This window comes from Mesorhizobium montanum, assembly GCF_033977145.1.
Classification (GTDB): Bacteria; Pseudomonadota; Alphaproteobacteria; order Rhizobiales; family Rhizobiaceae; genus Mesorhizobium; species Mesorhizobium montanum.
The window spans coordinates 56,384-113,063 of the sequence record NZ_JAVIJF010000006.1 but is presented as its reverse complement, the minus strand read 5'-3'; the positions used below and the strand labels follow the sequence as shown (position 1 = coordinate 113,063).

Here is a 56,680-nt window from a genome sequence, read left to right as displayed (position 1 = left end):
GGCTGGGCGAGGATGGTGGTGAGCTCGCGCGGCAGGCTGGGGGCGAGCGGCTTCTTGGTGGCGACACCGTCGGCGATCGCGACCACGCTATGGTAGAATTCCTCGCCGGAAAGCGAGCGCGGCGGCACCGCTTCGTGCATGACGCTGATTACGGTGACGTTCGGGCAATTGTCCTTGATCGCCTGGTGGAAGGCAATCTTGCCTTCAGGATCTAGCGCGCCGGTCGCCTCGTCGAGGAACAGAAGTCCGGGCTGCTGCAGGATGATGCGGGCGACCACCAGCTTCTGCTTCTGGCCTCCCGACAGAACCTGATCCCAGATCTTGCCCTCACGGCTCTCATCGGCCAGATGTTCGATGAAGTCGCCGAGGCCGGCCTTGTGCAGCGCCGCGGCCACTTGCGTGTCGCTATGATCGCTCTCGGACCCCGGCAGGCAAACGAGTTGCTTCAGCGAAACCTGCTGCAGCTTCACCTCCTGCGCGGCATAGAAGTCCGTCACGCCTTCCGGAAATACGATGGTGCCACGGCCGTAGGGCCACAGGCCATTGATTGCCTTGATCAGCGAAGTCTTGCCGCAACCGGATTCGCCCTTGAGGAAGGTCCACTCGCCACGGCGGAAACGCAGATTGGCGGCGCCGAGGAAGGGCGTTGCGTCCTCGCCCTGATGCGCCAGTTCCAGCTTCTGGATGGTCAGGCCGAACACCGGATTTTGGGTGGCGTAGCTGAAATCGGAGCGGCCGGTCTGCTGATAGAATTCCCGCGGGCGCTGGACGTTCTCGACGGCGTTGGCGAGTTCGGTTACGCGCTGGCTGTTGGCTCTGAGCGTCGCAATCGCCGGCATCACATGGATGAACCACGAGCACTGGCTGATCAGCTGGGCGACCATTTCAGAGCCGGTGATGTAGCCTTTGTAATCGAGACGGTTGTGGATGAACGACATTAGGCCCGGTGCGTAGGCAACAATACGGGCGCCGACGAAATTGTAGATCAGCTCGAACGACGTATAGCTGGTGTTGACAACATTGAGCCGCCCCCATGTCTTGTCGATGTCGACATAAAGCCTGTCATGCATCGACTTTTGCACGCCCTCGCCATGCGAGGCGGCGACGTGAAAGCTGCGGCGCAGGAATGTCGTCAATTCGCTGCGGTAGCTGCCCTCGGCCTGCTGCATGCGCACATTGAGCCGCTCGAGCAGGCGCCCGAGCTTGACCGCGATCCAGGTGTTCAGCGGTACGTAAATAGCGACGGCAAGGAAAGCCAGCGCCGCGGTGCCGTAACTGCCCAGGAACTCCAGACCTTTAACCTCGACCGAGGACCCAATCAGGTTTTCGCCGATGAAATAGAGCGACGTCGCCACACCCAGCACGCCCATGGCCAGACCGATGGCGCCGCCGGTCATGTCCTTGATCGATTCCTGAATGCGCTGGTCGATGTTATCAGGAGCGACGACACCACCGGTCGCCGAACCATGCTGGGCATGGAAATGGGTGTGGTTGCCGTCGAGAAGGGCCTGGTTGAACTGGTTGTTCAGCCAGCCGCGCCATTTACGATGCAAGGTCGTCGAAACGAGGTTGCGCACGCCGGTGAAGCAGGCGTCCTTCAGCACCACCAACAGCACCAATATGCCGGCATTGGTCAGGATGGTCTGCAGCGGATGGGTGTTGGCGGCATCGTGGAGGAAGGCGATCGAATTGCCCAACTCGCCTAGCGCTACGGCAAACCAAACGCCAGCCTTGCTGGAAAGCGCCGTCAGCAGCGCGATGACGAGGGTAAGCGTCCAGGCTTCCTTCCAGCGGTCGGACAACCAGTAGGCTCGCATCAGCCCCCAGAATGTACGCATCGACGATACCGGCGTCAGGGACGAGGTCTTTGCCTCGCTGGATTTTTGTTCCGGTACTGTACGTCGCGGTCTACCGACCCCAATCACGATCCCGCCCAAACCTTTTCTAGTTTTGTTACACAGGGTAACACCAATTGATCATTTTCCATTAATTTTCTACCCGTGAATGTGAACAGGGTTACCCACCGTGGCATGAGGGCAACAGACAGGCTGTGCCGAGACGCCGCCCATCGCGCTGATTTCGGCTTTTATTCCAGCGCATTAAAGGCGATTGCGCCAAGCGGCGGCGACCTTCCCCTGGGGAAGCAAAAAACACGGGTTTGTGAACGAAAAAGAGGTGTCCGCGGGCCGGGATGGCTACTGCGCGGTAACCGGAATGCCCGAAAATTTACCGTCCGTGAGCTCCTCGGGCTCGCCCGATTCGTCTTTTCCGGAAGCGCTGAAATGACCGGAAATGGTCCTGCTGGCGGCGTCGTATTTGTCGATGACGATCTCACCGCTGCCGAAACGGACATGGCCGACCATGGCGCCGGAATCGAGAATGTTGAAGTTGACGCTGTTCGCGGCGGACCCGGTCTTGAGCGCATAGCTGCCGGCAAGATCGTTCGGATCCTTCAGCGCCAGCATCGAATTGAAGGTCATGGTCGGCAAGCCCTGCTCTGTTCCCGACAGGTTCAAGATCGGCTTGCCGGCCATTTGCATCGTCTGGGCCAGGGTGAAGGACGCCGTCCAGGGTTTGCCTTCGAAGGTCGCCGACATAACGGCCTCCTCGGCCGATACGCGCTGCAACGACAATGGGAGCCCCAGGGCAAAAAGCAAAGAGAGCAGCAGCAATGCGCCATGCCTGACTGCCATTTATGTCGCCCTCAAATCAGCCAAACCCTTGCCGATCCTAACTCAGCGTCGTGTCCGATACGATTCACCAGATCGTGTTTGGCGGCAGGGCAGGGAGCTGCGCGGCAGCAATAGCCACGGCTTCTTCCTGAGCCAGGCCAAGGTGACCGCGAAGTAGGAGCGCAATTCCAGGAAAAGTGAGCGGCGGTTTTCCGTCGGCAGTTGCGCAGAAGGAAGACTCAGCCCGCGGCGGTTTCCAGTTCGCCGCGCGCCTTGGCCTTGGCGACCTGGCGGATGGCGTCGGCAAGCGTGTCGGCATCCTGCGCGCCCATCACGGCATATTTGCCCTCAAGCAGGAAGCATGGCACGCCGGTGATGCCCATGCGCGAGGCGGTGGCGATCTCGTTGCGGACCGCCTCGACGTCGGCATCGGTCGGCAGCAGCGTCTCGACCACCGCTGCATCCATGCCGGCTTCGTCTGCGGCTTTGGCCAGCACGGCATGGTCGCCGAGATTGGCGCCTTCCTCGAAATTCAGCTGGAACAGGCGGCGCACCAGCCGGTTCTGCACGTCCTCGCCGGCTGCACCCGCCCAGCGGATGACGCGATGGGCATCCAGCGTGTTGGCAGCGACCTTAATGGCGCCAAACGCAAAATGGATTCCCTCAGCTTCGCCGAGCGGTTCGATGCGCGCGTGGATCTGGTGGATGCGCTCCTCGCTGCCGAACTTCCCGAGCATGTATTGGCGGCGATCCATGCCGCCCGGCGGGATGGTCGGATCGAGCTGGAATGGCCGCCAGCGGATATGCACGTCGACGTCGCTTGCAGCGGCAATGGCCTTGTCCAGCCGCTTCTGGCCGATGAAGCACCAGGGGCAGACGACATCGGACACCACATCGACGGTGATGGAGTTCTCGGCGCTCATTGCTCGTCTCCTGTTTGGTCGCGATTGATTAGGCCTGCGTCAGTTGGGCTTTCGCCACCAGGTCGGCAGCTGGTAGCCGAATATGGGGGTCCTTTGCGGATGTTCCAGATAGCTCCAGTAAGCCAGCCACTGCTGCGTGTTGTATTGCATCGGCACGATGTAGTTGCCGGAGATCAGCAGCCGGTCGAGAACGCGGACCGCGGCGACGTAGTCTTCCTTGGCGCGGGCGTTCAGCATGGCGTCGATCGCGGCGTCGATCGCCGGATCGGCGACACCGGCGAGGTTGAACGATCCTACCGCTTTCGCGGCCGCCGATCCCCAGCGGCCGACCTGCTCGCTGCCGGGCGACAACGAGTTGCTGAAGCCGCTGGTGCCGATCAGGACTTCGAAGTCGAAACGCTGCTTGCGGGACTGGATCTGGTCGCCGTCGAGGGTGCGGATGCCGACATTTATGCCGATCTTTTCCAGCGTGCGCTGATAGACGGCTGCCAGCCGCTCTTCATCCTGCGACGACGTCAGGATATCGAAACCGAAAGGGCTCCCCTGCGGGTCGAGCATCTTGCCGTCCTGCACGTGGAAGCCCGCACTCTTCAGCAATTCGAAGGCGGTTTTGAGCACCTTGCGATCCTGGCCCGAACCATCCGTCACGAGTGGGCGCCAGGTGCCGTCCATCACGTCCGGCGGCACGCGGCCGGGGTAGGGGGCAAGCAGCGCCTTTTCGCGATCGTCGGCTGGATGGCCGATCGCGGACAGCTCCGAATTCTGCCAATAGCTCATGGTGCGGTTGAACTTGCCGCCGAACAGGTTCTTGTTTGTCCATTCGAAGTCGTAAAGCATGCCGAGCGCGCGGCGGACCACGGGATCGGCGAACTTCGGCAGCCGGGTGTTGAACAGGAAGCCGGTCACTACCGGGGGAATGCCGGTGTTGAAATATTCTTCCTTCACATCGCCCTTTCGGAAGGCCGGAAAATCGATGTCGCGCTCGCGCTTGACCGGATCGGTCTCGTCGTCGAGAGCGCAGATTCCTTTCTTGAACGCTTCCGTTTTGGCATTGGCGTTGAGAAAATACTCGATGGTGATCCGGTCGAAATTGTCGAACCCGCGCTTCGACGGCACGTCCTTGCCCCAGTAATCCGGATTGCGCTTGAAAACGATGCGTTGCCCGGGCTGCACCTTGTCCACAGTGTAGGGTCCGCTGCCTATCAACGGCTTCAGCGTGGTCTTGTCGAATGTGTCCTTGTCGAAGGCATGTTTCGGGATGATCGGCGTCAGCGCGACGATCAGCGGGAATTCGCGATTGGCCTTGTCGTTGAAGGTGAATTTCACGCTGTGATCGCCGGTCTTCTCCAGCTTGGCGATCATGCTCATGCGCTCGCTGTAGGGCGGACGGCCCTTGTCGGCGAAAACGTCATAAGTGAAGAGCACGTCCTCCGGTGTCACCGGCTGCCCGTCGGACCATTTTGCGTTGGGGTTGAGATGAAATTCGATGCTCTTGCGCTCCGGATCCATATCGGCGCTGTCGGCAAGCAGGCCGTAGAGGCTGAACGGCTCATTGTAGTTGCGCTGCATCAGCGGCTCGAAGACGAGATTGCCGTAAACAGTATCGATCATGCCTCGTGCCGTGGTGCGCAGGCTTTTCAGGATGAACGGGTTGAGGTTGTCGAAGGAGCCGACGACGCAATAGGTGACGTTTCCGCCTTTCGGCGCGTCCGGATTGACATAGTCGAAGTGCTGGTAATCGGGCGGCAGCGCCGGCTCGCCTTGCATGGCTATGCCGTGCTTCGGCTCCGACTGTGCCGGAAGGAGCGTAAAAGCCAGAAACGAGGTCGCGGCGATCAGCCGAACGAGAACGCGGTCCATGACCGTCTCCTTGCCGGGCGGCTTTGTGATTCGCCATGCACCCTAGAGCATTTCCTTACCCGATTGAATCGGCGCGCCAATGGGAATCGGGTTCAGCCGGCGCGTTGCCAATCGACGCTCGCCCCGGGGACACGAAACCACGAAGAAATCGCGGAAATCGGGCTGGATTCGGCGCCGCTGGCAGTGTAACACGCGCTCCAAAGTCATCCTGTTGCCTCATTTGGGCAACAGGTAGCTGGACCACACGGCATGACGAAGCCGGTCCCCGGGATCATTTGAGAGGAAAGTGCACCATATGACGATCAACGCGTACCGCCTTTCGGTGCTGGCCGCAGGCGTGGTCGGCGTTCTGGGCGCCGGGCTTGTCACCGCCTCGGCTCAGCAGCAGCCGCAGATCCCTCAGGGTTGGTTCAAGGCCTGCACCAAGCAGGAAGACGTCGACATCTGCAATGTCCAGAACATCGTGACCGCCGGCAACGGCCAGCTCGTCACCGGCGTCAGCATGATCGAGCTCAAGGGCAAGGTGAACCGCAAGGTCTTCCAGGTCACGGTTCCGACCGGCCGTCTTATTCCTCCGGGCATCGGCCTGCAAATCGACGGCGGCAAAGCGCAGAAACTTGACTATGTGATCTGCTTCCCGGATCGTTGCGTCGCCGAAGTGCCGCTGACGGACCAACTCGTGGCGTCTTTCAAGAAGGGCCAGGCAATTTCGCTGACCTCGATCAATTTCCAGAACCAGCCGAACCCGATCAAGATCGCGCTGACCGGCTTCAGCGGCGCCTATGACGGCCCGCCGCTGCAGCAGTCGGACATCGAGGACCGGCAGAAGAAGCTGCAGGACTTCGTCGCCAAGAACAACCAGGACTTCGCCAAGAAGCTCAAGGACGAGCAGGACAAGGCCAAGACCGCGAATTGATCGCTGAAGCGCCTTTCAGAAACAAAAGGCGGGGCAATTTGCCCCGCTTTTTTGTTGTAACAGTGCTTCAGTGCTTCGACTGGCGCTTGGGCTCGTAGCGGCCATCCGACCGCTTGTCGAACATCTCGCCGATCTGTGGATGTCGCACCGGCTCGCCCGAGCGATCCTCGAGCAGGTTCTGCTCGGACACATAGGCGATGTATTCGGTGTCCGAATTCTCCGCCAGAAGATGATAAAAGGGCTGGTCCTTGCGCGGACGCACGTCGGCGGGAATAGCCTCGTACCATTCCTCGGTGTTGGCGAATTCGGGATCGACGTCGAAGATCACGCCACGGAACGGAAACAGCCGATGGCGAACCACTTGTCCGATTGCGAATTTGGCCGTTTTCATAGCACTCACCACCGGCGTCCTTGCTCGACGCAAAACGCCCTTAACACCTTGAAATTACGCGCAACGCCGCCAAAAATCGACCCCGACTTTTGGCTGTTGCCTATTTGGCGCAGTGGATGCCTCAATTCAATGCCGGAGCGCCGCCTGTGCTGCCAACTACGGACCGGCGGACGCAATGGTTTCGGGCCCCGAAAGGCCCGATATCTGCTTCCTAATGCCCGGCCTGTTTGCGCAAGCCGCCGGCAATCGCGCGCAAACCGCTGCCGGGCCGCAATCCCTCGCGCATGAAGAAGGCACGCAACGGCGCGAAGCTGCCCAGCGCATTGAGGCCGGCGCTGCGTGCCAGCTGGGCCGGCAGCATGTCGGACAGCAGCGACATGTTGAGCAGGTTGACCGCGCCGCTGCGCGCCCATATGTCGGGCCGGCGCCTGGTGTCGTAGGCGGCGAGGCTTCTGCGCGACCCTGGATCGTCACGGTTTTCGCCGGCGATTCCAATCAGATCGTCGATATCCCTGATGCCGAGGTTGAGGCCTTGGGCGCCGATCGGCGGGAACACATGCGCTGCCTCGCCGACAAGCGCGACGCGGTTTTGCGCGAAGCGGCCGGGCGAGGCCGCGGACAAAGCATAGACCTGGCGGCCCGGCTCAACCGAGACCCGGCCAAGCATCGACTGCATCTGCTCCTCGACACGCGCCGACAAGGCTGCATCATCGAGCGTCGCAAGCTCCTGCGCCGTTTCCGGCTTCACCACCCAGACAAGGCTCGAGCGCCTGCCGGGCAGCGGCACCTGGGTGAACGGTCCTGTTTCGGTGTGGAATTCGGTCGAAACGAAGCCGTGCTCGCTGCGATGGCCGAAATTGAGGACGAGCGCCGACTGCGGATAGGGCCGAGCGGAGGCGCGAATGCCGGCGGCCTCACGTGCCGGAGACAGGCGTCCGTCGGCGGCGACCGCCAGAGACGCCGAGACTTCGCTACCGTCGGCCAGCCGGGCATGAGCCTGATCGGCGTCAAGGCGCCACGACTCGACGATGGATTTCAGCCATCTGATGCCGCCATGAGCCGAAACGGCCTTGGCGAGGATAGGGATAAGAACCTTATTCGGCAGATTGAGCCCGAACTGCTCCTCGCCGATCTCGCTGGCGCGAAAGGTCACGGTCGGGCTGCGGATCAGCCGACGGGTGGCGTCGACGATGCGCATCACCTTGAGCGCCGCTGCCTGCGGGTTCAGTTCGGCAAGAACGCCCAGCCGGTCGAGAACTTTCAGCGCCGGATTCATGAGGGCCGTGGTGCGGCCGTCAGCGCTGTTTGCCTCAGGCCCCACCAGCGTCACGTCAAAACCGGCCTCGGCGAAGCCGAGCGCCGCGATCAGGCCGGCCGGACCGCTGCCGGCAACCAGAATGCGGGCTTTGTCGTTGTGCTCCACGCCAGGCTTCCACAATGAGAGGCGACCCGTCGCGCCTTTATCAGCATATAGGTCAGATCAGCCGGCTTGATCAACGCGGCGATTCAGCCCATTCGATTGCCATGAGCGGCCAGGAGCACGATTTCAGCCATCTCGACCGCGCCGCCCGCGCGACGGCTGGCGTGGCGCGCAGCCCGCGCATCGCCGTCACGCTCACCATCGGCGCTGGCGTCGCCCTTGCATGGTTCCTTCTCGGCGCGATGGCGATCCGCGGCGCTGAAAGCCGCCTTGTCGGCGCGCCCGGCGATGTGCTGCTCGAAAATCTCCCGAGCCTGCCGTTGCCGGATTTTCTGGACCGGTTCTTCGCGCTTTGCCTTGCGCCTTCACCGCTTGCCGACCCGGTCGGCCTGCAGGCGCCGGCACTTGCGCTGATGTGGTTTCTGATGGCCGTGGGGACGATGCTGCCCTCGGCGGCGCCGTTGATCCGCACCTATTGCGAAATTGCCGATACGGCAAGGATCAAGGGCGAGCCGGTCGTTCACCCGCTGGTGCTTGTCGGCGGATACCTCACCGCGTGGCTTGGCGCATCCGTGGCTTTCACCATGCTGACGCTCGCGGTCTACGCTTTTGCCAATTCCGGCCAGATGCTCGATCCCGTCGTCGGCTTTGCCGGGGCTGCCGCGCTGCTCGTCGCCGGCCTCTATCAGTTCAGCGGCCTGAAGCAGGCATGCCTGGAAAAGTGCCGCAACCCGTTCTCGATCCTGTTCGCCAACTGGAGCGCGAAGCCATCGCGTGTCTTCGTGCTGGGCCTACAGCAGGGCGTCTGGTGCCTCGGTTGCTGCTGGGCGTTGATGCTGGTGATGTTTGCCGTCGGCGCGATGAATGTCTTCTGGATGGCGCTGATCGGCCTGTTCACGCTGATCGAAAAACAGACCGCCGGCAGGGTGGCCAGCCGGGTTGCCGGTGCGATACTGCTTGTGTGGGCGGCTGCCCTGCTATTAGTTTCGGCGTGAGGGAGAAATCGATGACCGACCAAAGCTGGGCAATGAAAGGAGAGCTGGTGCTCTCCTGCAATTGCACGGTTTTCTGTCCCTGCGTGCTGTCGCTTGGCAGCCATCCGCCGACGGAAGGCTACTGCCAGACCTGGGCAGGCTTCCGCATCGATGCGGGCCATTTTGGCGAGGTCGATCTGTCGGGCCTCAATCTCGGACTGATCATGGAAATCCCGGGCTATATGAGCCGCGGCAACTGGACTGCCGGCCTGTTCATCGACCAGCGCGCCTCGGTTTATGCCGTGAAGGCGCTGACCAAAATCTTCACCGGCAAGGCCGGCGGCACCACTTCGCTGCTGTCGATCCTGGTCGGGAAATTCCTCGGTGTCGAACAGGTGCCGATCACCTACGAGACGCGCGACAAGACGCGTGTCTTCCAGATCCCGAAGATCATCGACGGTGCGGTGACGCCGATCCCCGGCAAGGACCGCGAGAAGGACACGGTGATCAGCAATTCCGAATACTGGATCGCGCCGGAAATCATCGTGGCGAAGTCGGACAAGAGCAAGATGCGCGCCTTCGGCCGCAACTGGAATTTCGCCGGCCGCTCGGCCGAAATCTGCAAGCTGGACTGGCGGGGACCGTGAGCAAGGACACAGCTGCCAGGAAAGCGGCAAAGAAGATCGCGGAGCGGCTTCCGCTGCCGAGGAAGAAGGTGACATGGCCGCAGGCGCGCGCCTTCTCCGTCCATCTGCTGACCGCGTCGGGCTCGTTCCTGGCCTTCCTGTCACTGGTCGCCGCCAGCGAGGAACGATGGACTTCGATGTTCTGGTGGTTGGGTCTGGCGCTGTTCGTCGACGGTATCGACGGCCCGATCGCCAGAAAGCTCGAGGTCAAGGAAATCCTGCCGACATGGTCGGGAGAGCTCCTCGACAACATCATCGACTACGTCACCTACGTGCTCATCCCGGCCTTCGCGCTCTATCAGCGCGGTTTCATGGGCGAGAATCTTTCCTTCCTGTCGGCTGCCATCATCGTTGTCTCCAGCGCGATCTACTATGCCGACACCGGTATGAAGACGAAGGAGAACTTCTTCAAAGGGTTCCCCGTCGTCTGGAACATGGTGGTGTTCACGCTGTTTGTCATCGAGCCGGGGCAATGGGTTTCCTTCGCCGTGGTGGTGGTCGCCGGCATCCTCACCTTCGTGCCGATCAACTTCATCCATCCGGTGCGCGTCGTGAGGTTGAGACCGCTCAATCTCGGCATGACGCTGTTGTGGTGCGCCTTCGGCGCGCTGGCGCTGGCGCAGGCGGCGCTTGCGGCCTTCTATGACAAGATCGGCGTGCTCGGCGAGCAGGTCGGCGACTTCACCAAGATCGGCATCACGATCACGGGCCTCTATCTTGCTTGCATCGGTGGCATCATGCAGATTTTTCCCAGTCTGGGCGTCAAGAAGTCCTGATCCTGGATCAGGATGACATTTGTTGAATGGTCATCCTGATTTTTTGTTCGACCATGATCTTTCCCGAAGACAGGGTCGCGGTCATGCTTCAGATCCTGTCCATCCTTCAAAGAGTTGAGCAATGTCCAAGGCAATCCGCATTCACGCCCATGGCGGCCCCGAAGTGCTGACTTACGAGGATGCCGATCCTGGTCAGCCGGGAGAGGGCCAGATCCTGGTCCGGCACACCGCGATCGGCTTCAACTTCATCGACGTCTACCACCGTTCCGGACTTTATCCGCCGCCCGGCGGGTTTCCGCTGATCCCGGGCAGCGAGGCGGCTGGCGTCGTGCTGGCGCTCGGGACAGGCGTCGACTGGCTGAAGCCCGGCGACCGCATCGCCTATGCGGTCAATGTCGGCGCTTATTGCGAGCAACGGGTGATCGCCGCCGACCGTGTGGTCAAAGTGCCGGACGGCATCAGCGACGAGCAGGCAGCGGCGATGATGCTGAAGGGCATGACGGCAGAATATCTCTTGCGCCGCACCTTCGCCGTGAAGGCCGGCGACACGATCCTCTACCACGCGGCCGCCGGCGGCGTTGGCCTGATCCTCGGCCAATGGGCAAAGCATCTCGGCGCGACCGTGATCGGCACCGCCAGCTCCGCCGACAAGATCGAGCTCGCCCGGGCGCATGGCTTCGATCACGTCATCAACTACAAGGAGCAGGATTTCGTCGCTGGCGTCGCCGCGCTTACCGGCGGGAAGAAATGCGATGTCGTCTATGATTCCGTCGGCGCCGACACCTTTCCGGCATCGCTTGATTGCCTGCGGCCGCTCGGCATGTTCGTCAGCTTCGGCCAGTCGTCCGGGCCGATCCCGCCTTTCTCGGTGTCGCTCTTGGCGCAGAAGGGCTCGCTCTTCGCCACAAGGCCGACGCTCTTCGTCTACAATGCCAAGCGCGAGGATATGGTGGCTTCGGCGCAAGCTCTCTTCGATGTGGTGCTCAGCGGCGCGGTCGACATCAAGATCAACCAGCGTTACGCGCTGAAGGACGCCGCGCAGGCGCAGTCGGATCTCGAAGCCCGCAAGACGACCGGCACGACCATCCTCATTCCCTGAGCCGGCTGCCTTGTTTTTCAGCGCGTTGCCACGCAGGAAGGCGCGGCTTGGCCGAAAAGCCCGCAGGTTTCTCCGCTGCTCCCAATAGTTCTATCTTACCTCTTGAGTTTCCGCTGGAATTCTTGAAGCTCTTTCAAGTTGGGTGCTGCTTTCCGATGGGAGCTGGCCGCGCATACCATGCTTTCGGGAACACAGAACATATCCGGGAACCTGGATGGGAGGCACTGTGAGTGCAGATCATGACGGGGCGAACCTGCTCGAGGTTCGCGGCCTTACAAAGATTTTTGGCACGCTGACGGCGTGCGATCACATCGATCTCAACATCGCGAGGGGCGAGATCCACGCGCTGCTCGGCGAGAACGGCGCCGGCAAGTCGACGCTGGTCAAGATGCTGTTCGGATCGCTCGAGCCGAACTCGGGCGAGATCTTCTGGGACGGCAAGCCGGTCAAGATCACCAGCCCGGGCTTGGCCAAGAAGCTCGGCATCGGCATGGTGTTCCAGCATTTTTCGCTGTTCGAGGCGCTGACCGCGGCCGAAAACATCGCGCTTTCGCTCAATGACGGCTCGCCGATCAGCACCATCGCAGCGAAGGCGAGGGCGCTGTCCTACAGCTATGGCCTACCGCTTGATCCGGACTCGCTGGTCGGCGACCTCTCCGTCGGCGAACGCCAGCGCATCGAGATCATCCGCTGCCTTTTACAGACGCCGCAGCTCATCATCCTCGACGAGCCGACCTCGGTGCTGACGCCGCAGGAAGCCGACAAGCTGTTCGAGACGCTGGAGCGGCTGCGCGCCGAAGGCAAGTCGATCCTCTACATTTCGCACCGGCTGGAAGAGGTCAAACGCATCTGCGATCGCGCGACGGTGCTGCGCCACGGCAAGGTCGTCGGCCACTGCAATCCGCGCCAGGAGACGGCCGCGTCGCTTGCGCGCATGATGGTGGGCAGTGAGGTGAAGGCAGTGGTGCGTGCTCCTGCGGAAGGCATCGAGACCGCGCCGGCGCTGCTGGAGGTCCGCGGGCTCACCCGCAAGCCGGCGACGCCGTTTGCCATTCCGCTGAAGAATATCAATCTCACCGTGCGCGCCGGCGAAGTGATCGGCATCGCGGGTGTGGCCGGCAACGGCCAGGGCGAGTTCTTCGAATCCGTCTCCGGCGAAGTGTTGCAGCAGGATGCGGGTTCGGTGCGCATCCGCGGCAAGGATGCGGGAGGTCTCTCGATCACCGGCCGGCGGCTGATGGGCGCCGCCTTCGTGCCGGAGGAGCGCCTCGGTCATGGCGCGGCGCCGCGCATGAAGCTTTCGGAGAACCTGCTGCTGTCGCGTCATGCGACCGACGGCAAGGCGTTCGTCGGTAGCGGCGGTATGGTCAAGAACGGCGCCGTTTACAGCGCTGCCCAGCGCATCATCACCGCCATGGATGTGCGCAAGAGCGCGCCGGATCCGGAGGCGGCCGCGCTGTCGGGCGGCAATCTGCAGAAATTCATCGTCGGCCGCGAACTCGACCGCAAACCGAGCGTCATGGTCGTCAACCAGCCGACCTGGGGCGTCGACGCAGGTGCGGCCGCGCACATCCGCCAGGCGCTGATCGAGCTTGCCCGCAGCGGTTCCGCGGTCCTGGTCATCAGCCAGGACCTCGACGAATTGTTCGAGCTGTCGGACGCGATTGCCGTCATGCACAACGGAGAACTGTCGAAACCGCTACCGATCGCTGAAGCGACTTTCGAAAAGATCGGTCTGTTGATGGGCGGCGCCGAGCCCGGCCACGCCGAACACAGCCTGGAGGTTGCGTGATGCGCATCGAACTGGTCAAACGTCCGCAGCGCTCGGCGCTGTTCTCGGTGCTGTCACCCTTCATCGCTTTCGCGCTGACAATCGTCGCCGGCGCCATCATGTTCGCATTGCTCGGCGTCAATCCGCTCAATGCCTTCGAAATCTACTTCGTCGAGCCGATCAGCCAGGTCTGGCAACTGCACGAGCTGGCGATCAAGGCGGCGCCGCTCATCCTGATCGCGGTCGGCCTTTCGGTCTGCTACAGGGCCAACATCTGGAACATCGGCGCCGAAGGCCAGTTCGTTTTCGGAGCTATCTTCGGCTCGATCATCCCGGTCTTGTTTCCGCAGTTCGAAGGGCCGCTGGTGCTGCCGCTGATGCTCCTGCTCGGCATGGTCGGCGGGGCTCTCTATGCGTCTATTCCGGCGTTGCTCAAGACACGCTTCAACACCAACGAGATCCTGACCAGCCTGATGCTGGTCTATGTCGCGCAACTCTTTCTCGACTGGCTGGTGCGTGGCCCGTGGCGCGATCCGCAGGGGCATGGCTTTCCGCAGACCATCCAGTTCGGCGATTCGGCCGTTCTGCCGGAGCTGATGCCCGATGCCGGCCGCGCCAATTGGGGCTTCGTCTTCGCCGTGGTTGCCGCCGTGCTGGTCTGGCTGATGATGAGCCGCATGCTGAAGGGGTTTGAGGTGCGCGTTCTGGGCTCCAGCCCGAGGGCAGGGCGCTTCGCTGGCTTCGGCTTCAACAAGATGGTCTTCTTCACCTTCATTCTGTCCGGGGCGCTGGCTGGTCTGGCGGGCATTTCGGAAGTTTCCGGCGCCATCGGCCAGTTGCAGCCGGTGATCTCGCCCGGCTACGGCTTCACCGCCATCATCGTCGCCTTCCTTGGCAGGCTCAATCCGCTGGGCATCGTGGCCGCAGGCCTTGTGCTGGCGCTGACCTATCTCGGCGGCGAAGCGGTGCAGAGCGCGCTCGGCATCTCCGACAAGGTGGCGCGCGTCTTCCAGGGCATGCTGTTGTTCTTCGTGCTCGGTTGCGACACGCTCATCCACTACCGCATCCGCCTGATTGGCATGGCGCTGACGAAACAGAATGGCGTTGCGAAACTCGAAGCAGCGCCGAAGCTCGGGGAGGCCCGCTGATGGACATCGCCGTCAACATCCTTTTGACCATCGCGACCGCGGCGACGCCGCTGCTGATCGCGGCGATCGGCGAGCTGGTGGTCGAGCGCTCCGGCGTTCTCAATCTCGGCGTCGAAGGCATGATGATCATGGGCGCCGTCGGCGGCTTCGGCGCCGGCTACCTCACCGGGTCGCCGTGGATCGGCCTGCTTGCGGCGATCATCGTCGGGGCGCTGTTCTCGCTGCTCTTCGCCGTCATGACGCTGTCGCTCGCGACCAACCAAGTGGCGACCGGCCTGTCGCTGACGCTGCTCGGCCTCGGCCTTTCGGGCATGATCGGCACCAGCTTCGTCGGCCAACCGGGCGTGAGATTGCCCAATCTCGATATTCCGGTGATCAGCTCGATCCCGGTGGTGGGCAGGCTGATCTTCGGCCAGGATCCGGTCTTCTACATTTCGATCGCGCTGACCGCGGCGGTGATGTGGTTCCTGTTCAAGACGCGCACCGGGCTCACCTTGCGCTCGATCGGCGACAGCCACACGTCCGCGCACGCGCTCGGCATCAAAGTCATCCGCTACCGCTATCTCTCCGTGATCTTCGGCGGCGCTTGCGCCGGCCTCGCCGGTGGCCACCTGTCGCTGGTCTACACGCCGCAATGGGTGGAGAACATGAGCGCGGGCCGCGGCTGGATCGCGCTGGCGCTGGTGGTGTTCGCCTCCTGGCGCCCGTGGCGCGTGCTGGCCGGCGCCTATATCTTCGGCGCGGTGTGGATCGGCCAGCTTCATGCACAGGCTTTTGGCATTCCTGTGCCCTCGCAGTTTCTTTCTTCGTTGCCCTATCTGGCAACCGTCGTGGTTCTCGTTCTAATCTCGCGCAACAAGCGTCTGACGATGATGAACACGCCGGCTTCCCTGGGGCAGCCATTCGTTCCGGATCGTTGACAACAACAAAAAGACGGGAAGCTCCAAGGCTTAACTCAGAGAGGTAACACAATGAAAAAACTGCTTATTGCGTTGATGACCACGACTGCGGCCCTGTCGCTGGCGGCAACCGCGGAAGCCGCCGACAAACTCAAGGCCTGCTGGGTCTATACCGGCCCGATCGGCGACTTCGGCTATTCCTACCAGCACGACCAGGGCCGCCTCGAGGTCGAGAAGGCACTCGGCGACAAGGTCGAGACCGCCTATCTCGAAAACGTGTCGGAAGGTCCTGACGCCGACCGCGCTTTCGAGCGTCTGGCGCGCGAGAAGTGCAAGATCATCTTCGGCACCTCCTTCGGCTTCATGGATGCCGAAGTGAAGGTTGCCAAGAAGTTCCCCAAAGTGATGTTCGAGCATGCCACCGGTTTCAAGACCGGCGACAATCTCGGCATTTACAACGCCCGCTTCTATGAAGGCCGCTATGTGCTCGGCCAGATCGCCGCCAAGGAATCGAAGAAGGGCCTCGCCGGCTACATCGTCTCCTTCCCGATCCCGGAAGTGGTGATGGGCATCAACTCCTTCATCCTCGGCGCGCAGTCGGTCAATCCCGACTTCAAGGTGAAGATCGTGTGGGTGAACTCCTGGTTCGATCCGGGCAAGGAAGCCGACGCCGCCAAGGCGCTGTTCGACCAGGGCGCCGACATCATCGTCCAGCACACCGACTCCACGGCCGCCCTGCAGGTGGCCGAGGAGCGCAAGCTGCACGGCTTCGGCCAGTCGTCCGACATGATCAAGTTCGCACCGAACGCGCAGCTGACCTCGCTGACCGACGAATGGGGCCCGTACTATATCAGCCGCGTCCAGGCTGCACTCGACGGCACCTGGAAGCCGGACAATGTCTGGCTCGGCATCAAGGACGGCGCGGTCAAGCTCGCGCCCTTCACCAATATGCCCGACGACGTGAAGGCGATGGCCGAAGCGACCGAAAAGAAGATTGCCGGCGGCTGGAATCCCTTCACCGGACCGGTGTCCAAGCAAGACGGCTCGCCGTGGCTGAAAGACGGCGAGGTCGCCGACGACGGCACGCTGCTCGGCATGAATTTCTACGTCAAGGGCATCGACGACAAGCTGCCGCAATAAGCGGCGACGAAGTTTCGAACCGGAGAGGGCGCCTCGTGGCGCCTTCTTTCGTTTGTGAGATCGATTGGCAAGACTTCCCGTTCCAGGCGAAAGCTGTACCTGGCTTGTGCCGGAGCGTTTCACCGTTTCACGGAAACGGCGAACTGCTCTATCTCTTTGTTTTGACGCAATTCCGGACGGAAGGCTACGACGAAGTCGTCGAGCCTAAACCGCTCACACTTTTCCTGGAATTGCTCTAGTGGGCTAAAGATCCATCAGCGGTCTTGCGTGCCGAATATTTAAGATCAACTTCGCTTCATATTTTATGAATTCGGTAATTTTACGAGACCAATGCAATATCCTTGCAGCTTGAGTAACCGCTTTCACATACGCCGGCGACCACCACTTCCATGCTGATCATGCAACTGAGACGAAATCAGCTGGCGTAACAAAGCGCCCGCAGAAGGGGGTCTTATGCAATTGAATAAAAAGCTTCTGGCAATCATCGGGAAACGCTTTCCCGCAATCTACGACGTCATCCCGCGCGGACCACAGGGTGGGCTTGTGCGGGTCGCACTCAATCCGCAGCCGCTTCCGCCACATGAACTGGGCGCCGCGGTCGCTGACGAATTTGTCCGCTACGCCTGGGTAGCCGAGCGAGGCGGGCTCGATATGAAAGCGCTTTTGAGCGACCTTGACGACTGGTGCCCCACGCGACCCAAGATCCCGAAGTTTCCGCCGTGGTGGGGACCGTTTCCGGAGCCGGAGCCGCGCCCCGAATGGTTCGTGGACTACCATTTGGGATTTGCAGCACGGCTGTCGGCGGTCGCAACCGAGGGCACGCGCCTCGATGGGGCCCTCGATCAGGTGATCGACCGTTCCCTGGCCGCAATCGAGGCGGTGAAGCTCTGACGGGACGCCGCTGAAGCCGTGAGGCTGTCAAGAGTCCAAGGGCGCCTCAGGGCGCCCTTTCTCATGGAATATCTGCCTTCGCGCGGGTATCAGACCGCGGAACCGTACAGGTCGTAAGCGTCGGCGCGGTCGATCTTGACGGTGACGATCTCACCGGCGCGCAGCGGGCGACGCGACTGGATATGGACCGAGCCGTCGATCTCCGGCGCATCATATTTGGTGCGGCCCTTGGCCGATGTGCCGTGCGCCTCGTCGATCAGCACCGGCAGGCGCTTGCCGACTTTCTTGCCGAGTTGTGTCGCGGAGATCTTCTGCTGGCGCTGCATGAAACGATGCCAGCGCGCTTCCTTGACCTCCTGCGGCACCTGCTCCAACCCGAGATCGTTGGAACGCGCGCCTCTGACCGGCTCGTATTTGAAGCAGCCGGCGCGGTCGATCCTGGCCTCGTCCAGCCAGTCGAGCAGCATCTGGAAATCGTCTTCAGTCTCGCCGGGGAAGCCGACGATGAAGGTCGAGCGTATAGCGAGGTCCGGGCAGACCTCGCGCCAGCCGCGGATGCGGTCCAGCGTCTTTTCGCCATGCGCGGGACGGCGCATGTTCTTGAGCACCCGCGGTGACGCATGCTGGAAGGGAATGTCGAGATAGGGAAGGATTTTTCCTTCCGCCATCAGCGGAATGACGTCGGCGACATGCGGGTAGGGGTATACATAATGCATGCGTACCCAGATGCCGAGCTTGCCGAGTTCTTCCGACAGATCGAGGAATTTGGCCCGCACCTCGCGGTCGCCGAACATCGACGTCTGGTACTTGATGTCGATGCCGTAGGCGCTGGTGTCCTGCGAGATGACGAGGATTTCCTTGACGCCTGCCTTGGCGAGCTTTTCGGCTTCGCGCAGCACATCCGCCGCCGGCCGTGAGACGAGGTCGCCGCGCAGTGCCGGGATGATGCAGAAGCTGCAGCGGTTGTTGCAGCCTTCGGAAATCTTGAGGTAGGCGTAGTGGCGCGGCGTCAGCTTCACGCCCTGCGGCGGCAAAAGGTCGATATAGGGATCATGGCTCGGCGGAGCCGCCTCGTGCACGGCCGCCATGACGCTCTCATAAGCCTGTGGGCCGGTGATCGCCAGCACGTTCGGATGCTTCTCGCGGATGACATCCGGCTCGGCGCCGAGGCAGCCGGTGACGATGACGCGGCCGTTTTCCGAAAGGGCCGAGCCGATGGCGTTGAGCGACTCGTCACGCGCGGAATCGAGGAAGCCGCAGGTGTTGACGACGACGAGATCGGCGCCGTCATGCTTGCGCGCGATCTCGTAGCCTTCGGCGCGCAGGCGCGTGATGATGCGCTCGGAATCGACGAGCGCCTTCGGGCATCCAAGACTGACGAAACTGACACGTGGGGCGGACATAAGGTTTTCCGGGCTTTTTGGGGATCGGCGGCGCAATACCACACTAATTGCGGCATTGGTATGGGCTGGCCCATCCTGCGGCAAAAACGCATTGCCGAGCGCCACCCATGGAGCAGATGGAATGCTTCAACTCACCGCGGCATTGACGTGCGGCCAGACTTCGACCGCGCCGCGATAGATCATGTCGAGCGCGACATAGAGAATGATCAGCAGGCCGATGTAAGCGATCCAGCGGTAGCGGTGCAGGAGCCTGGCAATGAAGCTCGCGGCGAGGCCCATCAGCGCAATCGACAGCACGAGGCCGATGACCAGCACCGGGAAATGATCGCGGGCCGCGCCTGCGACCGCCAACACGTTGTCGAGCGACATCGAAACGTCGGCGATGACAATCTGCAGCGCCGCCTGCCCAAGCGTCTTGCGCCGCGCCTTCCCCGCAATCGCCTTGTCGCTGTTCAGGTCGGAATTGGCCAACGCCTCCGTCGCCTCGTGCTCATCGGCATGAGAGGTGCGCAACTCGCGATACATCTTCCAGCACACCCAAAGCAGCAGGATGCCGCCGGCAAGCAGCAGCCCGACAATGGCGAGCAGTTTCACCGTGATGGCCGCAAAGAAGATGCGCAGCACGGTCGCCGCGAGCACACCGATGAGGATTGCCTTCTTGCGTTGATCGGCGGGCAATCCAGCCGCGGCAAGGCCGATGACGATGGCATTATCGCCCGCGAGCACCAGGTCGATGGCAATGACCTGGAGCAGGGCGGTCAGGCTTGCGGCGCTGAAAATATCCATCGGCTGGAGGCCCTTTGCTGTTCGCGGAGTCTCGATCGTCGACTGTCCTGACGCCCTAACGTGTATGGTTCCCACGCGTCAAGAGAACAGGCCGGGACAGACCTTCTCAGGCACCCGTTCCATCAAATATCATAGGAATTTTGCGGCTGTTATGTCGAACGGAGCGCGGCTCGTCGCGATCGCGGATCAGTCGTAGAGATTATATTTGGCCCAGTCGGATTCCGGGATTTCATCGCCGATCTTGTAGCGGAACTGCAGCACTTCCATATGGTCCGGCGCGGTCTGGCATTTGAACTTCAGCCGGTACCACTGACCCTTGCTGCGGAAGGCGGCACCGGAGCTCTTGATGGCGTCGGCACTCATCTGCGGCGTGGCGAAAGCGTAGGCCACGACGCGGTCGGCCTTGTAGTTGTGATCGTCCTGACTGATCCGGTCGAGCACCTCGGCGTCACACCGCTGCTCGAGACGGGTCTCCGGATCGAGTTTCATCAGGCCGGCGCGCAACGCATTGTCCATCGCCTTGGCCGGCCAAGTCAGCGCCAAAGACGCCAGAACCATCAGGCAGAGCTTTTTCATCGGCGCGACAAGCAGCATATTTTGTCCGAGAAATCAAATAAACGCTGTTTCACCAACCGTTGACTGTCATGTCAGGTCGCGCCGGTATCGGTTCGGTCGGTCAACCAACACACTCATCATGCAGTCATTGGTGGCTGCAATTTTTCAGAATCACTAATAAGCATGGAATGTCTGTGTCGGCGTTGGGGTCGTCACGTTGTGTTTTTCCTGTAATGGGGCCGCGATATGCCCAGAAAAAGTCAGCCCCGACAGCATGGCTCCGATGTCCCCGCGCGGAATGCCATTCGATTGCGGGGCCGGCCGGCCCGCCCATCATCACTGCGAATTCCGTGGCAGAAAAAGCCAGAAAATCCAGATGGTTCGATACTTTCCGCGACGCCTCCTTCCGACTGCCAGACCTCCGGCCCATATCATTGGCGACCGGTCGGCGTCTTCAGCCTGAACTGGCAGGGGAGAGGTCGAGGCTCGATCGATAGAAATCGAGGCGATCGCGATCTTTCCGCAGCCATTCGATCGTTTGTTGCAAACCGGTCCGCAACGTCGTTTGCGCGTTCCAGCCTAGCTCCGTCGCCGCGTGTCGGGTCTCGGCCTGCCAGATATCCGTGTCCCAGTCCCGATCGGGCATGCTCTGCCAATGCGGTTCAGCCTCGCAGTCGGTGATGCCGCGCACGAGATCGACAATTTCCGCCAGCCTGGTTTGTCGACCGGTGCCGATGTTGAATATTGCCCCAGGATCCGCCAGCGGACGGGTGGCCGCAATGATCAAGGCGTCGATCACGTCACCGACCCAGATGAAATCACGAGCTGTGTCGGGATTTGCAAGCGGCGGCCATTTCCCCGCCATCCCGTGAAGAAGCAGGGACGGCACGAGGCGCCGCGGTTCTTCCCACGGCCCATAGACCGAATAGAGGCGAAGCGTTGGAATGCGGACCCCTGATTGTCGCGCGACATCGCGACAGAAGGCGGTCGCCGCTGCCTTCGAGATCGCATAGGCTCCTTCGGGCTCGGTCGGCTCATCCTCGGAAGGGGCGTGCCTCTTGCGACCGTACTCCAGCGAACTCCCGGTATGCACGAAAGCTTCGACATTTACCTTCAGCGAGGCAAGCGCCAATGTGCGGGTGGCCTCCAGGTTGGTGCCAGCAATCGCGGCAGCATCGGTCTGCCATGAATATGCGCCATGCGCCGCCAGATGAAACACGTAGCGGGGCCGTAGTCGATGCAGCAGCGTCTCCACCGACGATGCGTCTGTCAGATCGACCACATGCGTCGAAAGTTTCTCCTGTCGTGCAGGAACACGCCAGGTCGCGAAGCCCGGCCGCAGCAGGAGATCGACCTGCCAATCCATGGACAGCAACCGTCTGACCAAACCCGCGCCGACAAACCCGCTGCCGCCGGTCACGACGACGCGCTGCATCTCAACTGGCCCGCATTCTGGCGAAGTCGCCATAGTCGAACACATCGAGATACTGCCAGGCGGCGTCGGCAACCCTCGTATGCTCCTCAGCCGAGAGTTCCGCGGCTGTCGCGCGATTGGCATCCGGCGTGGCGCGGCGGATCGTTCCCCAGGGATAGACTTCACGCAACGCCAGACCGTTCCATGTCGGGATCGAGAGCGCGGCGTGATCGTCGATGCCCAATGCGGTCAGAACCGGCGCCAGAGCCTTGCGTGCGTCGGACACGATATCTTCCAGCCTGACGATGTGAACCCGGTCCGGATGACGCTTGCGGGCAAGCAGGGCGTGGTACTGGTTGAGGCACCAGGCTCGCATGTAGTCCGGCAAGCGCATGGGAACCGGCCGCTTCTTCGTATCGGCATAGGCGGAGAACGGATTGCGCACGACATGCAGCATGTGCGCGTCCGGCATTGCGGCGAGAATTGCCTCGGTATCCACCGTGATGATCGGACTGTAGCCGACATAAACCTTCTCGCGGCCGCTGCCGTTGTAATCTTTCCAGGTATCGAAGGTGGACCTGAAAAAAGCCGCGACGTTATTCGCGGCGCCGCGGCCACTGGCTTTCACATACTCGATGTATCGGTCGCAGCGTATATCGTCGTCGAAGTCGAAGGCCTTGTCACGAAACTTGCTGACATGCGGTGTGCGGGCGCGCACCTTGCATTCTTCGTCGATGATCAGCCTGTAGTCGTCCAGCGGACTTGCATCCAGCGCGAAGACCGGCCAGCGGTACTTCACCGGGAAAAGCGACGTCAGCGCATCATTGACGAGCCGTGTACCGATTTGCGACTCGAATGGATAGACGAACATTTCCGGATGGCCGTCGAGGAACCGGTGCGTGGTGTTTCCGCCATTCTCGTACATGGCGCCCAGCATCAGCAAACGAAAGCCGTCAGTCATCGATTCTCTCCTACATTACTGGAAGCGTTTTGCCAGGCGTAGAACAGCGTGCGCTCCGCATCCGGGTGCCGATCGATTTCAAACGGAAGGCGATCGATTGTCGACGATGGAACCGCCTCGATCGCGAAAATCTGGTTGCCGGACGGCCAGATCAGGCTGGCCACGATGCGACCGGCTTTGACGTCGACCGCGTGCAACCCGCAGACACATTCGTCGGGATCGAGCCCCGGCGCATAGGCGCGAAAACGCGGGATGATCCGTGAGGTTCCGATGATCGCAATGTCGCCGATCGCGCATAGGCCCCTGGTCCAGCCCGGCAGGCGCGCGACGACCTCCGTGCTGCCATCCTGTCCGCAGTCCACGATGCTGCCAAATCCACTGTTCGCCACCCACAAGGCACCGCCGACAAAGCGGGGCGAGTGCGGGCGGGTCAATCCACGCGTCATTGGCGATCGGGTCGCGCCGCTGAAAACAACACCGCGTCCTTCCGCGGCAAATTCAATCTGGCCCGGTCGTGCGCCGACGAGGTCGTCCCTGGACGCCGTGAAGTAGCTTTCGGCGAGGCTCTCCCCGGCCGCGATGCCGTTGAGCTGCAAATGGTTCAGGCCGAAATCCGCTCCCGTGGCTCCCTCGATGCATGACGGCCACCATACCCGGCTGCCATCGCCGCCCGCCGGAAATGCCATGATTGCGTTTTCGCCAACCGCGCTGGCATGAAGTTGAGGGCCGATCATCGCCAGATCGTGCAGATACGTGCTGCCTGGCAGGAAGCGGGCACTCGCGGGCATGAGCACACGACCGGCAAAGCCATTCGATTCGAGATCCCTGCGCGGCAGAAGCCGGTCCGTGGGCCGCAACGTGTACAACACGTTGGGATTGCGTGTGCTTGCGACGTGGACCTGCCCGCATGCAGCATCGAAGGCGATGCCCGACGGATGCGGCAGCCGCAGGTAACTCACCCGGGGCGATCCCGAGCCCATAGAGAGCGCCATCAGAAGATGTTCATATTCGCGGCTGACCAGCAAGGTGACGCCGGCCTCGGCGAGAATTTGCCACCACGGCCCGGTCACCTCCGCATCGAGCAGGCTGCTATCGACTGCTCCCGCGTCCTGCCACTGCGCCACGACGGCGGCCGGGTCGCGCCACGCCTGATGATCGGCTTGGAAGCGTGCGTTGGTTTCGTCGCTCAACTTTGCAATCTCATTCGCAGCGCTCCGCGATAGAGCCGGACGGCCGTCCGCCAGCCGGTTGTCGAACGACCGCCGTGCCGAGGACCGGATGCCATGTCAAAGGGGGCGATCGAATATCCGTGGCGGCGACAGACCATGCAGAATTCCAGATCGATCAGGTCGTCGTCATGCTGCAGATCAAGCAGCGCCGCGAAGCGACGATGAAACAGTTTCGGCGTGCCGTTGATATCGCGCAAGCGCAGCCCGAACAGCAGCCTCGCCTCGAGGTTGTACAGCCGCGATCCGAGCGCGCGAAGCCACGCCCTGCCATGCTGTCGCTCAGCTTTGAGGATGCGGTCCGGCCGGCTCATTCCGATATCCAGCGCCCGCCGCAGATCATCTCCGCTTGTGCGCGCCGAATTCGTGTAACACAGAAATTCTCCCCGGGCGGCTGCCAGGCCATCCCTGACCGCACGACCCCAGCCGGCATGGCCGGCGGACAAGGCGCGCACATTGGCATGGCGGGTTGCCAACTCCGTACAGAGCGCAGCGCTTTCGTCACGCGATCCATTCTCGACGAGGATGATTTCCCAAGGCACCGAAAGGTCGAGCAGAGCGGCGTGATATTCGCCAACCACGCTGACGACATGGTCGGCCTGGTTATGGATGGGAAGAATGATCGATACTGTCGGACCCATGGCAAATCTAGAAAAGCAATGTCTGGGCAGCAACTGCAATTGCGTCAGCGGTCAAGCCATTGCGTTCCAGCAACCAGGCTGCGCTGCCGCCACGGCCTGCACCGGGCTGACTTGCCGCGAGCCGGCGGAAAGGTCTCGCCAACCGGGCTTCTGCCAGAACCTCCGCAACCAATGAACCCAGCCCTCCTGCCTGCTGATGCGCCTCGATCGTCAGGACGGCGCTGGCATCTGCCAAGGCGCTTCGCAAGTCCGCCAATGGCGCAGGCGCAAGGCAAGGCACGGACAGCACCATCGCCAGCATGCCGGCGCCTGCCAGGATTTCCGCCGCCCTCATGGTCTCCACGACCATCGCGCCCGTCGAAATGAGGAGTATGTCGGTACCCCGACGCAAAGTCTGAGCCCGCGCGAACTCGAATCGGCCGCCCGAAATCGCGACCTGCGGACTGTCCTTGCCCAGCCTGAAATAAATCGGCGAGGGCGCTGACCACAGGCACTGCAGCGCCGCGGCGGCCTGAGGTCCATCGATCGGAGCAAGGACCATCATTCCAGGCAGCGCGCGCATCACGGCGATGTCCTCGAGGCTATGATGCGTCGACCCGCCCGTGCCGTAGTCGAAGCCGCCGCCGACGCCGACGATGCGGACAGGCAGTTCGTGCGCAACCGGACCGTTGCGAATGAATTCGTAAGGCCGCAGCGTCGCAAAGGTTGCGATCGAATAGCAGAACGGAAGGAAACCGGCTTCCGCCAGACCGGTGGCGACGCCAATCATGTTCTGTTCGGCGACACCGACATTGACGAACCTGTCCGGATACGCCTGTGCGAACGGCTCCACGACAGAGAAGCCGAGGTCGGCCGTCAGCAACATTATGCGCCGATCGGAAGCGGCCAGTTCGCAAAGCTTGGCAATGAACTCGCGCCTCACGCCAGCGCCTCGCTCTGCGCAAGGGCTATCGCGTATTGCTCGTCCGACATTGGCAAATAGTGCCAGCTTACCTGCCGCTCCATGAAACTCACGCCGCGCCCGGAGACGGTCTGGGCCAGCACCACCAGTGGCTCTTGGGGATCAGGGCTTAGCGCCTTGCGAACCGCCGCGGGCACATGCCCATCCACCTCCCGGACCGTCCATCCACAGCTCGCCCAGCGCTCCGGCATCCGACTTTGATTCAAGATCTCGGCGGTAGGGCCCAGTGCCTGCTGTCCATTGACGTCAACGATAACGATCAAATTCGCGAGCCGATGGTGCCCGGCGAACATCGCGGCCTCCCATGTCGCGCCTTCATTGCACTCGGCATCGGACAGCAAGACATATGTGCGGCGGTCCTTGCCGAGCAAACGTGCGGCAAGCGCCGATCCAGCGGCAATAGACAGACCAAGACCGAGCGAGCCCGTCGAGAAATCGACGCCGGGCAGGTGATGTGTCGGGTGCACGCCCAGGCGGGAATCGTCAGCGCAATAGCTTGCCAGTTCGGCACGGCTGAGCCATCCGCGCAGGAACAAAGCAGCGTAAAGCGCGAGGGCGGCGTGGCCCTTTCCCAAGACGAAGCGATCACGATCCGGATCGTCCGGCGATTTCGATCGTATCACTCCACCGTAAAGCGCGGCGAGGAGGTCTACCACAGACAGCGCCGAGCCGATGTGGCCGACATGGGCGCGATATGATTCTTCAAGGATCAACCTGCGGAGGGCCCGCGGAGTCACGGTTTGCCGGTCAGCGAACAACCGATCGGTCTCCATGACAGCCCGCGGCGTCCATGGTAGTGGTCGACATGCGATGCCCTCCCGAATGATCCGATATCCTAGCGCGTTAATTGCCGATCTTGAAAGGCGACCTGTTGCTCTTCTTTGTTTAGGAATTTTGCTTGCCTGGCTCATGGCGGGCGTTCCCTTCATGAGGCTCGATGTCCCGACCAACCTGTGGGGCGATCGTATCTTCTTGTTGCTTCACGGCAGGCTGTTTCTCGATTGGCCGCATATTTTTCGAACAGACGCCGTCGGTTTTCCTGATGGGCTGGATCTGTTTGGCTTTCCGTTCACGGACTTCACCGAACGCTTGCTGCAATTTCTGACAACGCGCCTGACCGGCGACGTCATCGTCGGCGCCAACCTGTACCTCATCCTGATCGTTGCGGCGAACTTCGCCGCCGCATTCTGGGCGCTGCGCGGCTTTCAGATCCGGGCCTGGTGGTGCCTCGCGGGCGCTTTCGCTTTTGCATTCATTCCCTATTTCGCCAGGCGCTCGACGGGGCACGACTATTTGGCGGCTTATTATGCGGCGCCGCTTGCGTTCCTGATTCTGCCTCGCATCGTCACTGCTGTTCGCGATCAGTCGCTCGCCCGCATCGCGAAGGACCCGGTAACGCTCGCATGCTGCGTGATCATCGCTACTTCAGGAATTTACTACAGTTTTTTCGCGCTGCTCACCTGGGGATTCGCAGGGCTTGCCCTGGCCGCGCAGGAACGAAACTGGCGGTATCTGCCAGCAATGGCCTTTCCAGCCGGTCTGACATTGGTCGTGCTGGTGCCGATCCTGGTGTTCTTTGCTGTGGTCGCGCCAGACAACGCCGGCACCGCAAGACTGGCCGCCGAGCAACCTCTATACGGCTTTCGTATCTCCGACGTGATCCTGAGGCTGCAGCAACTCGGTGTCGCGCGGAATGCACTGCAAAATTATATGGCCATCCGCGGCACGACTGAGGGCGTCGACGCCTGGCCCGGTCCTGTACTGTCGGTTTGCGCGTTGCTTGCCGCCCTGTTTGGCGCCGTGATGCCGCGCAGGCGCGGCCCGGGAGCGCGGCCGGACTATGAAGGCCTGGCGCCGACATTCATCGCGTATCTCGTTTTCTGCATGATCTATTGCGCCCCTTTTGGCCTGGGATTGATCTTCAATCTGCTGATCGCACCGGAAATTCGGGCGCAGAACCGGATCGCGCCGTTTTTTGCATTCGCGGCGCTGCTGGTGTTCTTCGGGTTGTGGCGTCACGCAGTGCTCTGGCTGCAATCCCGGCTCGGCCGTTCGATCGGCGGCATGACAGCCACGGTCGGTCTCGTTGCTCTTGTGCTTATCAACAGCGCCGGCAGCCAAGCGCTGTTTGCAGGACAACAGCGCGCCTTGCAGCGGCAGCCGGCTTTTGCCGCGGAGATGACGAGCATCCGCTCTGCTTTGGCCGCCGCGGATGCCGCGGGGCTGCAGTGGATACTCCAGCTGCCGACGGCGCCCTGGCCTGAGGCGCCCCCGATCCGCGACTTCAAGCCTTATGATCATTTCCTACCCTTCATCTTCAGCCCTCCGGGTAGCTCCCGGCACTGGAGTTACGGCGCGCTGGAGGGAACCGACGGCCTGTCGCGCCTGGAAGCTCTGGTAGGAATCGCGACCTGGCCCTGCGCCCTCGCGGAGTTATCATCAAGCTACAATTTCGATGCAGTGCTGATTGATCGTCGTGCCTACGATGCCGGCGAACTCGCAGCATGGGACAGTCGGCTGACGGCATTCGGCGCGCGATTGGTCAACGACGACCCGGTTCGCCGTCTGTATCGCTTGCCGACTTCGGGGTGTTCGCAACCCTTGCTGCCACTCGATCGCTGGCTCAGCGCCGCCGCCGGCGGTGAACTTGAGCCGCTCCTGCATCGGGGATGGTATCCACCGGAGCCCTGGGGGCGTTGGGGCATGGGTGCGACGCAGCGCTTACTCTTGCCCAATCGCGGCCTGGGTGGCCGCAGCCTTGTCCTGGATCTCCGGATGATGCAGCTTGCCGACAAGCACGGTCGAATTCCACGCGTCGAAGTGCGCATCGATCAAACCCTCATAGCCACGATAAGCGCGGCGCGACCGATGCAGCCGGAAGAGCAGCGCATCGTCATCCCTCCGACGCTTCTGCCGCAGACGGGCTTTACGACGATCGAGCTGACGCCCGAGGGCGGCCCCATACCGGCATCGAGCGTGTCGCCCGAAGACAATAGGTTGCTGGGGGTTGGCTTGATGGCGTTGCGCGTGCAAGAGGCCGGCAGATAGGCCCGTGCCGCGTCAATCTAGTTTTTGCTGGCGGGCGTGCCGTCATCGCCGGCAATCGGAACCGCGATGTCGATATCTGCGGCCGACCTATTCGAGGCGGTGCGACGCCCCCGAAGAGCCAGTCAAAAAGCCCCATTTGCTGGCCGCCCCTCCGGGTGGCAAGGCAGATGGGAGTCGGGAACCGAGTTCGACACAGTACGTTTCCCCTTACGGTCACGTTGTGTTGATGACCTGACGGAGGAAACGAAATGAACATCAAGACGCTCACAATGGGCGCCATGGCGCTCGCAATGGTGACGGGCTCGGCACTTGCCGGCAGCACGTCTGCGCTCGACGATCCGGCAAAGATGTCGCCGTTCTTCACCGATGCCGGCATGAAAACCTTGAGGTCGGAAAAGGATTTCACGACCGCGTGGATGGCCATGAAACCCGATGAGAAGACGGCTGTGTTGAAGGACTGCGGCGATACAACGCTCAACAAATCGCATGCAGAATTCTGTGCGATGGCGAAGAAGATGGGGGGCTGAAACTGGCCCCACCCGACCGACACCCGACTATCGAAGGCGGACATGTTGGTCTTTTTTGCACAAATCCTTTCCTGTCTGCTGGCCCGCTGCTACCCGCCGCGGGCCATTTTGTCACCCAGTGACGGAAGGGCTAGCGCGCCTTCGTCGAGCAGCCAGATCGAAGCGATCGCGATTGACATCGACACCGGGTACGCAACCGTCTCGGCTCCAAACACTGGGCCGACCAGACCATCGCAAGCTTCGGGACGCAACCCAGCAGTGTCCCGGCAAATGGTGGCTGCAATTTGCAGGTTTAGCAGCTTACAAAGGCGGCCGATCGGGTAACTCGCGTACGGCCCAGCCATGCCAGCCAGCGGCCAGGGTTGAGCAAATCGCAAATGCCAATAGCGCATAGGCGAAGACCTCTACCGCCCTATGCGTCAGAGACGATCGCTGTGGAGGTGGCGAAGGTACCCATAGGCCGCCAAATAAGGCTGACTCCTCGGCGAGCCGCGCAGCCTTCCGCTTCCGTTTCAAATCCAGCCATTCCTGCGCGAATTGCTGCCGGGTCTGTTCCGATGACGAGAGTGAGTTGTCCTGGAGCCATGCTTTGAATTTGCCGGCGTGGACGCGCACTCTAATTGCGGGCACCTAGCCGGCGTTGCTCAGCCTCGGACGCTTTGAAATTCTCCCACCACTCCTCCCAGGTTGGGGGCAATTCACCGACTTTCGAAAGCTTGAGGATCGGAGGATAATCACCAGGATTGAAGACCGGAACAGCCGGCCATTGACTGGTATCCGTCATCGCGTTGCCTCGGTTTGCCTAAGTCTCTCGTCTGTGGGCGCGATTATTGCGCCCGCCGAGGTTGAGGACAAGTAGCGGCTAATATAGCCTTGGAGCTAATATAGCCTGTTTGGATAAGTGCCGACGATGCCGAAGCCGAGACGAAAGTCTCAAAAAGCCTATCCAAACGCCGATCGCTACGGCGAGGACGGCCGGCGTGTCTATAGCGCATATGATGCCGCGACAAAGGCGCCTCGTGCGAGTGCTGTCTGGGCGAAGCGCATGCGGTTCGCCGCTATCGTTTTGGCGCTGGTTGCCGTGGTTCTGGTGGTCGTCGTCTTCAGCGCGTTGCCGCACTGACTTGGCGGAGGGAGTGGGATTCGAACCCACGGTGAACTTGCGCCCACGCCGGTTTTCAAGACCGGTGCCTTAAACCGCTCGGCCATCCCTCCATCGTGATCTTTCAACCACTTAGGATCATCGCTATCGGTCGTTTCTGAGCGGTTGGCACCGAATTGGCACCTGAGGCGTTCCCGACCGGTTCGCGCTTCATTCCTGTAGTGCGGCTGTCAGGGCCGCGTCAACCGCTGCGGCGGCGCCTTCCTGCTATCCTGGCAGAAGATATGCATGTTCAGCGTGACCGACGGGTCGGCATGGCCGGCGCAGGCCGAGGCGACATGCAATGTGGCTGTGACGCAAGCCATGGAAAGTCACATGTGGCACGCCAACGCTCTCGGCCTCGCCAGCAAACTCCTTGGAGAATCATTATTGCTGCCCTCATAGGGCCTGTTGCGCCTTTGGCGGCCGTTCCGGCTAGTCAGCGCGCTCGGGAAATCGGTGTACGGCGACATCCCGCGCCATAATCTCGCCCTGTTGCGGCCATAATCGATTAACATCGTGATAAGCAATTCCTGTGCAAAAGGGGTTGGGGATCAAGGTGTTGCTGGCTTGGCGGGCGACTTCCGGCTCCGTCGAGTGGCAGCACGGTAGGGGACAATCGAAAACATGCAGACTCCGGCGCGCCCGCGTCTTCGTCGCGCTTCTGCTTTCGCCCTGTGCGCCCTTTCGGGGCTGCTGCTGGCTGCTTGCGCCTCGCAGCCCGGGGAGAAGGGCATGGTCTACAAGAAGGCCCGCTCCAAGGAATACTTCGCCGAAACCGAATATGGCGTGAAGGCCAGCCCCCGCGTCCAGTTCATGCGGCGCGGCGGCGGCCGCGACCAGCTCGGCAAGCCCTACCAGGTGCGCGGCAAGTGGTACTACCCCAAGGAGGACAGGAATTACGCCAAGGTGGGCCTCGCTTCCTGGTATGGCGACGCCTTCCATGGCCGTCTGACCGCCAATGGCGAAGTCTACGACATGACGCATCTGACGGCGGCGCATCCGACGATGCCGCTGCCAAGCTATGCCCGCGTCACCAATATCGAGACCGGCAGTTCGGTGATCGTGCGCGTCAACGATCGCGGCCCCTACCATGAGGGCCGCATCATCGACGTCTCCGAACGCGCGGCGCAGATGCTCGACTACGACAAGGTCGGAACGGCCAAGGTGAAGGTCGAATATGTCGGCCGCGCGCCGCTCGACGGCGATGACGACCGGTATCTGGTCGCGTCCTATCACCCCGGCAACAACCGGCCGGATCCGTCGGACGGACTGCCGACCGGCGTGATGGTGGCCATGAATGGCCCGTCGCCGAGCCTGTCTGTGGAGGCGCCGCCGGCCGCCGTGCCGTTCCCGGGCCAGTTGACCAATTCGGGGCGGGCCTTTGCCGCGCAGCCCGGCTTGTCGGATCAGCCGACCGTGCAACCGGCGGCATTCTCGGTGCAGGGCGCGAGCGATGTCGTGCTGCCGGATTTCGGCCCGATCGTGCCGCAGCGGCCTGAGCTCACCTTGCCGGCGAATTCGCCTTTCGCCATGGCCTCGCTGTCCTACGCAGATGAGCGGGTGCAGCGCGCCAATGTCTTTGCCGCGCTCGATGCCGGTGGCATGTCGCCGGCCGATATCCTGCAGTCGTGGAAAAAATCGAACCGCCAGGAGCAGGCGCCCGGATCCGACTACGTCGCCGCCGGCTCCTTCGACGAAGCCGCCGAGGCAAAGCGTGTGGCCGCGGCGCTCAGGCCGTTCGGCCGGACCGAGATCCAGCGTACCGAGCTCGACGGCAATGACTGGTATGCGGTCAATGTCTATCCGGACGGCCATGGCAGCGTCGACGACCTGCTCCAGGCAGCCTGGTCGCATGGCGCGCCGGACGCGCTGGCTGTGCGTAACTGATCAAATTCACGCCGCCCGTTGATCCAGCCGAAAAAACCCTGATAGCTTGGCCGCGGGGTAGTCTTTGCGCAATTCCGGGGCGGAAAACCGCTCTGCACCTTCCGGTGTTGCTGAGATTGGGTCGACATTTCATGCAGTTCCGCCTTTTTCCGCCTTTTGCCAGCCTTCTGGGATTGGCGCTGGCGCTGCTTTGCGCCATTCCGGCGAGCGCGCAGCTTTTCGAGACCAAGGCGACGCAAGCGTTCATGATCGATGCCGACACCGGCACGGTGCTCTTCGCCAAGGATCCCGACAAGCCGATCCCGCCGGCTTCGATGGCCAAGCTGATGACGATGGAGATGGTCTTCAACGCCATCAAGTCGAAGCGGATCACGCTCGACGACACCTTCGTCGTCAGCGAAAACGCCTGGCGCACCGGCGGCGCGCCGTCGGGTACCTCGACAATGTTCGCCAAGCTCAAATCCCAGGTCCGCGTCGAGGACCTGATCCAGGGCGTCACCGTGCAGGCCGCCAATGACGGTTGTATCGTGCTCGCCGAAGGCATGGCCGGGTCGGAAGCGAATTTCGCCGCGCAGATGACGGATCGCGCCCGCCAGCTCGGCCTTTCGAAATCGACCTTCGTCAATTCGACCGGCCTGCCGGCCGATGGCCAGCAGACGACGGTGCGGGAGCTGACGATGCTGGCGCTGCATCTGTGGCGCGACTATCCGGAGTTCTTCCATTATTACGGCCAGCCGGACTTCACCTGGAACAAGATCGCGCAGAGGAACCGCAATCCGCTGATCGCCATGGGCATCGAGGCCGACGGCTTCGTGGCCGGTGCCAGCGAGCAGGCGGGGTTCGGCCTGGTCGGCACCGTCAGCCACAACGGCACCCGCGTGATCGCCGCGCTCAGCGGGCTGGCGAACGACCGCGAACGCTCCGAAGAGGCGCGCAAGCTGCTCGACTGGGGCTCGCGTTCCTTCCAGAAGACCGAGATTTTCGCCAAGGACGAGGTGGTCGGCGAAGCGCAGGTCTTCGGCGGCTCCAAGTCCGGCCTGGCCTTGAAAGCAAAAGGTCCCGTAGACATCTTTCTCCCGATCGCCAACCGCGACAAGCTGACCGCCAGGATCGTCTACCAGGGTCCGGTGTCGGCACCGGTCGAGGAGGGGCAACCGGTCGGAGAACTGCGCGTTTGGATAGGTGACACGCTCAGCCAGCAGACGCCGCTTTACGCCGCCGAGTCGGTGAGAGTGGGTACGCTGCCGCAGCGCGCGCTCGACGCCGCCAAGGAACTCGCTGTCGGCTGGCTGCGTCGGAAACATTTGTGATCGGGCAAGTTCGTGGACCTTTTGACGGACGGGAGCTATGACAGCGGCCAGCACGGGCAAAGGCAGTCGCGATTGGCGAGCGGATTTTTCATCACCTTCGAGGGCGGCGAAGGAGCAGGCAAGTCGACACAGATCGAGCGGCTGGCACGGCGCATGCGCGCCAAGAAATACGAGGTCCTGGTCACCCGCGAACCGGGCGGATCGCCCGGCGCCGAGGCCGTAAGGCATGTGCTTCTGTCCGGAGCGGCCGAGCCGTTCGGTCCGAAGATGGAGGCTATCCTGTTCGCCGCCGCGCGCTCCGACCATGTCGAGCAGGTCATCCGGCCGGCGGTCGAGCACGGCTCGATCGTGCTGTGCGACCGTTTCATCGATTCCTCGCGCGTCTACCAGGGCGTCACCGGCGGCCTCGATGCCGATTTCATGAAGGCGCTGGAAGCGGTGGCCATCAACGGCATGATGCCGGACATGACGCTGATCTTCGACATCGATCCCGTCGAAGGCTTGAAGCGGGCAGCCGCACGGCGCGGCGCCGGCGACGCCGCCGACCGCTTCGAGAAGGAAACCTTGGCCATCCACCGGCGTCGGCGCGAGGCTTTCCTGGCCATCGCCGCGGCGGAGCCGGAGCGCTGCATCGTCGTCGACGCTTCCGCCGATCCCGACACGGTGGAGAATGTCGTCACCGCCGCCGTCTTCGCGGCGCTGGAAGCGCGGATGCCGGCACCAAGGAAGCAGACGGCGCCGGCATGATCTTCGAACGCATTGCCCCCGAACAACACGACACGCTGGATGGTGTGCCTGAGCCGGCAGAAACGCCGCGGCTGATCGGCCACGCGACGGCGACGGGAATGCTCGTGAGCGCCTACCGCGCCGGCAAGCTGCCGCACGCGCTGATTTTTGCCGGACCGCACGGCATCGGCAAGGCGACGCTGGCGTTCCACCTGGCGTACCATCTTCTGAAATACCCGGATTTCAGGGCGGCGCCCGACACGCTCGCCGTTCCCGATCCGGCTTCCTCGCTGTTTCGCCAGATCGCCACCGGCGCGCATCCTTCGGTGCTGCATCTCACCCGTCCGGCCAACGACAAGACCAAGAGCTTCAAGACGGTGCTGACCGTCGACGAGATCCGCAGGGTCAGCCGCTTCCTGTCGATGACCTCGCATGACGGCAGCTACCGCGTCGTCATCGTCGATCCGGCCGACGACATGAACACCAACGCCGCCAATGCCTTGCTCAAGAATCTCGAAGAGCCGCCGGCGCGCACCCTGTTCATTCTGATCGTGCACGCGCCGGGCAGCCTTTTGCCGACGATCCGCTCGCGCTGCCAGATGGTGCGGCTGGCGCCTCTGGCTGCCGACGAGCTGATGGCGGTGCTGGAAAATGTCGAGCCGCCGCCGCCGGACGATCCGGCCGCGCGCGCGGCACTTGCCGAGCGGGCAGGGGGCAGCGCCCGCAACGCGATCCTGCTCACTCAATATGGCGGGCTGGAGATCGCCGGCGCGCTCGACACGCTGGTGACGGCCGGGAAGCCGGACATTGCCGACGCCCACCGCCTCGCCGAGGCAGTGGCGGGACGCGATCAGGCAATTCAGTTCGACATCTTCAACCGCCGCGCGCTCGATCTGCTTTCGACCGCCGCCAGCGAAGCGGCACTTGCGGGCGACCTCGCCAGGGCCAAAACCCTGTCGGAGGCTTGGCACGAGGCGCTGAACACGATATCTGAGGCCGAGACCTACAATCTCGACAAGAAGCAGCACGCCCTGACCATGATCGACCGCCTGAATTCCGCAATGCGAATGTGACGGTTACTTTGGTGCATGCCGTCGCCCCAAAACCACTTTTGGGCGGCATGCGACGGGATGGCAATCGCCGTGCCGATGCGATATCCACCGCCACAACCCACATTCAGACATTCATGACGGTTCATTCATGTCACGCGAAAAATTTTACCTGACCACGCCGATCTTTTATCCAAACGGCAAGCCGCATATCGGCCATGCCTATACGGTCATCGCCAGCGACGCGCTTGCTCGCTTCCAACGTCTCGACGGCAAGGATGTGTTGTTCCTCACCGGCACCGACGAGCATGGCCTCAAGATGCAGCAGACGGCCGAGAAGGAAGGCGTCGCGCCCCTGGCACTCGCCGACCGCAATTCGGCAATCTTCCGCTCGATGACCGAGACAGTCGGCGCCTCAAACGATCAATTCATCCGCACGACGGAAGAACGTCACTATGCATCCTGCCAGGCGATCTGGAAGGCGATGGCCGCCAATGGCGACATCTATCTGGACCGCTACCGCGGCTGGTATTCGGTGCGGCAGGAGGCCTATTTCGACGAGAGCGAGACCACGCTCGGCGAGGATGGCGTGCGCCGCGAGCCGCTTGGCTCGCCGGTCGAATGGAACGAGGAGGAAAGCTATTTCTTCCGGCTGTCCGCTTATCAGGATAAATTGCTGGCACTTTATGAGAACCAGCCCGACTTCGTTGGTCCGGCCGAGCGGCGTAACGAGGTGATGAGCTTCGTCAGGTCGGGGCTCAAGGACCTGTCGATCTCGCGCACCACCTTCGACTGGGGCGTGCCCGTGCCGGGCGACGACAAGCATGTGATGTATGTCTGGGTCGATGCCTTGACCAACTACATTACCGCGGCCGGCTATCCCGACACCAAGGCCGAGCAATGGCGCTACTGGCCGGCCACGCATGTCATCGGCAAGGACATCGTGCGCTTCCATGCTGTCTACTGGCCGGCTTTTCTGATGTCGGCGGGCATCGAGTTGCCGAAGCGTGTCTTTGCCCACGGCTTCCTGTTCAACCGTGGCGAGAAGATGTCGAAATCGGTCGGCAACGTCGTCGATCCGTTCACCATGGTCGAGCATTACGGCGTCGACCGGGTACGCTATTTCTTCCTGCGCGAGGTGCCGTTCGGCCAGGACGGCAGCTATAGCCATGAAGCGATCGTCAACCGCACCAACGCCGACCTCGCCAACGGTCTCGGCAATCTGGCGCAGCGCTCGCTGTCGATGATTGCCAAGAACTGCGGCGGCGCGGTGCCGAAGCGCGGCGATCTGACCGAGGCCGACACGGCGATCCTCGACCGGGCGATCGAAGCGTTGGCCGTTTCCCGCAGGGCGATGGCGGAGCAGGGCATCCATCTGGCATTGGCGGCGATCTTCGGCGTGGTGGCGGAAGCGGACCGCTATTTCGCTTCCCAGGAGCCGTGGGCGCTGCGCAAGACCAATCCGGAGCGCATGGAAACGGTGCTTTGGACGACTGCCGAAATCGTGCGCCGGGTGACGGTGCTTTGCCAGCCGTTCATTCCTGGATCGGCCGCCAAACTGCTCGACCTGTTGGCCGTGCCGGCGGACAAGCGCGCTTTCGAGCACGTCCATGCCGACAACGCGCTGGTGCCCGGCACGGCATTGCCTGCGCCCGAGGGCGTGTTCCCGCGTTATGTCGAGCAGGACGCCTGATGCTGGTCGACAGCCATTGCCATCTCGACTTTCCGGACTTCGCCGAGGAGCGGGCTGCTATTGTCGCCCGCGCCCTCGCCGCCGGAATCGGCCGCATGGTCACGATCTCGACACGCGTGAAGCGCTTTCAGCAAATCCTTGAAATCTCTGAAACTTTCAATGAAGTCTATTGCTCGGTCGGCACCCATCCGCACAATGCGGCGGAAGAGCTTGACGTCACCGCCGACGAGCTGGTGCGGCTTTCGGGCCATCCCAAGGTGGTGGCGATCGGCGAAGCCGGGCTGGACTATTTCTACGACCGCGCGCCGCGCGATGCACAGGCTGAAGGCTTGCGCACGCACATCGCCGCCGCGCGCCGAACCGGCCTGCCGCTGGTCATCCATTCGCGCAACGCCGACGACGACATGGCGTCGATCATCGAGGACGAAACAGGGAAGGGCGCCTTCCCCTTCATTCTGCACTGTTTTTCGTCCGGGCGCAGGCTGGCGGAAGTCGGCGTGGCGCTGGGTGGCTATGTCTCGTTTTCCGGCATCCTGACCTTCAAGAATTCCACCGAGTTGCGCGCCATCGCCGCCGACGTGCCGCGCGACCGGCTGCTGGTCGAGACGGATGCGCCGTACCTCGCGCCAATCCCGCATCGCGGAAAACGCAATGAACCGGCCTATGTGGCGAACACGGCGAAGGTGCTTGCCGAGACCATCGGCGTCGGCGAAACCGAAATCGCCGATATCACCACCGGAAACTTCTTTCGGCTGTTCACCAAGATGCCGCGTCCGGACATGGCGGCAGGCTGAGCATGGGCGACCGGCTGCGCTTTACCGTTCTTGGCTGCGGCTCTTCACCCGGCACGCCGCGCATCACCGGCGATTGGGGCAATTGCGATCCCGCACATCCGAAGAACCGGCGCATGCGCACGGCCGCCCTGGTCGAGCGAATTGCCGCCAATGGCGCACGCACCACGGTCGTCGTCGACACCGGGCCGGATTTCCGCCAGCAGATGCTGATGGCTTCGGTCAGGCGCATCGACGCCGTCGTCTATACCCATCCGCATGCCGACCATATCCATGGCATCGACGATTTGCGCGGCTATGTGCTCGAACAGCGGCACAGAATCGACGTCCATGCCGACGAACCGACGATGCAGCGATTGCGCCAGGCTTTCGGCTATTGCTTCGAGACGCCGCCGGGCAGCTCGTATCCGCCGATCGTCAAGCCGCATCTAATCGACCATGCCAGGCCGGTGGTGATCGAAGGCGAGGGGGGCGCCCTCACCCTCGAGCCGCTGCCGCAGTTCCATGGCGACATCATTTCACTGGGCTTTCGCATCGGCGGGCTTGCCTACTGCCCCGATATCAGCGGCTTCCCGGACGCCACCGCCGAGCGTTTGCGTGGCCTCGACATGCTGGTGATCGACGCGCTGCAGTACAACAGCCATCCCAGCCATCTGTCGCTCGTCGAGGCGCTGGACTGGATCGAGAAGCTGGCGCCGAGGAAGGCCGTGCTGACGCATATGCACGTGCCGCTGGACTATGCCGTGGTGATGGCCGGGACGCCGGAACATGTGATGCCGGCCTATGACGGCATGGTGATCGAAATCCCTTACGAGTCAGAGCGATAGCGACGACTGCTCAGTTCGCGTTTCAGTTCGTGTTCGAACGTTCGGCCGGTAGCTCGAATTCGCGAAGTGCTGCATGGAGCGGCCACGGAGAGTTTGTCACCAGCGGCGAAAGCCGCAAATTCCCGGCTCTTCGCCTGATGCGATAGTTCCATAATCTATCTTATGCGACTCCGATGTGTAGCAGCTATTTAGTAATGCGACAGTTGCCCCAGCTAGCGATGCGACTCTTTCCGCTTCCAAGGCTGGTCAACATGAAGCTGGAAAGGAAGGCTGGCGACTTCACAGAGCCTGGCGTGAGACCGGGCCCATTGCGGAGCCGTCATGCAAGCGTCTGTGGCCGGCGTTAGCCTCGTGGGTAGCTGATCTATCGAGCCGGCCCTATTGAACCAATCATCTTTTCGAGGAAGCCATAGAACCAGTCAGCTTGAGCACGATCAGCCTCGTACATTATGCGATCTTGTTCCTCGCGTGACTGAACACCTGGTTTGCCAAAGAAGCCATCCAGTGCCGCCTGCATGCGGCGGAACCCCTCGATTGTTACCTCGGGATGAGCTTGGAATGCGAAGGTGCTTTCCCCATAGCTGAAGGCTTGGTTGGAGTAGAGATCACTCGATGCGAGGTGTGTTGCGCCGCCTGGCATGTCGAATGTGTGGAAGTGAGCCTGCACGACATGCAACGGATTCGGGAGAATGGCACGGCCTGCTTCCGTGGGCCGCAACTCGTAGTATCCGAACTCTTGGACGCCCGAAGAGGGCGGTCCCACCTGGGCGCCAAGGGCATGGGCGATCTGTTGCGCGCCAAGGCAGAGGCCGAGCAATGGCACGTCCTGCTTGATGCAGGCTTCGATCCAGCGCGCCTCGTCTTTGAGGAAAGGATATTTGATTGTCTCGTAAGCCTCGAACCTGCCACCAAAGATGATGCTAGCTGCAACATCATCTTCCGGCGCTCCTAATGCGTCTCCGTCAAACGGGTAGCGATAATCGAGCTCAAATCCATGTCGAGACCCAAAAACGGAAACCCGATCGTCGCGCGGACCACGGTCATGACAGATCAAGATCAACCGACGCTTCTCTGGTCCAGTGGCCATCCCGAAGTCCTGTGTGTTGGCACCAAGGCACATGTCTACCCGTCCGCGGGAGCGCAAATCAATTGGCTCTCAAAGCTAAAGCCCAGGGGAGTTGATTGGACCGCCCCCGATCGGGCTGAGCAACCCCGACCAGCGGCGCCCGATCGGGCGCTCTCGTTAGCGCCAGGAAGGCTACTTCGACGTCGATGTGACATTTCTACTTTGCGGGAATGGGACCGTCCCTGCCCTGCGTAGTGTCGCATTTCTAACTTGCTGGCGGTGTCGCGTCTCTAATTCGCTTTGACATCCGATGCGAGGTCGCAGAGGTGGCGAAGTGCTGTCATGCGGCTTAACGCCGGCGGTTTCGGTTGTGGCATCCGGACGATGAAGCAACTAGCCTGCCAGGCCGCAGCCGCACCGGGACGCATATTCAGGACATCAAAGGACATCAAAGAATGACCGCCTCGCCCTCCCTTCTCGGCCTTCCCGATCGCCTCGCCGACGGGCGCATGCCGCGAGCCGTGATCTTCGGTGCCGGTCACGGCAGCACCTATCCGGGCCAGGACAGCAGCGGCCATGCGTTGGCCGCCAACGCCATCCGCGCTGCCAGCCAGGATGACGCGCCGTTGGTGGAGCACTGGGATTTCGACCTCGGCGGGCCGTTGTTCGACGGCAAGCCGGTCTGCTGCACCGACGCCGGCGATATTTTGACCGCGATGCATGACAATGCCGGCAACCGGGCCCGGATCGAGGCGAAGACGCGCGAAATTCTGTCCTTGCCGGCCGTGCCGATCCTGCTTGGCGGCGACGATTCCGTCGTCATTCCGTTCCTTGCCGGCTTTGCCGGCCACGGCCCAATCTGGATCCTGCAGATCGATGCCCATATCGATTGGCGCGACGAAGTGCATGGTGAACGCTTCGGCTATTCGAGCCCGATGCGCCGGGCGAGCGAGATGCCGCATGTCGCCGGCATGGTGCAGGTCGGCCTGCGCAGTGTCGGCAGCGCATGCCTCACCGAAATCGAAGCGGCGCAGCACTATGGCAGTCGCTTCGTGACCGCGCGCGAGGTTCATACTCAAGGCGTGGAAGCCGCTCTTCGGCATATACCGGAAGGCGGGCAAGTCGTCGTCACCCTCGACTGCGACGGCCTCGATCCTGGCGTCATGCCGGGCGTGGCGGCCCGCACGCCCGGCGGCCTCTCCTACACTCAGGCGATCGACCTGGTTACCGGCCTCGGCAGGCGGGCCAGGATCGCTGGATTCGACCTTGTCGAGCTCTATCCTCCCGCCGACATTGACGGCCTGTCGGCCCTGACCGCGGCACGGCTTCTCGTCAATGTGATAGGCGCGATCGTCCGACAGGTTTGACCCCCTCCTTGGGACTATCCGAGTCTCCGCCGCGCCCTCTCAGAAAAAGCCGCTGAGGAATTTCGCCGTCACGTCCGAGATGCCGACGATCTTGTTCGTCGCCTGCCGGTAGAATTTGAAGTTGAGCTCGGTCTCGGGCCGTCCGTCCTTCCAGTCTTTGAACCGCTTGAGCTCATCGCGTCCCAGTCGTTTCGTCGCCATGGCGGAGCGGTGGATGGAGATACTGACGCGCGGCGTTTGCCGTTCGGGATCGGGGCGTCTCGGAATGGCCTCCGAGGATGTCACGACGCCTCGCGCGACAAGCCCCTGCCCGCCTTCGCTCTCGCTGGCGAACAGGAAGATGACGTCGCCTTCGGCGATGCGCTTGCCGCCATACATGGTTTTCTGGGCGGCAAACACGAATGTCTCCGCCTGCGGATCGCCGATCTCGGCCTTGATGGCATAGGCCATGCTTCACGGCTCACGATCAAGGCCGATGCGGTAGCTCAGCACGCGCCGGGCGCCGGGCTCGATCAGCATGACACCCGGTTTCTCGGCGAACTCTCCATCGAAATCGACCGGGCTTGCAACGCCATGCCAGGGTTCGATGCACAGGAACGGCGCACCGCCGGGCTTGGACCAGATGCCCAGCTCGTTGAAGCCCTGCCACGACATCTCGATCGCCGGTCCGCGCCCGGCGGCATAGCGCATGCTGGTGCTGGCCGGCCGGTCGAGGATGACGGCATCGTCGTCGAACAGTTTTTCGGAGAGCGGCAGCGTCTTTCCCTCGATCGGCGTTGGTTGCGGGGACGGCAGCAGCAGGCCGTCCTTCAGGCGGCGGACCGGCGCCGGCTCATTGTCGGCGAAGGTCAGCCGATAAGCCTCCTTGGGCAGTTCCGGCAGCAGCGGCCAGTTGAACGCCGGATGCGCGCCGACCGAGGCCGGCAACGGTTCGTCGCCGGTATTGGCGATCTCGAAGGTGACGCCGAGTTGCCGGGGTTTCAGGTCGTAGCCGATAGCCAGGCGAAAGGCGAACGGGTAATGCGCTCGCGTTTCGGCGTCGTCCGTCAGCACCAATGTGCAGGAGGTCGGCCCCTGCTCCGCCCAGGCAAAACGCCTGTCGCGGGCAAAGCCGTGCTGCGTCATCGGATAGCTTTGGCCGCGATGCCGCAGCTGATCGCCCTTCAGCCGGCCGACGATCGGAAACAGGACCGGCGAATGACGGCGCCATACGGGGCCTGCCTGCCACAAAAGCTCGGTGCCGTCGGCATCGCGTAGCGAGACAAGTTCGGCCCCCTGCCCGACTATGGTTGCCGAGACACCGTCAGCGTGAAGCGTCAGCTGTTCCATTACGTCCTCGCGGCGGCTCCCATGCCGGCAGGCTAGCAAAAGGCCAAGCGCGAACTCAAGGCCGGCAGGCATGCCGCACCTTACATGGTTATGAGCTCTTTCGTCGTGCCGGCAAAAAATTGGCCGGAGGTTTCCCTCTGGCTACCCCGAGGTCAGCAGTGTTGCCTACTACGGTCCGGCCTATTCGCGTTCGCCGGTGAAATTCAGCAGCAGCTGGAAGATGTTGATGAAGTTCAGATAGAGCGAGAAGGCGCCGAAGACGGCGAGCTTCTGCTGCGATTCCGCGTCAAAGTTCTCCGCATACTGCTCCTTGATGGTCTGCGTATCCCAGGCGGTGAGGCCGACGAAGACGGCAATGCCGATCACCGAGATGGCGAACTGCAGCGCGGTCGAGCCGAGGAACAGGTTGACCAGGCTCGCGATGACCACGCCGATCAGGCCCATGATCAGGAAGGACGAGAACTGCGTCAGGTCACGCCTGGTCGTGTAACCGTAAAGGCTGGTGGCGCCGAACATGGTTGCGGCGATGAAGAACGTGCGCGCGATGCTGGTCGAGGTGAAGACCAGGAACACCGAGGCGAGCGACAGGCCCATCACGGCGCAGAAGGCCCAGAACATCGCCTGCGCGCTTGCGGCCGACATCGTCTGCATCTTGAACGAGAAGATCATGACGAAGGCGAGCGGCGCCAGCATCACCACCCATTTCAGCGGGCTGGAGAAGATCGGCACATAGAGTGCCGGCGTCGAGGCCACGAAAAAAGCGACGAGGCCGGTGACGACGAGACCGAGGCCCATGTAGTTGTAGACGCGCAGCATGTGCTTGCGCAGGCCCTCGTCATAGACGGCTCCGGCCTGGACGCCGGTGCCTGCTCGGTATCCCGGATTGGGGCTGTTCATTTGGTTCTCCTTGGTTCTCAGTAGAGTGTTCTGGCTAGTTTTTCGGCGGCATGGTCGAGATTGCCGGCGTCGCCGCGACCGACCACCGCGTAGGCAACCTCGCCGATCTGGAAATAGGCAGTTGAAATGTCATCGGAGGGCGCGACCGTCGGCTTCACGACATCGAACCTGCCCGGCCTGATGGCGAACAGCGAGACGAGACCGAGGTCCCTGGTCTCTACCGCGACCTCGACGCTCGGCCCGAATTGCGAGGGATAGACCTGGACGTCGCGGATCTTCCAGTCGTCGGGCAGCGACGGCATGACGATCGCCGTCGCGGCGCGGATCTCGTCGGCATCGTAGCCCGGCGCTTCCCGCTGCGACGGCATCGTCTCGCGCACCAAAGTCGTCCGGTGCGCCCTGACCGCGTCCTCGACATAGGCCGGCGGCTGCGTCGAGGCGACGACCTTGGTCACCGCGATCGGTCCGAAAATGCCGTTGGCCAACCAGCCCGCCGCGACCAGCACGGCCGCGGCCGCGGCGCGCTGCAGCACGGCCAGGGTGCGCCCCCTGGCCATCGCCCTTTCAAGCCTTCGCGCCGCTTCGGTCGTAGCCGGGCGCGCCATGCCGAAAGGGCCGGCAAGGGCGACGCGCAGTTCGTCGCGCGTCCTGAGATCGGACATCACGCGCGCCGCAACTTCCGGGCGCGCGGCGAGGTGCGCCTCGACCTCAATGCGGCGTGCGACATCCAGTTGATCATCGACATAGGCGTCGAGGTCGGCATCGGTTACGGGGTCGACAATGGCGGTCATTGATCGTCTCCCACGATCCTCAAACGAGGCCTGGCTTTCAGCGGCGCGCCCTCCTCCATCTCGCGCAGCGCGGCACGCGCGCGGCCGATGCGTGACATCAAGGTTCCGAGCGGCACGCCGATGACCTCGGCGGCCTGCTGATAGGAAAGCCCTTCGATGGCGACGAGATGCAGGGCGGAGCGCTGTTCCTCCGGCAGCGAAAGAAACGCTTCCCGGACCTGCGACAGGCGCACCGAATGGTCCTGCGACGCCGGCATGCTCTGGTCGGCGACAAGGCCGGCCTGTTCGATGCGCGCCGCCTCGGAGCGGCGCGAGCGCATGCGGTCGATAAAGATGTTGTGCACGATCGCCAGCAGCCACGCGCGCGGGTTCCCACCCGGCCGAAAAGTGCCGCGCCGCTCATAGGCGCGCACCAGCGCGTCATGGACGAGATCCTCGGCATCGGCGCTGTCGCGCGTCAGCGAGCGTGCATAGCGCCGCAGCGACCCCAATTGCCCGACAATGTCGAAGCGTGCCATCGACCGTTTCATGCCCTGTTTACGGAGCAGGTAGGGATTTTAATCCCCCTGCGCGGCATTTCTTTTACGTGTCGCCGGCGCGATGGAAACCGCTGGCGCGGGGGGATCGATTTGCGTATCAATTCGCCGCCATTGGAGTCCTATCGATGTTCGAGACCCTGCAGCCCGCACCCGCCGACAAGATCCTTGCCCTGATCGGCCTCTATCGCAACGACCCGCGGCCCGGCAAAGTCGACCTCGGTGTCGGCGTCTACAAGGACATCGACGGCAGGACGCCGGTGATGCGCGCCGTGCGCGAGGCCGAGAAGCGTCTGCTGGCGTGCCAGGATAGCAAGACCTATCTCGGCCTTGCCGGCGACACCGGGTTCAACGCTGCCATGATCAAGCTCGCCTTTGGCGGCAAGGCGGACCATTCGCGCATCCGCGCGGCACAGGCGCCGGGCGGATCGGGCGCGCTCAGGCTGGTGGCCGAGCTTCTGCAGCGCACGCGCGCCGGCGCTACCGTGTGGCTGTCTGATCCGACCTGGCCGAACCATCTGCCGGTGATGCGCGCCGCTGGTCTCCAGGTTCGCGACTATCCCTATTTCGATACCGGTTCGGGTGCGGTGCGCTTCGACGAGATGCTGGCGACACTCAAGACGGCCAACGCCGGTGACGTCGTGCTGCTGCATGGCTGCTGCCACAACCCGACCGGCGCCAACCTCGATGCCGCGCAGTGGGCCAAGGTCGGCGACGTCCTTCTTGAGCGCGGCCTGCTGCCTTTCGTCGACATCGCCTATCAAGGCTTTGGCGAAGGCCTCGATGACGACGCCGCCGGCCTGCGGCTGCTGGCAGACAAGGTGCCGGAAATGGTCCTTGCCTCGAGCTGCTCGAAGAATTTTGCCGTTTATCGCGACCGCGTCGGCGCGGCGATGATCATGGCCAAGGATGGTGCCCAGGCCGATGTGGCGATGAGCCAGATGCTGGCGGCGGCGCGCGCCCTCTATTCGATGCCGCCGGATCATGGCGCGGCTGCGGTGCGCATGGTGCTGGAAGATGCCGACCTGAAGAAGGACTGGGAGACGGAACTCGAGGAGATGCGGCTGCGCATGCTCAGGTTGCGCGTCGCTTTCGCCGAGGCGTTGCGCCGGCAGTCCAATTCCGACCGTTTCGATTTCGTCGCCAGCCATCGCGGCATGTTTTCGAGGCTTGGGCTGGCCGAGGGGCAGGTCGAACGCCTGCGCACCGAGCACGCCGTCTATATGGTGGGCGACAGCCGCATCAACGTGGCCGGCCTACCGGAAGACGGCATGGACGATCTCGCCAAGGCGATCGTCTCGGTGCTCGACTGACTGCTGTGGACAACTCGTTTCAGCGTCCGACCAGGATTGGTCGCATGCCGACCGCGCGATAGGCTCGACCCATGACGCCTTCCAAGGACATTTCCCGGCTGATCGAGATCATGGCGGCGCTCAGGGCGCCGAAGACCGGCTGTCCCTGGGATCTCGAGCAGAATTTCTCGACCATTGCGCCCTATACGATCGAGGAGGCCTATGAGGTAGCGGATGCGATCGCGCGCGGCGACTTTGACGATCTGCGCGAGGAGCTGGGCGACCTGCTGCTTCAGGTCGTCTACCACGCGCAGATGGCTGAGGAGATTGGCGAGTTCGCCTTCGGCGATGTGGTGGAAGCCATCACCACCAAGATGATCCGTCGCCATCCGCACGTCTTCGGCGACGAAAAGGCGCGCAGCGCCGGCATGGCCAAGGGGATGTGGGAGAAGATCAAGGCGGCCGAAAAAGCCGAGAAGCGCGCCGCCCGCATCGCGCGCGGGCTTGATCCCGAGGATCATGGCAAGGGCTATCTCGACGGCGTACCGGTGGCCCTCCCTGCCCTGACGCGTGCCCTGAAATTGCAGGAGAAAGCCGCGCGCGTCGGCTTCGACTGGAGCGAAGCAGCACCGATCCTCGACAAAATAGAAGAAGAGATCGGCGAATTGCGCGAGGCGCTCGCCACGGGCGACACCGGACCGATCAAGGACGAATTCGGCGACATGCTGTTTGCCGTCGTCAATCTCGGCCGCCACCTCAAGCTCGATTCCGAAGCAGCGCTCAGCGGCACCAACGAAAAGTTCCGCTCGCGATTCCACTATGTCGAGCAAGCCTTGGAGGCCTCGGGCAGTTCGCTGGAGAAGGCTACGCTCGACGAGATGGAAGCGTTGTGGCAAGAGGCCAAAAGCGCCAAATAAACAGCCTGTTAGCTGCCGCTCTTGCGATGCAGACGGCTCTCGATTTCCTGCCTGGCGCTGTGCGTGGCCGTCAGCGAGAGGGTGACGCTGCCGTCTTCATTGTCGGCGCGCGAAACGACGTCGCCGTTGCGGTATAGCCAGTCGACCTGGCCGAGCTGGGCCGGGCTCAACGTCACCGTCATCGTTTCCAGCTCGCCCGACACACGCGTCTCGATGAGCGCTTTCAGCGTGTCCAATCCTTCACCGGTCACCGCCGATATGGCGATCGGCGGCGCCTTGCCGGCTGCGCCTTCGGCAAGCAGCCGCTCCCGGTTGCCTTCATCGAGCAGGTCGATCTTGTTCCAGACTTCGATCACGCGGTTCGCGTCGGCGGCATCGACGCCGAGATCGGCAAGGATGCGCTCGACATCATCCGCCTGGGCCGCCGTGTCGGGATCGGAGATGTCGCGCAGATGTAGCACGAGATCGGCCTCGACGACTTCTTCCAGCGTCGCCCGGAAGGCGGCAACCAGATGCGTCGGCAGGTCGGAGATGAAGCCGACCGTGTCCGACAGGATGACCGGCGTGCCGTGCGGCAGCCGCACGCGCCGCAACGTCGGATCAAGCGTCGCGAACAGCATGTCTTCGGCCAGCACCCCTGCCCCGGTCAGCCGGTTGAACAGCGTCGACTTGCCTGCATTGGTGTAGCCGACGATGGCCACCACCGGGAAAGGCACTTTCTTGCGCTTGGCCCGGTGCAGGTCGCGCGTGCGCCGCACCGTTTCCAGCTCGTGCTTCAGCTTGGTGATCTTGTCCTGCAGGATGCGGCGATCGGATTCGATCTGGGTTTCCCCGGGGCCGCCGAGGAAGCCGGCGCCGCCGCGCTGCCGCTCAAGGTGGGTCCAGCTCCGTACAAGCCGGCCCTTCTGGTAGTTGAGATGCGCGAGCTCGACCTGCAGCGTGCCTTCCTTGGTGCGCGCCCGCTCGCCGAATATCTCGAGAATGAGCCCCGTGCGGTCGAGCACCTTGGCGTTCAGTTCTTTTTCGAGATTGCGCTGCTGCACGGGCGTCAGCGGATGATCGACGATAACCAGTTCCGCCTTGCGCTCCTTCACGATGTCGGCGAATTCGGCCACCTTGCCGCTGCCGAGCAGCGTCGCCGGTCGCGGGTCGGCGACCGTCACCACTGCGGTGTGGACCGGATTGAGGTCGATGGCGCTGGCAAGCCCGACCGCCTCGTCGTGGCGGGCGTCGGCCGAACGGCTCAGCCGCGGACGGCTCGACTCATCGTCGCCACGCGCCTGGCGGGCAAGCACCGGCACAATAACGACAGCCCGGGTCGGATCCCTGGCTTCCGGCCCGAGTTGATGTCCTTGTTTTCCGCGAACGCTGCGGTCCGCGTCCTTATCGCGTGCCAATCAGGCGCCCTGGTTTTCCTCGCCATCGAACATCTGAACCGGCTGGCTCGGCATGATCGTGGAAATGGCGTGCTTGTAGACGAGCTGGGAGTGCCCGTCACGCCGCAACAACACACAAAAATTGTCGAACGAAGTGACCACACCGGTCAGCTTCACGCCATTGATGAGGAAGATGGTAAGTGGATTTTTGCTCTTGCGAACTGAATTCAGGAACAGGTCCTGAAGGTTTTGCGATCGTTCCGCCATTTTTTTTGTCTTTCGCCGATCCCCTTCGGTTTGCGGGCCAATGCGCCAAATTACGCGGCACCTGTCAAGCTCGCAAACCCCCTCTTGCCGACACAATGGCAAGCAGAACGAGATAGTTGAGGTTCATTCCAGTTGTGCGGTTATCAGGCTGGACTTTTTTCCGCAACGTCAAAAAAGGCTTGCCGCAACGAAAGTGTCATGGAACCGGGATGGCCATTTGCTATCGGCGCGCCATCGATTTCCACCACCGGCATGGCGATTGTCGTCGCCGAACTGATGAATGCTTCCCTGGCCGCCTTGGCTTCGGCGACCGAAAAACCGCGCTCCTCGATCTTGAGGCCAAGCTTGGCGGCGACATCGAAAAGCGTCGTGCGGGTGATGCCGCGCAGGATGCCGTGCTCGGCCGGCCGGGTCACCAGGACGCCATCCCGAGTGACGATCCAGGCGTTGGACGAACCGCCTTCCTTGACGTTGCCGTCGGGGTCGACGAACCAGGCCTCCTGGGCGCCGGCTTCCTTGGCCTTCTGCTTGGCCAGCACATTGGGGAGCAGGCCGGTGCTCTTGATGTCGACCCGGTCCCAGCGGTTTTCCGGCACAGTGATGACCTTGATGCCGGTCTCGACGCGCTTTGCGGCCGCTGCTGGGTCAGCTTTTCTGGCCGTAATCACCAAGGACGACAGTGTGTCGGCCGGGAAAACGAAGTCGCGGCTGGCGACGCCGCGCGTCACTTGGACATAGACCAGACCGTTGACCACATGGTTGCGGCGCACGACCTCACGCACAAGAAGTGGCAACACGCCCTTGGAGACCGGCCAGTCGATCGACAATTCGCTCAGGGACCGGTTCAGCCGGGCAAGATGGCGCGGCATATCGACGATATGGCCGCGGGCCACCTCGCAGACCTCGTAGACGCCGTCGGCGAATTGATAGCCGCGATCCTCGATATGGACGCGGGCTTCAGCATGGACGACATAGCGCCCGTTGACATAGGCAATGCGCGGCATCAGTACCCTCGGGGAAAACGTCCGGCTTTCTTAGGCGATTCCGTCGCTGTCGTAATGAACAATCACGTGGGCCAACCGCTCTATCTCTTTGTCTTGACGCAATTCCTGACGGAAGGCTACGGCGAAGCCGCCGAGCCTAGCCGCTTCGCACTTTTCCTGGAATTGCTTAGACGCCCAGCGACTTCAGCTTGCGGTGGAGCGCCGAGCGTTCCATGCCGATGAACTCGGCCGTCTTCGAGATGTTGCCGCCGAAGCGGTTGATCTGGGCGATCAGATAGTCCTTCTCGAATTGCTCGCGTGCCTCGCGCAGCGGCAGCGCCATGATGTGCTGGTCCGACTGGTTGGGCGTGCGCGGCATGACGTCGCCGATCTCGGACGGCAGAAGGTCGGCGGTGATCGGCGCATCGGCCTCTTCGCCTCGCGCCAGAATCATCAGCCGTTCGACGTTGTTGCGCAACTGGCGAACGTTGCCCGGCCAATTATGGGCCTGCAGCACCGCCAGCGCGTCGTCGCCGATGCGGCGCGGCCTGATGCCGGCCTGACGCGCGATCTGCTTCATGAAATTGTCGACGAGATAGGGAATGTCCTCGCGCCGCTCTGCAAGCCCCGGCACCATGACAGGAACCACTGCCAAGCGGTGGTAAAGGTCCTCGCGGAAGCGGCCGTCGGCGATCATTGCTTCGAGATTTTGCGAGGTCGAGGAGATGATGCGGACATCGACCTTGACGCGCTTGGTGCCGCCTACCCGCTCGAATTGCTGCTCGACCAGCACGCGCAGGATCTTGTTCTGCGTTTCGCGCGGCATGTCGGCGACTTCGTCGATATAGAGGATGCCGCGATGCGCCTCCTCCAGCGCGCCGACCTTGCGCTCGGTGCCGTTCGATTCGGTGCCGAACAGCTCGATCTCCATGCGCTCGGGCGTGATGGTGGCGGCACTCAGCGTGACGAACGGACCGGCTTTGCGCGACGAAAGCGTGTGAATGGCGCGCGCCGTCAGCTCCTTGCCGGAGCCGGATGGACCGACGATCATGACGCGGCTGTTGGTCGGCGCGACGCGCTCGATGGTCTGCCGCAACTGGCTCATCGCCGACGACATGCCGATCAGGTCGAAGGTCTCGCCGCTGCGCTGCTTGAGATCGGAGACTTCGCGCCGCAACTTGGATGTCTCCAGCGCGCGCTCGGCGATCAGGATGAGGCGATCGGCCTTGAATGGCTTCTCGATGAAGTCGTACGCGCCGCGCCGGATGGCCGACACCGCCGTTTCGATGTTGCCGTGACCGGAGATCATCACCACCGGCATGTTCGGATGCATAATCTTGATTTCGTCGAGCAGCGCCAGGCCGTCGAGGCGCGAGCCCTGCAGCCAGATGTCGAGAAAAATCAGCCGAGGCGCGCGATCGGCAATTGCCATAAGCGCGCTGTCGGCATCATGCGCCGTGCGGGTTTCATTACCCTCATCGCTCAGTATGCCAGCGACAAGTTCGCGGATGTCTTCCTCGTCATCGACGATGAGAATGTCAGACGCCATTACCGACCTTTTCAGTTTCTTTTTCGTGTTCGCTTCGACCTTCACCGCGTGGCGGCGCGGCTACGACCGTTGCCGGGGGCAGGATGATCGAGATCATCGCGCCCCGGCCACCATGGAAATCCGCTGGCGCGTCGTGCAATTCGAGACGGCCGCCATGGTCTTCCACGATCTTCTTGACGATAGCGAGGCCAAGCCCGGTGCCCTTCTCGCGCGTCGTCATATAGGGCTCGAGAAGCCTTTGGCGATTCTCGCGCGGCAGCCCCTTGCCGCTGTCGATAACGTCGATTCGTATGGCGCCATCTTGGCGACCAGCCTGAATGCGGATCGCGCCGTCCGAACGGTCTTGCGTATCAAGACCGTCGATGGCCTCGGCGGCGTTCTTGATGACGTTGCCGAAGGCCTGCGCCATAAGGCGACTGTCGAAAGTGCCCTTCAACGGCTCGCTGCCGAAGTCGCGCTGGAAGGTGATGTCGGAACGACTGACCTCGACCAGGAAGGACGCCTCGCGCAGCGATTCGCGCAGATCGATCGCCTTCATTTCCGGCTTCGGCATACGCGCAAAGGCCGAGAATTCGTCGACCATGCGGCCGATGTCCTCGACCTGGCGGATGATGGTGTCGGTGCATTGATCGAAAACCTCGCGGTCCTCGGTGATGACCTTGCCGTAGCGGCGCCTGATGCGCTCGGCCGAGAGCTGGATCGGCGTCAGCGGGTTCTTGATCTCATGCGCGATTCGCCGCGCCACATCCGCCCAGGCCGACGAGCGCTGCGCCTGGACGAGATCGGTGATGTCGTCGACAGTGACCACATAGGATTTCTCTTCCTCGCCGTCGTCGCCGGCCTCGACAGTAACCTGGACATTGAAAGTGCGCTCCAGGCCGGTGCGGAAGAAAGTCACCTGCTCGCGATAGACCGGCTTGCCAGACTGCCGCCCGATCTCGAAGACGCGGCCGACAAGCGGCAGGACCGCCGAAAGGTTCTGCCCGAGCGTCGCATTCGCCGAAATCGCCAGCATGGTTTCGGCCGAGCGATTGACGATGGTGATGATGCCGTAGGGGTCGACACCGATGACGCCGGCGGTGACGCCGGCCAGCACCGCTTCGGAGAAACGCCGGCGCTCGTCGATCAGATCCTTGGCGGAGAGCAGCTCGTTGCGTTGCGATTTAAGCTCCAGGATCATGTTGTTGAAGGTCTCGCCCAGCGAGGCGACATCGCCATCGGACTGGCGCACGGCAACGGCGACATCGAGGTTGCCGGTTGCCACCTCGTCGGCCGCGCCGATCAATTGCCGGATCGGCCGCACAATCCGATCGGCGACCGCAATGCCGGTCCATATCGCCGACAGGATGATGATCAGCGTCAGCGACAGATAAGGCAGCGCGAAGGCCACTTGCGACGTGCGGCGATTGTCCTCGAGGTTGCGATACTCATCGGTGTTCGATTTGACGATCTGGCGCGCCTTGATGACATCAGGATCGACCAGCCGGATGGTGTAGAGATAGAGCCCTTCGATCTCGCGCAGCTTGATGATGGCGCCCATGATGTTGCGGGTGCGCGGCTCGATCAGCACCGGCTTGCCGGCCGCCGCGGTATCGACGGCGCCAGCCGGCGGCTCGGGCATGGCGAAGTCGGCGTCGGTCTTGGCTTTCATGACGAACGAGCCGTCAGGCTTGATCAGGGCGGCGTGGGCCAGTCCGCGGCCAATGGCTTCCTTGTTCAACAGATCGAGGAAACCGCTACGGTCGAGACCGTATAGCGTGCGCGAGGCGTCGAGATCGTAGGCCATCGACAAGGTCGTGCCCTGCAGGTTGCGCGCGTTCTCCTGCACATAGGCGTCGGCAATCGACAGCGACGAGTTGACGATCGTCTTGGTGCGGATTTCGAACCAGCGGTCGAGGCCGATGTCGAGCGTGATCGAGGCGATGATCGCCACCATGATGGCCGGAATGGCTGCAACCAGCGCGAACATCGCGACGATGCGCACATGCAGCCGCGAGGCAGCCCTGCCGTGGCGCCGCGCCAGGACGATGCGACGCACCTCGCGAGCGATCAACGCGATCAGGAACAGAACGAAGACGGCATTGGCCGCGATCAGGGCCCAGGTCGTGCCAGCGGTCGGCGCGATCGGCGTGGCGCCGACCAGGATCGCAAACGAGATCGCCGCCGTGATCACGGCGCCAACAATAGCCACCACGCCGGGCAATGCCAGCAACCGTCGGCCGTCACGCGTGCCGGTCTGGCTGAAAAGCGGTTGGTTCAGGGTCGGAGCCTCATCTGCCATGTCGTGGTACAGAGTCGATCATTGCGTCGGATGTATGCAACGCATTGTGGCGATTATGCAACAAGTGTGGCCGGAACGAAAATCTTTCCCCGCCTAATTCGCCGAAAAGATTAGGTGACGTTACGGCTGCCTGGTCGATTTGTAGACGTTGACGCCAAGCTCGCGGATCTTCTTGCGCAGCGTATTGCGGTTGAGCCCCAAAAGCTCGGCCGCCTTGATCTGGTTGCCGCGCGTCGCCGTCATCGAAGCCAGCACCAGAGGATACTCGACCTCGGCAAGAATGCGCTGGTAGAGCCCGGCCGGCGGCAAATCGCCGGCGAAGGAGGCGAAATAGCGCTGCAGAAAATGCTCGACCGCCTGGCCGATCGACAGATCGTCGGGGATGAGCGCGCCGCCGTCCGGTACGACCGGCCTCTCGCCGGTCTTCAGCTCTGATTCGATGATCTCGGACGAAATCTCGTCCTGCGAGTAGAGGGCGGCCAGCCGGCGCACCAGGTTTTCGAGCTCGCGCACATTGCCCGGCCAGGGATAGCGCTTCATAAGCTCGATGCCGCCGGCCGATATGCGCTTGGTCTGCAGGCCCTCGCTGGCGCCCTGCTTGAAGAAGTGCCGCACCAGATCCGGAATGTCCTCGGAACGCTCGCGTAGCGCCGGCAGCCTCAGAGGGACGACATTGAGGCGATAGAACAGGTCTTCGCGAAACAGGCCCTGGTTGATCAGCGTGCGCAGGTCCTTGTTGGTGGCCGCGACGATGCGCACGTCGGTCTTGATCGGCGTACGGCCGCCGACCGTGGTGTATTCGCCTTGCTGCAGCACGCGCAGCAGCCGTGTCTGGGCTTCCATCGGCATGTCGCCGATCTCGTCGAGGAACAGCGTGCCGCCCTCCGCCTGCTCGAAACGGCCGCTGGAGCGGTTCTGGGCACCGGTGAAGGCGCCCTTCTCGTGGCCGAACAGTTCCGATTCGATGAGATCTCGCGGGATCGCCGCCATGTTGATGGCCACGAACGGGCCGCCGCGGCGGCGGCCATATTCGTGCAGCGCACGCGCCACCAGCTCCTTGCCGGTGCCGGACTCGCCGCTGATCATGACCGTGAGATCGGTCTGCATCATGCGCGCCAGCATGCGGTAGATGTCCTGCATGGCGGCCGAGCGGCCGACAAGCGGCATCGTCTCCGGCTGATCCTCGGCGCGGGCATCGAGCTTCGGCCGCTTCGGCTCGGCCAGCGCCCGGCTGACGATGCTGAGCAGTTCCGTCAGATCGAAAGGCTTCGGCAGATATTCGTAAGCACCGGTCTCGGAGGCGCGGATAGCGGTCATGAATGTGTTCTGGGCGCTCATGACGATGACCGGCAGCTCGGGCCGCGCCTTCTTGATGCGCGGCAGCATGTCGAAGGCGTTTTCGTCGGGCATCACCACATCGGTGATGACGAGATCGCCCTCGCCCGCCGCCACCCAGCGCCACAGCGTCGAGGCGTTGGAGGTGACACGCACCTCATGGCCGACGCGCGACAGCGCCTGGTTGAGCACGGTGCGGATGGCCGCATCGTCGTCGGCGACCAGAATACTGCCGCGAGCGGTCATGTGCGGTCTCCTTCAGCTTCGTCGCCGGGGCCTGGCGCGATCTCCTTCCAAGCCGGAAGCAGGATGCGAAAAGTCGTCCCGCGCGGCGTCGAATCGCATTCGATGATGCCGCCATGCTCGCCGACGATCTTGGCGACCAGCGCCAGGCCAAGGCCGGAGCCGTTCGGCTTGGTGGTGATGAACGGGTCGAACAGGATCGGCAGGATGTCCTCGGATACGCCGGGACCGTTGTCGTGCACGCAGAATTCCAGCGGCAGCGAAACACGGTCCTGCGTTCCAGGCACCGAGACGCGGATGCCCGGACGGAAGGCCGTCGAGAGCATGATCTCGCCTTGCGGGTCTGCGCCGATCGCCTCGGCCGCGTTCTTCACCAGGTTGAGGAAGACCTGGATCAGTTGGTCGCGGTTGGCGAAGACTGGAGGCAATGATGGATCATATTCCTCCAAGATCTTGATCCGCCTGGCAAAACCGTTCTTGGCGATCGCCTTCACATGATCGAGCACGACATGGATGTTGACCGGATAGCGCTCGATCGGCCGTTCGTCGGAAAACACCTCCATGCGGTCGACCAGCGAGACGATGCGGTCGGTCTCGTCGGTGATCAGGCGGGTCAGCGCGCGGTCTTCGTCGGAAGCGGAAAGCTCGAGCAATTGGGCGGCGCCGCGGATGCCCGAGAGCGGGTTCTTGATCTCATGCGCCAGCATGGCGGCCAGGCCGGTGACCGAGCGCGCGGCACCGCGATGCGTCATCTGGCGGTCGATCTTGTCGGCCATCGACCGTTCCTGGAACATGACGACGACGGAGCCCGGAAACTCCGGCACCGGCGCGACATAGAGATCGACCATCTTCTCGATGCCGAGGCGCGGCGACGACACGTCGACGCGGTATTCGTTGACCGGCGCCCCGCGCTCGCGCACCTGGTCGACCAGCGTCAGCAGCGGGCTGCCGAACGGCACCAGCTTGGAGAGCGTGTTGCGGGCGAGCATGGTCGCGCTCGAGCGGAAGAAGTCCTCCGCATCCGCATTGGCGAAGATGATAAAGCCGTCGGGGTCGACCATGATCACCGGGCGGCGGATGGTGTTGAGTACGATGTTGGCGGCGTCCGCCACCTGCTGTGGAACGTCGGCCTTCATGCCGCGCTCCGCAGATCAGGGGTTGAAGCACCCTCAGAGAATGCTCGGCGCAATTCGACGACGACCTCGGCCGGTTCGAACGATGTGAGGATGCGCTTGCGCTGCTCGGCGCGAACTCCGGGAGCATGACGGTCGAGATACCAGCCGAGGTGCTTGCGCGCCTGGCGCAGGCCGCTTTCAATACCGTAGAGCGAGAGCATGTCCTGGTAGTGCGAGGCGACATAATCGGCGAGCGCTTCCGGCGCCTGCGGAATGCCTTGCGCGCATGCGCCGGCCGCGGTCGTTGCAATGCCGCCCGCAACCCACGGCGCGCCGTAATGCGCGCGGCCGATCATCACCGCGTCGGCGCCGGACTGTTCGAGGATCGTTGCCGCTTCCTCGGGCGAGGCGACATCGCCATTGGCCACCACCGGGATCGAGACCGCTTCCTTGACGCGCGCGATCGCCCGCCAGTCGGCCTTGCCCTGATAAAACTGACAGCGCGTGCGGCCATGCACGGTCACCATCTGGACACCCGCCCGTTCGGCGCGGCGCGCCAGCATCGGCGCGTTGAGGGCGCTTTCGTCCCAGCCAAGCCGCATCTTGACCGTCACCGGCACCGAAACGGCACCGACCACCGCTTCGATCAGCGACAGCGCATGGTCGAGATCGCGCATCAGCGCCGAGCCGGCATAGCCGCCGGTCACCTTCTTCGCCGGGCAGCCCATGTTGATGTCGATGATATCGGCGCCCTCGCCCGCCGCTATACGCGCGCCTTCGCCCATATGAACGGCCTCGCGGCCGGCAAGCTGCACCATGTG

The 56,680-nt window shown here is 62.7% G+C and carries 52 protein-coding genes and 1 tRNA gene (2 of these 53 cut by a window edge); 22 read left to right on the top strand and 31 right to left on the bottom strand.

Annotated features, from left to right (window positions below; translation table 11 throughout):
* From RFM68_RS09915 to RFM68_RS09900, 4 genes are all read right to left on the bottom strand, one after another.
* Nucleotides 1-1,838, bottom strand: partial view of an ABC transporter ATP-binding protein/permease gene (locus tag RFM68_RS09915; protein ID WP_320232559.1) — the 5' portion only. The gene continues 55 nt to the left of window position 1, outside the view; the window shows 1,838 of its 1,893 coding nt (coding positions 1-1,838); it begins with the start codon at nucleotides 1,836-1,838; its stop codon lies off the left edge, out of view.
* Nucleotides 1,839-2,195: 357 nt separating this feature from the next.
* Nucleotides 2,196-2,597: a DUF6252 domain-containing protein gene (locus RFM68_RS09910; RefSeq protein WP_320232558.1), complete on the bottom strand. Its 402-nt coding sequence runs from the start codon at nucleotides 2,595-2,597 to the stop codon at nucleotides 2,196-2,198.
* A 314-nt stretch (nucleotides 2,598-2,911) separates the two neighbouring features.
* Complete coding sequence (locus RFM68_RS09905; RefSeq protein WP_320232557.1) at nucleotides 2,912-3,595, bottom strand: DsbA family oxidoreductase; 684 nt, start codon at nucleotides 3,593-3,595, stop codon at nucleotides 2,912-2,914.
* A gap of 39 nt (nucleotides 3,596-3,634) precedes the next feature.
* Nucleotides 3,635-5,455: an extracellular solute-binding protein gene (locus RFM68_RS09900; protein WP_320232556.1), complete on the bottom strand. Its 1,821-nt coding sequence runs from the start codon at nucleotides 5,453-5,455 to the stop codon at nucleotides 3,635-3,637.
* A 295-nt stretch (nucleotides 5,456-5,750) separates the two neighbouring features.
* Between RFM68_RS09900 and RFM68_RS09895 the strand changes: the two genes are divergently transcribed.
* Nucleotides 5,751-6,371, top strand: coding sequence for an invasion associated locus B family protein (locus RFM68_RS09895; protein WP_320232555.1), 621 nt, complete (start codon nucleotides 5,751-5,753; stop codon nucleotides 6,369-6,371).
* Between the two features lie 67 nt (nucleotides 6,372-6,438).
* Here the strand turns inward: RFM68_RS09895 and hspQ are convergent, their stop codons facing one another.
* The gene (hspQ, locus tag RFM68_RS09890) at nucleotides 6,439-6,762 is read right to left on the bottom strand and encodes a heat shock protein HspQ (RefSeq protein WP_320232804.1); all 324 of its coding nucleotides are present in this window, start codon (nucleotides 6,760-6,762) and stop codon (nucleotides 6,439-6,441) included.
* Between the two features lie 211 nt (nucleotides 6,763-6,973).
* A complete protein-coding gene (locus RFM68_RS09885) occupies nucleotides 6,974-8,185 on the bottom strand; it encodes a UbiH/UbiF family hydroxylase (RefSeq protein WP_320232554.1) in 1,212 nt (403 codons plus the stop codon).
* 101 nt (nucleotides 8,186-8,286) lie between these two features.
* Here RFM68_RS09885 and RFM68_RS09880 point away from each other — a divergent pair, with 101 nt between their 5' ends.
* The 9 genes from RFM68_RS09880 (at nucleotide 8,287) to RFM68_RS09840 (ending at nucleotide 17,566) form a co-directional block, all read left to right on the top strand.
* A complete protein-coding gene (locus RFM68_RS09880; RefSeq protein ID WP_320232553.1) occupies nucleotides 8,287-9,177 on the top strand; it encodes a DUF2182 domain-containing protein in 891 nt (296 codons plus the stop codon).
* An 11-nt stretch (nucleotides 9,178-9,188) separates the two neighbouring features.
* Complete coding sequence (locus RFM68_RS09875; RefSeq protein ID WP_320232552.1) at nucleotides 9,189-9,803, top strand: DUF1326 domain-containing protein; 615 nt, start codon at nucleotides 9,189-9,191, stop codon at nucleotides 9,801-9,803.
* 53 nt (nucleotides 9,804-9,856) lie between these two features.
* Nucleotides 9,857-10,618, top strand: a complete 762-nt coding sequence (gene pcsA, locus RFM68_RS09870) for a phosphatidylcholine synthase (protein ID WP_430694841.1) — start codon at nucleotides 9,857-9,859, stop codon at nucleotides 10,616-10,618.
* 121 nt (nucleotides 10,619-10,739) lie between these two features.
* Nucleotides 10,740-11,717, top strand: a complete 978-nt coding sequence (locus RFM68_RS09865; RefSeq protein WP_320232550.1) for a quinone oxidoreductase family protein — start codon at nucleotides 10,740-10,742, stop codon at nucleotides 11,715-11,717.
* Between the two features lie 214 nt (nucleotides 11,718-11,931).
* Nucleotides 11,932-13,509 (top strand): ABC transporter ATP-binding protein, encoded by a 1,578-nt coding sequence (locus RFM68_RS09860; RefSeq protein WP_320232549.1) that lies wholly within the window; start codon nucleotides 11,932-11,934, stop codon nucleotides 13,507-13,509.
* On the top strand, nucleotides 13,506-14,636 hold the full coding sequence (locus RFM68_RS09855) for an ABC transporter permease (RefSeq protein WP_320232548.1): 1,131 nt from the start codon (nucleotides 13,506-13,508) through the stop codon (nucleotides 14,634-14,636). Before RFM68_RS09860 ends, RFM68_RS09855 begins: the two co-directional genes overlap by 4 nt.
* On the top strand, nucleotides 14,636-15,556 hold the full coding sequence (locus RFM68_RS09850) for an ABC transporter permease (RefSeq protein WP_320232547.1): 921 nt from the start codon (nucleotides 14,636-14,638) through the stop codon (nucleotides 15,554-15,556). Before RFM68_RS09855 ends, RFM68_RS09850 begins: the two co-directional genes overlap by 1 nt.
* A gap of 51 nt (nucleotides 15,557-15,607) precedes the next feature.
* Nucleotides 15,608-16,675, top strand: coding sequence for a BMP family ABC transporter substrate-binding protein (locus RFM68_RS09845; RefSeq protein WP_320232546.1), 1,068 nt, complete (start codon nucleotides 15,608-15,610; stop codon nucleotides 16,673-16,675).
* Nucleotides 16,676-17,128: 453 nt separating this feature from the next.
* Nucleotides 17,129-17,566, top strand: a complete 438-nt coding sequence (locus RFM68_RS09840) for a hypothetical protein (protein ID WP_320232545.1) — start codon at nucleotides 17,129-17,131, stop codon at nucleotides 17,564-17,566.
* Nucleotides 17,567-17,655: 89 nt separating this feature from the next.
* Here the strand turns inward: RFM68_RS09840 and rimO are convergent, their stop codons facing one another.
* The 9 genes from rimO to RFM68_RS09795 all read right to left on the bottom strand — a co-directional run bounded on the left by rimO (nucleotide 17,656) and on the right by RFM68_RS09795 (nucleotide 26,424).
* Nucleotides 17,656-18,969 (bottom strand): 30S ribosomal protein S12 methylthiotransferase RimO, encoded by a 1,314-nt coding sequence (rimO, locus tag RFM68_RS09835; protein ID WP_320232544.1) that lies wholly within the window; start codon nucleotides 18,967-18,969, stop codon nucleotides 17,656-17,658.
* A gap of 126 nt (nucleotides 18,970-19,095) precedes the next feature.
* Complete coding sequence (locus RFM68_RS09830) at nucleotides 19,096-19,755, bottom strand: TerC family protein (protein WP_320232543.1); 660 nt, start codon at nucleotides 19,753-19,755, stop codon at nucleotides 19,096-19,098.
* A gap of 186 nt (nucleotides 19,756-19,941) precedes the next feature.
* On the bottom strand, nucleotides 19,942-20,349 hold the full coding sequence (locus tag RFM68_RS09825) for a DUF930 domain-containing protein (protein WP_320232542.1): 408 nt from the start codon (nucleotides 20,347-20,349) through the stop codon (nucleotides 19,942-19,944).
* Nucleotides 20,350-20,764: 415 nt separating this feature from the next.
* The gene (locus RFM68_RS09820; RefSeq protein ID WP_320232541.1) at nucleotides 20,765-21,745 is read right to left on the bottom strand and encodes an NAD-dependent epimerase/dehydratase family protein; all 981 of its coding nucleotides are present in this window, start codon (nucleotides 21,743-21,745) and stop codon (nucleotides 20,765-20,767) included.
* Between the two features lies 1 nt (nucleotide 21,746).
* Nucleotides 21,747-22,685 (bottom strand): sulfotransferase, encoded by a 939-nt coding sequence (locus RFM68_RS09815; protein ID WP_320232540.1) that lies wholly within the window; start codon nucleotides 22,683-22,685, stop codon nucleotides 21,747-21,749.
* Nucleotides 22,682-23,875, bottom strand: a complete 1,194-nt coding sequence (locus RFM68_RS09810; RefSeq protein WP_320232539.1) for a DUF4915 domain-containing protein — start codon at nucleotides 23,873-23,875, stop codon at nucleotides 22,682-22,684. The genes RFM68_RS09815 and RFM68_RS09810 overlap by 4 nt, the downstream gene beginning before the upstream one ends.
* Nucleotides 23,872-24,585, bottom strand: coding sequence for a glycosyltransferase (locus RFM68_RS09805; protein ID WP_320232538.1), 714 nt, complete (start codon nucleotides 24,583-24,585; stop codon nucleotides 23,872-23,874). Before RFM68_RS09805 ends, RFM68_RS09810 begins: the two co-directional genes overlap by 4 nt.
* The gene (locus RFM68_RS09800; RefSeq protein WP_320232537.1) at nucleotides 24,560-25,474 is read right to left on the bottom strand and encodes a transketolase family protein; all 915 of its coding nucleotides are present in this window, start codon (nucleotides 25,472-25,474) and stop codon (nucleotides 24,560-24,562) included. The genes RFM68_RS09805 and RFM68_RS09800 overlap by 26 nt, the downstream gene beginning before the upstream one ends.
* Nucleotides 25,471-26,424: a transketolase gene (locus RFM68_RS09795; RefSeq protein ID WP_320232536.1), complete on the bottom strand. Its 954-nt coding sequence runs from the start codon at nucleotides 26,422-26,424 to the stop codon at nucleotides 25,471-25,473. The genes RFM68_RS09800 and RFM68_RS09795 overlap by 4 nt, the downstream gene beginning before the upstream one ends.
* 16 nt (nucleotides 26,425-26,440) lie before the next feature.
* On the opposite strand from RFM68_RS09795, the gene RFM68_RS09790 reads away from it, so the two are divergent.
* Nucleotides 26,441-28,561 (top strand): hypothetical protein, encoded by a 2,121-nt coding sequence (locus RFM68_RS09790; protein WP_320232535.1) that lies wholly within the window; start codon nucleotides 26,441-26,443, stop codon nucleotides 28,559-28,561.
* Between the two features lie 248 nt (nucleotides 28,562-28,809).
* Nucleotides 28,810-29,088, top strand: coding sequence for a hypothetical protein (locus tag RFM68_RS09785; protein WP_320232534.1), 279 nt, complete (start codon nucleotides 28,810-28,812; stop codon nucleotides 29,086-29,088).
* Between the two features lie 1,125 nt (nucleotides 29,089-30,213).
* Here RFM68_RS09785 and RFM68_RS09780 read toward each other — a convergent pair.
* Together RFM68_RS09780 and RFM68_RS09775 are read right to left on the bottom strand one after the other, a co-directional pair.
* Nucleotides 30,214-30,303, bottom strand: a tRNA-Ser gene (locus RFM68_RS09780).
* A 117-nt stretch (nucleotides 30,304-30,420) separates the two neighbouring features.
* On the bottom strand, nucleotides 30,421-30,555 hold the full coding sequence (locus RFM68_RS09775; protein WP_320232533.1) for a hypothetical protein: 135 nt from the start codon (nucleotides 30,553-30,555) through the stop codon (nucleotides 30,421-30,423).
* Between the two features lie 301 nt (nucleotides 30,556-30,856).
* Between RFM68_RS09775 and RFM68_RS09770 the strand changes: the two genes are divergently transcribed.
* The 7 genes from RFM68_RS09770 (at nucleotide 30,857) to RFM68_RS09740 (ending at nucleotide 38,515) form a co-directional block, all read left to right on the top strand.
* Complete coding sequence (locus RFM68_RS09770; RefSeq protein WP_320232532.1) at nucleotides 30,857-32,119, top strand: septal ring lytic transglycosylase RlpA family protein; 1,263 nt, start codon at nucleotides 30,857-30,859, stop codon at nucleotides 32,117-32,119.
* Between the two features lie 131 nt (nucleotides 32,120-32,250).
* Nucleotides 32,251-33,429, top strand: coding sequence for a D-alanyl-D-alanine carboxypeptidase family protein (locus RFM68_RS09765; protein ID WP_320232531.1), 1,179 nt, complete (start codon nucleotides 32,251-32,253; stop codon nucleotides 33,427-33,429).
* A gap of 72 nt (nucleotides 33,430-33,501) precedes the next feature.
* Nucleotides 33,502-34,176: a dTMP kinase gene (gene tmk / locus RFM68_RS09760; protein WP_320232802.1), complete on the top strand. Its 675-nt coding sequence runs from the start codon at nucleotides 33,502-33,504 to the stop codon at nucleotides 34,174-34,176.
* Nucleotides 34,173-35,228: a DNA polymerase III subunit delta' gene (locus RFM68_RS09755; protein ID WP_320232530.1), complete on the top strand. Its 1,056-nt coding sequence runs from the start codon at nucleotides 34,173-34,175 to the stop codon at nucleotides 35,226-35,228. Before tmk ends, RFM68_RS09755 begins: the two co-directional genes overlap by 4 nt.
* 127 nt (nucleotides 35,229-35,355) lie before the next feature.
* A complete protein-coding gene (gene metG, locus RFM68_RS09750; RefSeq protein ID WP_320232529.1) occupies nucleotides 35,356-36,897 on the top strand; it encodes a methionine--tRNA ligase in 1,542 nt (513 codons plus the stop codon).
* Nucleotides 36,897-37,691 (top strand): TatD family hydrolase, encoded by a 795-nt coding sequence (locus RFM68_RS09745; RefSeq protein ID WP_320232528.1) that lies wholly within the window; start codon nucleotides 36,897-36,899, stop codon nucleotides 37,689-37,691. Before metG ends, RFM68_RS09745 begins: the two co-directional genes overlap by 1 nt.
* A gap of 2 nt (nucleotides 37,692-37,693) precedes the next feature.
* The gene (locus tag RFM68_RS09740) at nucleotides 37,694-38,515 is read left to right on the top strand and encodes an MBL fold metallo-hydrolase (protein ID WP_320232527.1); all 822 of its coding nucleotides are present in this window, start codon (nucleotides 37,694-37,696) and stop codon (nucleotides 38,513-38,515) included.
* A 364-nt stretch (nucleotides 38,516-38,879) separates the two neighbouring features.
* Here RFM68_RS09740 and RFM68_RS09735 read toward each other — a convergent pair whose 3' ends face one another.
* Nucleotides 38,880-39,602: a glutamine amidotransferase-related protein gene (locus tag RFM68_RS09735; RefSeq protein ID WP_320232526.1), complete on the bottom strand. Its 723-nt coding sequence runs from the start codon at nucleotides 39,600-39,602 to the stop codon at nucleotides 38,880-38,882.
* 434 nt (nucleotides 39,603-40,036) lie between these two features.
* On the opposite strand from RFM68_RS09735, the gene RFM68_RS09730 reads away from it, so the two are divergent.
* Complete coding sequence (locus RFM68_RS09730) at nucleotides 40,037-40,948, top strand: agmatinase (RefSeq protein ID WP_320232525.1); 912 nt, start codon at nucleotides 40,037-40,039, stop codon at nucleotides 40,946-40,948.
* Between the two features lie 39 nt (nucleotides 40,949-40,987).
* Here RFM68_RS09730 and RFM68_RS09725 read toward each other — a convergent pair whose 3' ends face one another.
* The 5 genes from RFM68_RS09725 to RFM68_RS09705 form a co-directional block, all read right to left on the bottom strand.
* Complete coding sequence (locus RFM68_RS09725; protein WP_320232524.1) at nucleotides 40,988-41,398, bottom strand: hypothetical protein; 411 nt, start codon at nucleotides 41,396-41,398, stop codon at nucleotides 40,988-40,990.
* A 3-nt stretch (nucleotides 41,399-41,401) separates the two neighbouring features.
* Nucleotides 41,402-42,277 (bottom strand): aldose 1-epimerase family protein, encoded by an 876-nt coding sequence (locus RFM68_RS09720; protein ID WP_320232523.1) that lies wholly within the window; start codon nucleotides 42,275-42,277, stop codon nucleotides 41,402-41,404.
* A gap of 180 nt (nucleotides 42,278-42,457) precedes the next feature.
* Nucleotides 42,458-43,174, bottom strand: coding sequence for a Bax inhibitor-1/YccA family protein (locus RFM68_RS09715; RefSeq protein WP_320232522.1), 717 nt, complete (start codon nucleotides 43,172-43,174; stop codon nucleotides 42,458-42,460).
* 17 nt (nucleotides 43,175-43,191) lie between these two features.
* A complete protein-coding gene (locus RFM68_RS09710; protein WP_320232521.1) occupies nucleotides 43,192-43,965 on the bottom strand; it encodes an anti-sigma factor family protein in 774 nt (257 codons plus the stop codon).
* Nucleotides 43,962-44,495: a sigma-70 family RNA polymerase sigma factor gene (locus RFM68_RS09705; RefSeq protein ID WP_430694838.1), complete on the bottom strand. Its 534-nt coding sequence runs from the start codon at nucleotides 44,493-44,495 to the stop codon at nucleotides 43,962-43,964. The genes RFM68_RS09710 and RFM68_RS09705 overlap by 4 nt, the downstream gene beginning before the upstream one ends.
* Before the next feature lie 134 nt (nucleotides 44,496-44,629).
* On the opposite strand from RFM68_RS09705, the gene RFM68_RS09700 reads away from it, so the two are divergent.
* Both RFM68_RS09700 and mazG read left to right on the top strand, forming a co-directional pair.
* Nucleotides 44,630-45,814: an amino acid aminotransferase gene (locus RFM68_RS09700; protein WP_320232519.1), complete on the top strand. Its 1,185-nt coding sequence runs from the start codon at nucleotides 44,630-44,632 to the stop codon at nucleotides 45,812-45,814.
* A 71-nt stretch (nucleotides 45,815-45,885) separates the two neighbouring features.
* On the top strand, nucleotides 45,886-46,710 hold the full coding sequence (mazG, locus tag RFM68_RS09695; RefSeq protein ID WP_320232518.1) for a nucleoside triphosphate pyrophosphohydrolase: 825 nt from the start codon (nucleotides 45,886-45,888) through the stop codon (nucleotides 46,708-46,710).
* A gap of 8 nt (nucleotides 46,711-46,718) precedes the next feature.
* Here mazG and hflX read toward each other — a convergent pair whose 3' ends face one another.
* The 8 genes from hflX to dusB all read right to left on the bottom strand — a co-directional run.
* A complete protein-coding gene (gene hflX, locus RFM68_RS09690) occupies nucleotides 46,719-48,107 on the bottom strand; it encodes a GTPase HflX (protein ID WP_320232517.1) in 1,389 nt (462 codons plus the stop codon).
* Nucleotides 48,108-48,353, bottom strand: a complete 246-nt coding sequence (hfq, locus tag RFM68_RS09685; RefSeq protein ID WP_320232516.1) for an RNA chaperone Hfq — start codon at nucleotides 48,351-48,353, stop codon at nucleotides 48,108-48,110.
* Between the two features lie 143 nt (nucleotides 48,354-48,496).
* The gene (locus RFM68_RS09680) at nucleotides 48,497-49,357 is read right to left on the bottom strand and encodes a D-amino-acid transaminase (protein WP_320232515.1); all 861 of its coding nucleotides are present in this window, start codon (nucleotides 49,355-49,357) and stop codon (nucleotides 48,497-48,499) included.
* 166 nt (nucleotides 49,358-49,523) lie between these two features.
* Nucleotides 49,524-50,885 carry a nitrogen assimilation response regulator NtrX gene (gene ntrX / locus RFM68_RS09675; RefSeq protein ID WP_320232514.1) on the bottom strand — a complete coding sequence of 454 codons (1,362 nt, stop codon included), beginning with the start codon at nucleotides 50,883-50,885 and terminating at the stop codon, nucleotides 49,524-49,526.
* On the bottom strand, nucleotides 50,875-53,166 hold the full coding sequence (locus tag RFM68_RS09670) for a sensor histidine kinase NtrY-like (protein WP_320232513.1): 2,292 nt from the start codon (nucleotides 53,164-53,166) through the stop codon (nucleotides 50,875-50,877). Before RFM68_RS09670 ends, ntrX begins: the two co-directional genes overlap by 11 nt.
* Nucleotides 53,167-53,286: 120 nt before the next feature.
* A complete protein-coding gene (gene ntrC / locus RFM68_RS09665; protein ID WP_320232512.1) occupies nucleotides 53,287-54,747 on the bottom strand; it encodes a nitrogen regulation protein NR(I) in 1,461 nt (486 codons plus the stop codon).
* Nucleotides 54,744-55,880, bottom strand: coding sequence for a two-component system sensor histidine kinase NtrB (locus RFM68_RS09660; RefSeq protein WP_320232511.1), 1,137 nt, complete (start codon nucleotides 55,878-55,880; stop codon nucleotides 54,744-54,746). The genes ntrC and RFM68_RS09660 overlap by 4 nt, the downstream gene beginning before the upstream one ends.
* Nucleotides 55,877-56,680: the 3' portion of a tRNA dihydrouridine synthase DusB gene (gene dusB, locus RFM68_RS09655; protein ID WP_320232510.1), read on the bottom strand. 225 nt of this gene lie beyond the right edge of the window; the window shows 804 of its 1,029 coding nt (coding positions 226-1,029); the start codon falls outside the window, past its right edge; its stop codon occupies nucleotides 55,877-55,879. Before dusB ends, RFM68_RS09660 begins: the two co-directional genes overlap by 4 nt.

What these genes read in the sequence shown, in the direction of transcription:
- RFM68_RS09850 (WP_320232547.1), top strand. Translation starts at nt 14,636, where the DNA reads ATGGACATCGCCGTCAACATCCTTTTGACCATCGCGACCGCGGCGACG.
- RFM68_RS09910 (WP_320232558.1), bottom strand. Translation starts at nt 2,597, where the DNA reads ATGTCGGCGACCTTCGAAGGCAAACCCTGGACGGCGTCCTTCACCCTG.
- RFM68_RS09765 (WP_320232531.1), top strand. Translation starts at nt 32,251, where the DNA reads ATGCAGTTCCGCCTTTTTCCGCCTTTTGCCAGCCTTCTGGGATTGGCG.
- RFM68_RS09820 (WP_320232541.1), bottom strand. Translation starts at nt 21,745, where the DNA reads ATGCAGCGCGTCGTCGTGACCGGCGGCAGCGGGTTTGTCGGCGCGGGT.
- RFM68_RS09680 (WP_320232515.1), bottom strand. Translation starts at nt 49,357, where the DNA reads ATGCCGCGCATTGCCTATGTCAACGGGCGCTATGTCGTCCATGCTGAA.
- RFM68_RS09715 (WP_320232522.1), bottom strand. Translation starts at nt 43,174, where the DNA reads ATGAACAGCCCCAATCCGGGATACCGAGCAGGCACCGGCGTCCAGGCC.
- metG (WP_320232529.1), top strand. Translation starts at nt 35,356, where the DNA reads ATGTCACGCGAAAAATTTTACCTGACCACGCCGATCTTTTATCCAAAC.
- RFM68_RS09785 (WP_320232534.1), top strand. Translation starts at nt 28,810, where the DNA reads ATGAACATCAAGACGCTCACAATGGGCGCCATGGCGCTCGCAATGGTG.
- RFM68_RS09705 (WP_430694838.1), bottom strand. Translation starts at nt 44,495, where the DNA reads ATGAAACGGTCGATGGCACGCTTCGACATTGTCGGGCAATTGGGGTCG.
- RFM68_RS09735 (WP_320232526.1), bottom strand. Translation starts at nt 39,602, where the DNA reads ATGGCCACTGGACCAGAGAAGCGTCGGTTGATCTTGATCTGTCATGAC.
- RFM68_RS09815 (WP_320232540.1), bottom strand. Translation starts at nt 22,685, where the DNA reads ATGACTGACGGCTTTCGTTTGCTGATGCTGGGCGCCATGTACGAGAAT.
- RFM68_RS09740 (WP_320232527.1), top strand. Translation starts at nt 37,694, where the DNA reads ATGGGCGACCGGCTGCGCTTTACCGTTCTTGGCTGCGGCTCTTCACCC.
- RFM68_RS09900 (WP_320232556.1), bottom strand. Translation starts at nt 5,455, where the DNA reads ATGGACCGCGTTCTCGTTCGGCTGATCGCCGCGACCTCGTTTCTGGCT.
- hspQ (WP_320232804.1), bottom strand. Translation starts at nt 6,762, where the DNA reads ATGAAAACGGCCAAATTCGCAATCGGACAAGTGGTTCGCCATCGGCTG.
- ntrX (WP_320232514.1), bottom strand. Translation starts at nt 50,885, where the DNA reads ATGGCGTCTGACATTCTCATCGTCGATGACGAGGAAGACATCCGCGAA.
- RFM68_RS09840 (WP_320232545.1), top strand. Translation starts at nt 17,129, where the DNA reads ATGCAATTGAATAAAAAGCTTCTGGCAATCATCGGGAAACGCTTTCCC.
- RFM68_RS09755 (WP_320232530.1), top strand. Translation starts at nt 34,173, where the DNA reads ATGATCTTCGAACGCATTGCCCCCGAACAACACGACACGCTGGATGGT.
- RFM68_RS09730 (WP_320232525.1), top strand. Translation starts at nt 40,037, where the DNA reads ATGACCGCCTCGCCCTCCCTTCTCGGCCTTCCCGATCGCCTCGCCGAC.
- mazG (WP_320232518.1), top strand. Translation starts at nt 45,886, where the DNA reads ATGACGCCTTCCAAGGACATTTCCCGGCTGATCGAGATCATGGCGGCG.
- RFM68_RS09830 (WP_320232543.1), bottom strand. Translation starts at nt 19,755, where the DNA reads ATGGATATTTTCAGCGCCGCAAGCCTGACCGCCCTGCTCCAGGTCATT.
- RFM68_RS09790 (WP_320232535.1), top strand. Translation starts at nt 26,441, where the DNA reads ATGAGGCTCGATGTCCCGACCAACCTGTGGGGCGATCGTATCTTCTTG.
- RFM68_RS09745 (WP_320232528.1), top strand. Translation starts at nt 36,897, where the DNA reads ATGCTGGTCGACAGCCATTGCCATCTCGACTTTCCGGACTTCGCCGAG.
- RFM68_RS09895 (WP_320232555.1), top strand. Translation starts at nt 5,751, where the DNA reads ATGACGATCAACGCGTACCGCCTTTCGGTGCTGGCCGCAGGCGTGGTC.
- hfq (WP_320232516.1), bottom strand. Translation starts at nt 48,353, where the DNA reads ATGGCGGAACGATCGCAAAACCTTCAGGACCTGTTCCTGAATTCAGTT.
- RFM68_RS09860 (WP_320232549.1), top strand. Translation starts at nt 11,932, where the DNA reads ATGGGAGGCACTGTGAGTGCAGATCATGACGGGGCGAACCTGCTCGAG.
- RFM68_RS09795 (WP_320232536.1), bottom strand. Translation starts at nt 26,424, where the DNA reads ATGAGCCAGGCAAGCAAAATTCCTAAACAAAGAAGAGCAACAGGTCGC.
- rimO (WP_320232544.1), bottom strand. Translation starts at nt 18,969, where the DNA reads ATGTCCGCCCCACGTGTCAGTTTCGTCAGTCTTGGATGCCCGAAGGCG.
- RFM68_RS09825 (WP_320232542.1), bottom strand. Translation starts at nt 20,349, where the DNA reads ATGCTGCTTGTCGCGCCGATGAAAAAGCTCTGCCTGATGGTTCTGGCG.
- RFM68_RS09875 (WP_320232552.1), top strand. Translation starts at nt 9,189, where the DNA reads ATGACCGACCAAAGCTGGGCAATGAAAGGAGAGCTGGTGCTCTCCTGC.
- RFM68_RS09880 (WP_320232553.1), top strand. Translation starts at nt 8,287, where the DNA reads ATGAGCGGCCAGGAGCACGATTTCAGCCATCTCGACCGCGCCGCCCGC.
- RFM68_RS09725 (WP_320232524.1), bottom strand. Translation starts at nt 41,398, where the DNA reads ATGGCCTATGCCATCAAGGCCGAGATCGGCGATCCGCAGGCGGAGACA.
- RFM68_RS09845 (WP_320232546.1), top strand. Translation starts at nt 15,608, where the DNA reads ATGAAAAAACTGCTTATTGCGTTGATGACCACGACTGCGGCCCTGTCG.
- RFM68_RS09700 (WP_320232519.1), top strand. Translation starts at nt 44,630, where the DNA reads ATGTTCGAGACCCTGCAGCCCGCACCCGCCGACAAGATCCTTGCCCTG.
- RFM68_RS09720 (WP_320232523.1), bottom strand. Translation starts at nt 42,277, where the DNA reads ATGGAACAGCTGACGCTTCACGCTGACGGTGTCTCGGCAACCATAGTC.
- RFM68_RS09865 (WP_320232550.1), top strand. Translation starts at nt 10,740, where the DNA reads ATGTCCAAGGCAATCCGCATTCACGCCCATGGCGGCCCCGAAGTGCTG.
- ntrC (WP_320232512.1), bottom strand. Translation starts at nt 54,747, where the DNA reads ATGACCGCTCGCGGCAGTATTCTGGTCGCCGACGACGATGCGGCCATC.
- RFM68_RS09710 (WP_320232521.1), bottom strand. Translation starts at nt 43,965, where the DNA reads ATGACCGCCATTGTCGACCCCGTAACCGATGCCGACCTCGACGCCTAT.
- RFM68_RS09775 (WP_320232533.1), bottom strand. Translation starts at nt 30,555, where the DNA reads ATGGCTTGCGTCACAGCCACATTGCATGTCGCCTCGGCCTGCGCCGGC.
- RFM68_RS09670 (WP_320232513.1), bottom strand. Translation starts at nt 53,166, where the DNA reads ATGGCAGATGAGGCTCCGACCCTGAACCAACCGCTTTTCAGCCAGACC.
- RFM68_RS09905 (WP_320232557.1), bottom strand. Translation starts at nt 3,595, where the DNA reads ATGAGCGCCGAGAACTCCATCACCGTCGATGTGGTGTCCGATGTCGTC.
- RFM68_RS09770 (WP_320232532.1), top strand. Translation starts at nt 30,857, where the DNA reads ATGCAGACTCCGGCGCGCCCGCGTCTTCGTCGCGCTTCTGCTTTCGCC.
- RFM68_RS09660 (WP_320232511.1), bottom strand. Translation starts at nt 55,880, where the DNA reads ATGAAGGCCGACGTTCCACAGCAGGTGGCGGACGCCGCCAACATCGTA.